The 56,490-nt window shown below is 69.3% G+C and carries 54 protein-coding genes and 2 pseudogenes (2 of these 56 running past the window's edge); 36 read left to right on the top strand and 20 right to left on the bottom strand.

What is annotated here, in order from left to right; all coding sequences use genetic code 11:
- The 3 genes from ileS to BST14_RS01740 form a co-directional block, all read left to right on the top strand.
- Positions 1-218, top strand: partial view of an isoleucine--tRNA ligase gene (gene ileS, locus BST14_RS01750; RefSeq protein WP_083062895.1) — the 3' end only. It extends 2,893 nt beyond the left edge of the window; 218 of the gene's 3,111 nt are visible here — the last part of the coding sequence; its start codon lies beyond the left edge, outside the window; it ends in the stop codon at positions 216-218.
- Positions 219-314: 96 nt separating this feature from the next.
- Positions 315-1,178, top strand: coding sequence for a PDDEXK-like endonuclease domain-containing protein (locus BST14_RS01745; protein ID WP_083062868.1), 864 nt, complete (start codon positions 315-317; stop codon positions 1,176-1,178).
- A gap of 79 nt (positions 1,179-1,257) precedes the next feature.
- A complete protein-coding gene (locus BST14_RS01740) occupies positions 1,258-2,667 on the top strand; it encodes a DNA polymerase IV (RefSeq protein ID WP_083062867.1) in 1,410 nt (469 codons plus the stop codon).
- Here the strand turns inward: BST14_RS01740 and BST14_RS01735 are convergent.
- Positions 2,632-3,588: an asparaginase gene (locus tag BST14_RS01735; RefSeq protein WP_083062866.1), complete on the bottom strand. Its 957-nt coding sequence runs from the start codon at positions 3,586-3,588 to the stop codon at positions 2,632-2,634. The genes BST14_RS01740 and BST14_RS01735 overlap by 36 nt on opposite strands.
- Before the next feature lie 46 nt (positions 3,589-3,634).
- On the opposite strand from BST14_RS01735, the gene lspA reads away from it, so the two are divergent.
- Positions 3,635-4,285 (top strand): signal peptidase II, encoded by a 651-nt coding sequence (lspA, locus tag BST14_RS01730; protein WP_083062865.1) that lies wholly within the window; start codon positions 3,635-3,637, stop codon positions 4,283-4,285.
- On the top strand, positions 4,278-5,204 hold the full coding sequence (locus BST14_RS01725) for an RluA family pseudouridine synthase (RefSeq protein ID WP_083062864.1): 927 nt from the start codon (positions 4,278-4,280) through the stop codon (positions 5,202-5,204). The genes lspA and BST14_RS01725 overlap by 8 nt, the downstream gene beginning before the upstream one ends.
- A 1-nt stretch (position 5,205) precedes the next feature.
- Here BST14_RS01725 and BST14_RS01720 read toward each other — a convergent pair whose 3' ends face one another.
- Positions 5,206-5,964 carry a methyltransferase domain-containing protein gene (locus BST14_RS01720; protein ID WP_083062863.1) on the bottom strand — a complete coding sequence of 253 codons (759 nt, stop codon included), beginning with the start codon at positions 5,962-5,964 and terminating at the stop codon, positions 5,206-5,208.
- A 24-nt stretch (positions 5,965-5,988) separates the two neighbouring features.
- Positions 5,989-6,399, bottom strand: coding sequence for a group I truncated hemoglobin (locus BST14_RS01715; protein WP_083062862.1), 411 nt, complete (start codon positions 6,397-6,399; stop codon positions 5,989-5,991).
- A gap of 281 nt (positions 6,400-6,680) precedes the next feature.
- Here BST14_RS01715 and BST14_RS01710 point away from each other — a divergent pair, with 281 nt between their 5' ends.
- From BST14_RS01710 to dnaE, 5 genes and pseudogenes are all read left to right on the top strand, one after another.
- Complete coding sequence (locus tag BST14_RS01710) at positions 6,681-7,721, top strand: SDR family NAD(P)-dependent oxidoreductase (RefSeq protein WP_083062894.1); 1,041 nt, start codon at positions 6,681-6,683, stop codon at positions 7,719-7,721.
- 4 nt (positions 7,722-7,725) lie between these two features.
- Complete coding sequence (locus BST14_RS01705) at positions 7,726-8,529, top strand: SDR family NAD(P)-dependent oxidoreductase (RefSeq protein ID WP_083062861.1); 804 nt, start codon at positions 7,726-7,728, stop codon at positions 8,527-8,529.
- A gap of 37 nt (positions 8,530-8,566) precedes the next feature.
- Positions 8,567-8,758, top strand: a pseudogene (locus BST14_RS30675) (hypothetical protein); the annotation flags it as partial.
- Positions 8,759-8,992: 234 nt separating this feature from the next.
- A pseudogene (locus BST14_RS01695) lies at positions 8,993-9,295 on the top strand (type II toxin-antitoxin system Rv0910 family toxin); the annotation flags it as partial.
- Positions 9,296-9,357: 62 nt separating this feature from the next.
- The gene (gene dnaE / locus BST14_RS01690) at positions 9,358-12,897 is read left to right on the top strand and encodes a DNA polymerase III subunit alpha (RefSeq protein WP_083062859.1); all 3,540 of its coding nucleotides are present in this window, start codon (positions 9,358-9,360) and stop codon (positions 12,895-12,897) included.
- A 118-nt stretch (positions 12,898-13,015) separates the two neighbouring features.
- Here the strand turns inward: dnaE and BST14_RS01685 are convergent, their stop codons facing one another.
- The gene (locus tag BST14_RS01685; RefSeq protein WP_083062893.1) at positions 13,016-13,462 is read right to left on the bottom strand and encodes a PPOX class F420-dependent oxidoreductase; all 447 of its coding nucleotides are present in this window, start codon (positions 13,460-13,462) and stop codon (positions 13,016-13,018) included.
- Between the two features lie 62 nt (positions 13,463-13,524).
- Here BST14_RS01685 and BST14_RS01680 point away from each other — a divergent pair, with 62 nt between their 5' ends.
- The 5 genes from BST14_RS01680 to BST14_RS01660 all read left to right on the top strand — a co-directional run bounded on the left by BST14_RS01680 (position 13,525) and on the right by BST14_RS01660 (position 19,116).
- A complete protein-coding gene (locus BST14_RS01680; protein WP_083062858.1) occupies positions 13,525-13,926 on the top strand; it encodes a helix-turn-helix domain-containing protein in 402 nt (133 codons plus the stop codon).
- Complete coding sequence (locus BST14_RS01675; protein WP_083062857.1) at positions 13,923-14,396, top strand: VOC family protein; 474 nt, start codon at positions 13,923-13,925, stop codon at positions 14,394-14,396. Before BST14_RS01680 ends, BST14_RS01675 begins: the two co-directional genes overlap by 4 nt.
- Before the next feature lie 99 nt (positions 14,397-14,495).
- Positions 14,496-16,322: a fatty acid--CoA ligase FadD11 gene (gene fadD11, locus BST14_RS01670; RefSeq protein WP_083062856.1), complete on the top strand. Its 1,827-nt coding sequence runs from the start codon at positions 14,496-14,498 to the stop codon at positions 16,320-16,322.
- The gene (locus BST14_RS01665) at positions 16,319-18,211 is read left to right on the top strand and encodes a lysophospholipid acyltransferase (protein WP_083062855.1); all 1,893 of its coding nucleotides are present in this window, start codon (positions 16,319-16,321) and stop codon (positions 18,209-18,211) included. Before fadD11 ends, BST14_RS01665 begins: the two co-directional genes overlap by 4 nt.
- Positions 18,212-18,330: 119 nt before the next feature.
- The gene (locus BST14_RS01660) at positions 18,331-19,116 is read left to right on the top strand and encodes a DUF6065 family protein (protein ID WP_083062854.1); all 786 of its coding nucleotides are present in this window, start codon (positions 18,331-18,333) and stop codon (positions 19,114-19,116) included.
- Here BST14_RS01660 and BST14_RS01655 read toward each other — a convergent pair.
- Together BST14_RS01655 and BST14_RS01650 are read right to left on the bottom strand one after the other, a co-directional pair.
- Positions 19,113-20,582 carry an FAD-dependent oxidoreductase gene (locus tag BST14_RS01655; RefSeq protein ID WP_083062853.1) on the bottom strand — a complete coding sequence of 490 codons (1,470 nt, stop codon included), beginning with the start codon at positions 20,580-20,582 and terminating at the stop codon, positions 19,113-19,115. The genes BST14_RS01660 and BST14_RS01655 overlap by 4 nt on opposite strands.
- Complete coding sequence (locus tag BST14_RS01650; protein WP_083062852.1) at positions 20,579-20,986, bottom strand: hypothetical protein; 408 nt, start codon at positions 20,984-20,986, stop codon at positions 20,579-20,581. The genes BST14_RS01655 and BST14_RS01650 overlap by 4 nt, the downstream gene beginning before the upstream one ends.
- A gap of 96 nt (positions 20,987-21,082) precedes the next feature.
- Here BST14_RS01650 and BST14_RS01645 point away from each other — a divergent pair, with 96 nt between their 5' ends.
- The 5 genes from BST14_RS01645 (at position 21,083) to BST14_RS01620 (ending at position 24,794) form a co-directional block, all read left to right on the top strand.
- Entirely contained in the window at positions 21,083-21,640 is a 558-nt protein-coding gene (locus BST14_RS01645; protein WP_083062851.1) for a TetR/AcrR family transcriptional regulator, read from the top strand.
- 44 nt (positions 21,641-21,684) lie between these two features.
- On the top strand, positions 21,685-22,122 hold the full coding sequence (locus BST14_RS01640; RefSeq protein WP_083062850.1) for a nitroreductase family deazaflavin-dependent oxidoreductase: 438 nt from the start codon (positions 21,685-21,687) through the stop codon (positions 22,120-22,122).
- Positions 22,123-22,160: 38 nt separating this feature from the next.
- Positions 22,161-23,444, top strand: coding sequence for a threonine ammonia-lyase (gene ilvA / locus BST14_RS01635; protein WP_083062849.1), 1,284 nt, complete (start codon positions 22,161-22,163; stop codon positions 23,442-23,444).
- A gap of 18 nt (positions 23,445-23,462) precedes the next feature.
- The gene (locus tag BST14_RS01630; RefSeq protein WP_083062848.1) at positions 23,463-24,371 is read left to right on the top strand and encodes a phosphatase PAP2 family protein; all 909 of its coding nucleotides are present in this window, start codon (positions 23,463-23,465) and stop codon (positions 24,369-24,371) included.
- 87 nt (positions 24,372-24,458) lie between these two features.
- Positions 24,459-24,794 carry a hypothetical protein gene (locus tag BST14_RS01620; protein ID WP_169926027.1) on the top strand — a complete coding sequence of 112 codons (336 nt, stop codon included), beginning with the start codon at positions 24,459-24,461 and terminating at the stop codon, positions 24,792-24,794.
- Position 24,795: 1 nt separating this feature from the next.
- Here BST14_RS01620 and BST14_RS01615 read toward each other — a convergent pair whose 3' ends face one another.
- From BST14_RS01615 to BST14_RS01585, 7 genes are all read right to left on the bottom strand, one after another.
- A complete protein-coding gene (locus BST14_RS01615; RefSeq protein ID WP_083062846.1) occupies positions 24,796-24,975 on the bottom strand; it encodes a hypothetical protein in 180 nt (59 codons plus the stop codon).
- A 56-nt stretch (positions 24,976-25,031) separates the two neighbouring features.
- Complete coding sequence (treZ, locus tag BST14_RS01610; RefSeq protein WP_083062845.1) at positions 25,032-26,762, bottom strand: malto-oligosyltrehalose trehalohydrolase; 1,731 nt, start codon at positions 26,760-26,762, stop codon at positions 25,032-25,034.
- A complete protein-coding gene (treY, locus tag BST14_RS01605) occupies positions 26,755-29,055 on the bottom strand; it encodes a malto-oligosyltrehalose synthase (RefSeq protein WP_083062844.1) in 2,301 nt (766 codons plus the stop codon). Before treY ends, treZ begins: the two co-directional genes overlap by 8 nt.
- Before the next feature lie 3 nt (positions 29,056-29,058).
- The gene (gene glgX, locus BST14_RS01600; RefSeq protein WP_083062843.1) at positions 29,059-31,260 is read right to left on the bottom strand and encodes a glycogen debranching protein GlgX; all 2,202 of its coding nucleotides are present in this window, start codon (positions 31,258-31,260) and stop codon (positions 29,059-29,061) included.
- Positions 31,261-31,320: 60 nt separating this feature from the next.
- Positions 31,321-33,483 carry an acetyltransferase SucT gene (gene sucT / locus BST14_RS01595; protein WP_083062842.1) on the bottom strand — a complete coding sequence of 721 codons (2,163 nt, stop codon included), beginning with the start codon at positions 33,481-33,483 and terminating at the stop codon, positions 31,321-31,323.
- 146 nt (positions 33,484-33,629) lie between these two features.
- On the bottom strand, positions 33,630-34,496 hold the full coding sequence (gene ripD / locus BST14_RS01590; RefSeq protein WP_083062841.1) for an NlpC/P60 family peptidoglycan-binding protein RipD: 867 nt from the start codon (positions 34,494-34,496) through the stop codon (positions 33,630-33,632).
- A gap of 332 nt (positions 34,497-34,828) precedes the next feature.
- A complete protein-coding gene (locus BST14_RS01585; RefSeq protein WP_083062840.1) occupies positions 34,829-35,293 on the bottom strand; it encodes a hypothetical protein in 465 nt (154 codons plus the stop codon).
- Between the two features lie 62 nt (positions 35,294-35,355).
- Here BST14_RS01585 and BST14_RS01580 point away from each other — a divergent pair, with 62 nt between their 5' ends.
- The 4 genes from BST14_RS01580 to BST14_RS01565 are packed head-to-tail and all read left to right on the top strand — an operon-like array spanning position 35,356 to position 39,024.
- Positions 35,356-36,672, top strand: a complete 1,317-nt coding sequence (locus BST14_RS01580) for an adenosylmethionine--8-amino-7-oxononanoate transaminase (RefSeq protein ID WP_083062839.1) — start codon at positions 35,356-35,358, stop codon at positions 36,670-36,672.
- Between the two features lie 4 nt (positions 36,673-36,676).
- Entirely contained in the window at positions 36,677-37,822 is a 1,146-nt protein-coding gene (locus BST14_RS01575) for an 8-amino-7-oxononanoate synthase (RefSeq protein WP_083062838.1), read from the top strand.
- A gap of 9 nt (positions 37,823-37,831) precedes the next feature.
- Complete coding sequence (gene bioD / locus BST14_RS01570; RefSeq protein ID WP_083062837.1) at positions 37,832-38,512, top strand: dethiobiotin synthase; 681 nt, start codon at positions 37,832-37,834, stop codon at positions 38,510-38,512.
- Complete coding sequence (locus tag BST14_RS01565) at positions 38,512-39,024, top strand: 2'-5' RNA ligase family protein (RefSeq protein ID WP_083062836.1); 513 nt, start codon at positions 38,512-38,514, stop codon at positions 39,022-39,024. The genes bioD and BST14_RS01565 overlap by 1 nt, the downstream gene beginning before the upstream one ends.
- Here BST14_RS01565 and BST14_RS01560 read toward each other — a convergent pair.
- From BST14_RS01560 to BST14_RS01545, 4 genes are all read right to left on the bottom strand, one after another.
- Positions 39,021-40,385 carry a hypothetical protein gene (locus BST14_RS01560; protein ID WP_083062835.1) on the bottom strand — a complete coding sequence of 455 codons (1,365 nt, stop codon included), beginning with the start codon at positions 40,383-40,385 and terminating at the stop codon, positions 39,021-39,023. The genes BST14_RS01565 and BST14_RS01560 overlap by 4 nt on opposite strands.
- Entirely contained in the window at positions 40,382-40,747 is a 366-nt protein-coding gene (locus tag BST14_RS01555) for a hypothetical protein (protein ID WP_083062834.1), read from the bottom strand. Before BST14_RS01555 ends, BST14_RS01560 begins: the two co-directional genes overlap by 4 nt.
- 4 nt (positions 40,748-40,751) lie before the next feature.
- Entirely contained in the window at positions 40,752-42,584 is a 1,833-nt protein-coding gene (locus BST14_RS01550; RefSeq protein ID WP_083062833.1) for a hypothetical protein, read from the bottom strand.
- Between the two features lie 112 nt (positions 42,585-42,696).
- On the bottom strand, positions 42,697-42,888 hold the full coding sequence (locus tag BST14_RS01545; protein ID WP_083062832.1) for a hypothetical protein: 192 nt from the start codon (positions 42,886-42,888) through the stop codon (positions 42,697-42,699).
- A gap of 133 nt (positions 42,889-43,021) precedes the next feature.
- Here BST14_RS01545 and bioB point away from each other — a divergent pair, with 133 nt between their 5' ends.
- Genes bioB through BST14_RS01530 form a run of 3 tightly spaced genes read left to right on the top strand, consistent with a single transcriptional unit; the run spans position 43,022 to position 44,986 of the window.
- Positions 43,022-44,059, top strand: coding sequence for a biotin synthase BioB (gene bioB, locus BST14_RS01540; RefSeq protein ID WP_083062831.1), 1,038 nt, complete (start codon positions 43,022-43,024; stop codon positions 44,057-44,059).
- Positions 44,060-44,090: 31 nt separating this feature from the next.
- Entirely contained in the window at positions 44,091-44,327 is a 237-nt protein-coding gene (gene bsaP / locus BST14_RS01535; protein WP_083062892.1) for a biotin synthase auxiliary protein BsaP, read from the top strand.
- On the top strand, positions 44,324-44,986 hold the full coding sequence (locus BST14_RS01530) for a DUF2567 domain-containing protein (protein ID WP_083062830.1): 663 nt from the start codon (positions 44,324-44,326) through the stop codon (positions 44,984-44,986). The genes bsaP and BST14_RS01530 overlap by 4 nt, the downstream gene beginning before the upstream one ends.
- On the opposite strand, the gene BST14_RS01525 is transcribed toward BST14_RS01530, so the two are convergent.
- Complete coding sequence (locus BST14_RS01525) at positions 44,981-46,321, bottom strand: lipase family protein (protein WP_083062891.1); 1,341 nt, start codon at positions 46,319-46,321, stop codon at positions 44,981-44,983. The two genes, BST14_RS01530 and BST14_RS01525, sit on opposite strands and share 6 nt — an antisense overlap.
- Positions 46,322-46,464: 143 nt before the next feature.
- On the bottom strand, positions 46,465-47,202 hold the full coding sequence (locus BST14_RS01520) for an NUDIX hydrolase (RefSeq protein WP_083062829.1): 738 nt from the start codon (positions 47,200-47,202) through the stop codon (positions 46,465-46,467).
- 46 nt (positions 47,203-47,248) lie between these two features.
- On the opposite strand from BST14_RS01520, the gene nadA reads away from it, so the two are divergent.
- The 3 genes from nadA to nadC are packed head-to-tail and all read left to right on the top strand — an operon-like array spanning position 47,249 to position 50,732.
- Positions 47,249-48,298 carry a quinolinate synthase NadA gene (gene nadA / locus BST14_RS01515; protein WP_083062828.1) on the top strand — a complete coding sequence of 350 codons (1,050 nt, stop codon included), beginning with the start codon at positions 47,249-47,251 and terminating at the stop codon, positions 48,296-48,298.
- Positions 48,295-49,875, top strand: a complete 1,581-nt coding sequence (locus tag BST14_RS01510) for an L-aspartate oxidase (RefSeq protein ID WP_083062827.1) — start codon at positions 48,295-48,297, stop codon at positions 49,873-49,875. Before nadA ends, BST14_RS01510 begins: the two co-directional genes overlap by 4 nt.
- Entirely contained in the window at positions 49,872-50,732 is an 861-nt protein-coding gene (gene nadC / locus BST14_RS01505) for a carboxylating nicotinate-nucleotide diphosphorylase (protein ID WP_083062826.1), read from the top strand. Before BST14_RS01510 ends, nadC begins: the two co-directional genes overlap by 4 nt.
- Before the next feature lie 212 nt (positions 50,733-50,944).
- Here nadC and BST14_RS01500 read toward each other — a convergent pair whose 3' ends face one another.
- Entirely contained in the window at positions 50,945-51,367 is a 423-nt protein-coding gene (locus BST14_RS01500) for a nitroreductase family deazaflavin-dependent oxidoreductase (RefSeq protein ID WP_083062825.1), read from the bottom strand.
- A 243-nt stretch (positions 51,368-51,610) separates the two neighbouring features.
- Here BST14_RS01500 and BST14_RS01495 point away from each other — a divergent pair, with 243 nt between their 5' ends.
- The 6 genes from BST14_RS01495 to priA form a co-directional block, all read left to right on the top strand.
- On the top strand, positions 51,611-52,297 hold the full coding sequence (locus BST14_RS01495) for a carboxymuconolactone decarboxylase family protein (RefSeq protein ID WP_245845262.1): 687 nt from the start codon (positions 51,611-51,613) through the stop codon (positions 52,295-52,297).
- 66 nt (positions 52,298-52,363) lie between these two features.
- Complete coding sequence (gene hisD / locus BST14_RS01490; protein ID WP_083062823.1) at positions 52,364-53,710, top strand: histidinol dehydrogenase; 1,347 nt, start codon at positions 52,364-52,366, stop codon at positions 53,708-53,710.
- Complete coding sequence (locus BST14_RS01485) at positions 53,707-54,840, top strand: histidinol-phosphate transaminase (protein ID WP_083062822.1); 1,134 nt, start codon at positions 53,707-53,709, stop codon at positions 54,838-54,840. Before hisD ends, BST14_RS01485 begins: the two co-directional genes overlap by 4 nt.
- A 7-nt stretch (positions 54,841-54,847) precedes the next feature.
- Positions 54,848-55,468, top strand: coding sequence for an imidazoleglycerol-phosphate dehydratase HisB (gene hisB / locus BST14_RS01480; protein WP_083062821.1), 621 nt, complete (start codon positions 54,848-54,850; stop codon positions 55,466-55,468).
- A complete protein-coding gene (hisH, locus tag BST14_RS01475; protein WP_083062820.1) occupies positions 55,465-56,097 on the top strand; it encodes an imidazole glycerol phosphate synthase subunit HisH in 633 nt (210 codons plus the stop codon). The genes hisB and hisH overlap by 4 nt, the downstream gene beginning before the upstream one ends.
- Positions 56,098-56,176: 79 nt before the next feature.
- Positions 56,177-56,490, top strand: the 5' end (the start) of a protein-coding gene (gene priA / locus BST14_RS01470; protein ID WP_083062819.1) for a bifunctional 1-(5-phosphoribosyl)-5-((5-phosphoribosylamino)methylideneamino)imidazole-4-carboxamide isomerase/phosphoribosylanthranilate isomerase PriA. The gene runs 418 nt beyond the window's last position; only the first 314 of its 732 coding nucleotides appear in the window; the start codon lies at positions 56,177-56,179; the stop codon falls past the right edge of the window.

Below are 56,490 nucleotides of genomic sequence, written 5' to 3'. Positions count from 1 at the left end.
GGATCCGCGAACTGCAAGAGCTGCGCAAGTCGACGGGTTTGGATGTGTCCGACCGGATTTCGGTGGTGATGGCGGTTCCAGAGGAGCGGGCCGACTGGGCGCGCACCCATCGCGACCTCATCGCGGGGGAGATACTCGCCACCAGTTTCGAATTCGGCGATCCGGCAGGCGCCGTCGCCATCGGCGACGGCGTGCGGGTGAGCATCGCCAAGGCCTGATTCCGCGAAACTGTATTCCACGACGCATTTCCCGAGAAGCGCTGTCGGTAGTTGCAGTCTCGCGGGGGTGTCAGAGGGGCGTGCCACCCTGCTCTCGTGAGTACAGGACCCTTCGTCGGCACCGAAGCCGTCCGAGCGGGAGCGTGGACGGAACGCGAGCTTCGACGCTCCTGCACCCGGATCTATCGCAACGTCTACCAACGGCGCGGCAGCCAACTGACCGCCCGCGATCGCGCGATCGCCGCGTGGCTCTGGTCCGGGAAGGAAGCCGTGGTGGCAGGCAACTCCGCGGCGGCGCTTCTCGGGGACGGGTGGATCGATGCCAATGCGCCGGCCGAATTGGTGTGCAATCGCACGCGCCCGCCGTCGTTGATCGTCACCCGAAACGACGTGCTGCGGCCCGAGGATGTGACGACGGTCGACGGCGTGCCGGTCACGACACCCGCCCGCACCGCATTCGACGTCGGTCGTCGATCGGCGGGGTTGACGGGCGCGGTGATCCGGATCGACGCCTTGGCCCGAGCCACGGGCGTTGCGGCCAAAGACGTGTACCCCTTGCTGAAGGCCCACCGCGGTGCCCGCGGCATGAAGCAGCTGCGCCGAGCGCTGCCGCTCGTCGATGCGGGCGCCGAATCCCCCCAGGAGACCAGGACGAGGCTCGTGCTGGTTCGCGGCGGCTTGCCCAGGCCGCAAACCCAGATCATCGTGCGCAACGCCTGGGGTGCGGTGCTGGCCAGGATCGACATGGGCTGGGAAGAGTGGCTCGTTGGGGTGGAATACGACGGCCCGCAACACTGGACGGATCCGCGCATCCGCGCGAACGACATCGAGCGCACGGCCGAACTGGAGCGCTTGGGCTGGCGCCTGGTCCGGGTCGGCGCCGACCTGCTGCGTCACCGGCCCGACGTCGTTGTGGATCGGGCTCGAAGCGCCCTGCTGGCCAGGGGGTGCCCCGCCTGACCGCGAGACTGCAACTGTCGTCACGTTTCTCGACACCGCCGGTCGCTGGTTACAGTCTCGCGGTACTAGGTTCCGAGGTGTGGAGTCGCGGTGGGTGCTGCACCTGGACATGGATGCGTTCTTCGCCTCCGTCGAGCAACTCACCCGCCCGACGCTGCGCGGACGCCCGGTGCTGGTCGGGGGCGTGGGTGGGCGCGGCGTCGTGGCGGGGGCCAGCTACGAGGCGCGGGTGTTCGGGGCGCGGTCGGCCATGCCCATGCATCAGGCCCGCCGGCTGGTCGGCGTGAGCGCGGTGGTGCTCCCGCCGCGCGGCGTGGTGTACGGGCTGGCCAGCCGCCGCGTCTTCGACACCATCCGCGCCGTGGTGCCCGTCGTCGAGCAATTGTCCTTCGACGAGGGATTCGGCGAACCCGCCCAGCTCGCCGGGGCGTCCGCCGAGGACGTCGAGGCGTTCTGCGAGGACCTGCGCCGACGGGTCCGCGACCACACCGGGCTGATCGCCTCGGTGGGCGCCGGGTCGGGCAAGCAGATCGCGAAGATCGCCTCGGGATTGGCCAAGCCCGACGGGGTCCGGGTGGTGCGCCGCGCCGAGGAACGCCTGCTGCTGGGCGGGCTGCCGGTGCGCCGGCTGTGGGGGATCGGCCCGGTCGCCGAGGACAGGCTGCATCGCCTCGGCATCGAGACCATCGGCGAGCTGGCCGCGTTGACCGACGCCGAGGCCGCCAACATTCTGGGCGCCACCATCGGGCCGGCGCTGCACCGGCTGGCCCGCGGCATCGATGACCGGCCCGTCGCCGAGCGCGCCGAAGCCAAGCAGATCAGCTCCGAATCGACCTTCGCCGTCGACCTGACCAGCCTGGAGCAGTTGCGGGAGGCCATTGAGCCGATCGCCGAACACGCCCATCAGCGCCTGCTGCGCGACGGGCGTGGCGCACGCACCGTCACGGTCAAGCTGAAGAAATCCGACATGAGCACGCTGACGCGGTCGGCGACGCTGCCGTATGCCACCACCGAGGTAGCCGCGCTTCTCGGCCTGGCCCGGCGGCTGCTGCTGGATCCACGCGAGATCGGGCCCATTCGCCTGCTCGGCGTGGGCTTTTCGGGGTTGAGCGACGTGCGTCAGGAATCGCTGTTTCCGGACTTGGAAGTGCCTCCGCCGCAACAGGATTCAGCGTCGGTGGAAACCGCGTCCGAGGCGATGTACGGGCCCGGGGCCCAGGCGGCAGAGGCCGCCGGGTGGCGGGTCGGTGACGACGTGGCGCACCGCGACCTCGGGCACGGCTGGGTGCAGGGCGCGGGCCACGGCGTGGTCACCGCGCGGTTCGAAACCCGCAGCTCCGGGCCCGGCCCGGCCCGCACGTTTCCCGCCGACGCCGGGGAACTGGTGCGCGCGAACCCGGTCGATTCGCTGGATTGGCCCGATTACGTCGGGGGCCTGCAGGCCGACGCGGTGTCAGCCCCACCGGGCGATGACGTCGGCGGGGGGTAGCTTCGCGGCCAGCGCGGCCATCAGCAGCACCCGCGCCTGGGGCGGCCGCAGCCGTGGCACCAGCACCGCCCCGGCGGCCGCCATCTCATGCCCGGGGCCGTAACTGGCGCCGACCCGACCGCCGGGCACGCGGGTGGACACCGCGACCACCACCCCGTCGCGGCAGTGCCGGCGCACCGCGTCGACGACTGCCGGCCCGGCGTTGCCCGACCCCAACGCCTCGAGCACCACGGCCCGCGCCCCGGCGGCCACGCACGCATCGAGCGCCACCGCGTCGCTGCCCAGGTACGCGGCGACGATGTCGACGCGCGGCGCGGTGCCGGCCCGCACCTCGCCGACGTGCGGGCGGGTCTTGGGGCCGGCCAGCTTCACGCCACCGGCGACGGCGCCGAGCAGCTGTGCGGTGAAGCCGCTCAGGTCGTCGGTGGCCACCTTGGTCATGCCCAGCGGTTGCAGCACCCGCCCGGCGAAGCACACCAGCACGCCCAGGCCCCGCGCGGCCGGGGTGGCCGCCACGGTAAGGGCATCGCGCACGTTACCCGGGCCGTCCGCGTCCGGCGCGTCGGCGCTGCGCATGGCGCCGGTCAGCACCACCGGGGCCTGGCCCGCATAGGTGAGATCGAGCCACAGCGCGCTTTCCTCCATGGTGTCGGTGCCGTGCAGGACCACCACCCCGTCGGCGCCGCCGTCGACGGCGGCGGTCACCGCGTCACGGATCCGGTCCCAGTCGGCCAGCGTCAGCTCCGAGCTGTCGACCGCCAGCAGGTCAACCACGTCGACGTCGTGCCCCGCGGAGAAGGGCGCCGTCAGGTCCGCCCCGCTGTACGAGGGCCGATGCACCCCGTCCGCGCCGGTGCCGGTGGATATCGTGCCCCCGGTGGCGATCACGGTGAGGCGGGCCATGCTGGCATCATTGCGCATTGCCGACATGGCTCGCCTGCGTGGGGCGGTAGGGGATGATGGGGAAGTGCCTGAAGAACCAACAAACTCGACTGAGCCGGTGACCTCAGCCGAACAGGCCGGTGAAGCCGCCCCGGTCGAGCGGGACGCGGAGCCCGGCACCGTCGCGCCGCCCGAAACTGCGCCACGGCGGCTGCGGCTGCTGTTGTCGATCGCGGCCATCGTGCTGGCCCTCGACATCGTCACCAAGGTCCTCGCCGTCAAACTGCTCCCGCCCGGACAGCCGGTGCCGATCATCGGGGACACGGTCACCTGGACCCTGGTCCGCAATTCGGGGGCGGCGTTCTCGATGGCGACGGGCTACACCTGGGTGCTGACGCTGATCGCGACCGGGGTGGTGGTCGGCATCTTCTGGATGGGGCGGCGCCTGGTGTCACCCTGGTGGGCGGTGGGCCTGGGCATGATCCTCGGCGGCGCGATGGGCAACCTGGTCGATCGCTTCTTCCGCGCCCCGGGCCCGCTGCGCGGCCACGTCGTGGACTTCCTGTCGGTCGGCTGGTGGCCGGTGTTCAACGTCGCCGATCCCTCGGTGGTCGGCGGCGCCATCCTGCTGGTGGTGCTGTCGATCTTCGGGTTCGATTTCGACTCGGTCGGCCGGCGCAGCGCCGGCGACCGGCGCAAGGACGCAAACGACGCCGGAGACGGCGCGGGTGAGTGACCGCTCGATGCCCGTCCCGGAGGGACTGGCGGGCATGCGCGTCGACGCCGGACTGGCACGCCTGCTGGGGCTCTCGCGCAGCGCGGCGGCCGCGCTGGCCGAGAACGGCGGCGTCGAGCTCGACGGCGTGCAGGCCGGCAAGTCCGACCGGCTGACCGGCGGCGCCTGGCTGCAGGTGCGCCTACCCGAAGCGCCGGCGCCGCTGCAGAACACGCCGGTCGACATCGAGGGCATGACGATCCTGTACTCCGACGACGACATCGTCGCCGTCGACAAGCCGGCCGCGGTGGCCGCGCACGCGTCGGTCGGTTGGAGCGGCCCGACCGTGCTCGGTGGTTTGGCCGCCGCCGGTTACCGGATCACCACCTCGGGGGTGCCCGAGCGGCAGGGCATCGTGCACCGCCTGGACGTCGGCACCTCGGGGGTGATGGTGGTGGCGATCTCCGAGCGCGCCTACACGCTGCTCAAGCGGGCGTTCAGGCAGCGCACCGTCGACAAGCGCTATCACGCGCTGGTGCAAGGACATCCGGACCCGTCCAGCGGGACCATCGACGCGCCGATCGGCCGGCACCGCGGCGGTGAGTGGAAGTTCGCGGTCACCAAGGACGGCCGGCACAGCCTCACCCACTACGACACCGTGGAGGCCTTCGTCGCCGCCAGCCTGCTCGACGTGCACCTGGAAACCGGCCGCACGCACCAGATCCGGGTGCATTTCTCCGCCCTGCATCACCCCTGCTGCGGCGACCTCGTCTACAGCGCCGACCCCAAACTCGCGAAAAAGCTTGGGCTGGAACGGCAATGGCTGCACGCCCGCTCGCTGTCGTTCGCCCATCCGGCCGATGGCAGGCGGATGGAGATCGTCAGTCTCTACCCACCCGACCTGCAACACGCGCTGGACGTGCTGCGCGACGAGGGCTGACTCACGCCGGCTTGCGGGCCTCGACGAGCAGCCGCACGGAGTGGCCGACGAACGGCCCGTCGGATTCGATGCGGCAGTGCAGTTCGGCCAGCCGGTCGCGGTACCGCTGCACGCTGAAGTCGGGCACCGTCCAGATCACCTTGCGCAGGAAGTACACGACGGCACCGATGTCGAAGAACTCGGCGCGCATCCGCTCCATGCGGATGTCGACGATCTGCAGCCCGGCCGCCTCGGCCTGCGCGCGCACCGCGTCGGGGTGGAACTCGGCCCATTTCTCCGGCTGCGGCCCGATGAAGTACTCGACCAGCTCGCCCATGGTGGCCGGGCCGATGTGCTGCGCGAAGTAGGTGCCGCCCGGGCGCAGCACGCGCAGGATCTCCGACCACCAGACGGAGATCGGGTGGCGCGTGGTCACCAGGTCGAACGCCTCGTCGCCGAACGGCAGCGGCGGCTCGTCGCGGGTCGCGACCACCACCACGCCGAGCGGATGCAGCCGCCGGGTAGCCAGCGCCGCGTTCGGGGGCCACGTCTCGATGGCCGCCATGGTGGGCGGGAACGGTCCCGCGCCGGACAGCACCTCACCGCCGCCGGTGTGAATGTCCAACGCGGCCGACACCGTCGCCAACCGCTCCCGTAACAGCCGCTGGTAGCCCCACGACGGGCGCTCCTCGGTGGCCCGGCCGTCCAGCCACGAAAATTCCCAGCCCTCGACCGGGGCTGCGTTCGCCTCGGCGATCAGGTCGTCAAATGTGCGCCGCATGCCACGCATGCTAGGCGCAAACGGTCAGACGGTGACCTTGCCGGCGTCACCCGTGGCGATCTCGGGCGCCAGCGGTGCGATCGCGCCGAGTATCTCGGTCACCGTCTGCGACGGCACCCCCGCGGCGGCCAACGCGTCGGCCAAATGCCCGGCCACCAAACTGAAGTGGTGCATGGTGATCCCGCGGCCCTGGTGCACCTGCTTCATCGGCGCGCCGGTGTAGGGCTCCGGGCCGCCCAGGGCAGCGGCGAAGAACTCCACCTGTTTGCCCTTGAGGCGGTTCATGTTCGTGCCGGTGAAAAAGCCGGCCAGTTGATCGTCGGCAAGCACCCGGACGTAGAAGTCCTCGACCACGACTTCGATCGCCTCGTGCCCACCGATCCGGTCATAGATGGATGCGGGTGCGGACTTGCGGAAGCGCGCCAGAATTTTCATGACCACGATTGGAACATCTCGGCGTTGCCCGTCGGTTTATGCGCGATCACCCACCGATTACCTTGTGTAACAGCGGGATTGCCCACGGCTGACGATTCTTCTCGGCGGACCGTGAGGGTGACGTGGCCGCCATGACCGCAATCTGCGTCAAGGCGTGGCAATGATGTCCTAGGTTGGCTTAATGATGCACGTCACATCACTCGCGCAGCCCCGAAGGCGGTCGTGGCCATCGGGCAGGCCAGTTGCGGTCGGGGGGCTCACCTCATCAGGAGCGAATGCCGATGAACCTTGGTGACATAACGAACTTGGTGGAGAACTCGCTCGGGAATCTGGTGGAAAAGCCGCTCGCGGCGGTCTCTCACATCGTCAACACCCCGAATTCGGCCGGGCGGTACCGACCGTTCTATTGGAGGAACCTGCTCGACGCGGTCCAGGGGCGCACCCTCGAGGAGGCCGTCGCGGGCAAGACCGCGCTGATCACCGGCGGGTCCTCGGGCATCGGTGAGGCCGCGGCGAAGAAGATCGCGGAGGCCGGTGGCACGGTGGCGCTGGTGGCGCGCACCCGGGAGAACCTCGAGAAGGTCGCCGACGAGATCCGTGACAACGGCGGGACCCCCCACGTCTACCCGTGCGATCTGTCCGACATGGATGCCATCGCCGCCATGGCCGATCAGGTGCTCGAGGAACTGGGCGGCGTCGACATTCTGATCAACAACGCGGGCCGCTCGATCCGGCGCTCACTCGAACTGTCCTACGACCGGATCCACGACTATCAGCGGACCATGCAGCTGAACTACCTCGGCGCGGTCCAGCTGATCCTCAAGTTCGTCCCCGGCATGCGGGAACGTGGCTTCGGGCACATCGTCAACGTCTCCTCGGTCGGCGTGCAGACCCGCGCCCCGCGCTTCGGTGCCTACATCGCCAGCAAGGCCGCGCTGGACAGCCTGTGCGACTCGCTGCAGGCCGAAACCGTGAACGACGGCGTGCGGTTCACCACCGTGCACATGGCGCTGGTGCGCACGCCGATGATCAGCCCGACCACGCTCTACGACAAGTTTCCGGCGCTCACTCCCGAGCAGGCGGCCGGGGTGATCGCCGACGCGATCGTGCACCGGCCACGCCGGGCCAGCTCGCCGTTCGGGCAATTCGCCGCGGTAGCCGACGCGGTCAACCCGGCGGTCATGGACCGGGTGCGCAACCGAGCGTTCGAAATGTTTGGCGACTCCAATGCCGCCAAGGGCGATGAATCATCAACCGAGGCAACGAAATTCGACAAGAGAAGCGAGACGTTTGTGCGGGCGACCCGCGGGATACATTGGTGAGACCATGAGCCTTCCGAAACCTGACCTGCACACCACCGTTGTCATCACCGGCGCCTCGTCCGGTATCGGCGCCGAACTGGCTCGCGGATTGGCCCGTCGCGGCTTCCCGCTCCTGCTGGTGGCGCGGCGGCGCGAGCGCCTCGACGACCTGGCCAACGAGGTGGGCCAGGAAAACTCCGTGGCCGTCGAGGTCGTGGCGCTGGATCTGAGCGACGGCAAGGCCCGCGCCACACTGGCGAGCCGGTTGCGCACCGAACCGATCGCCGGCCTGTGCAACAGCGCCGGTTTCGGCACCAGCGGGGTGTTTCACCAATTGCCGCGCGAGCGCGAGAGCGAAGAGGTGACCCTCAACGCGCTGGCGTTGATGGAGCTGACCCACGCGACGCTGCCGGGCATGGTCTCCCGCGGGGCGGGCGCGGTGATGAACATCGCGTCGATCGCCGGGTTCCAGCCGGTTCCCTACATGGCGGTGTACTCGGCCACCAAGGCCTTCGTGCAGACGTTTTCCGAAGCGGTGCACGAGGAGCTGCACGGGACGGGCGTGTCGGTGACCTGCCTGTGCCCGGGACCGGTGCCGACCGAGTGGGCGGAGATCGCCAACGCCGAGCGGTTCAGCATCCCCATCGCGCAGGTGTCGCCGCGCGATGTGGCCGAGGCGGCCATCGGCGGCATGCTGTCCGGCCGTCGCACGGTGGTGCCCGGGGTGGTGCCCAAAATGGTCAGCACCGGCGGCCGGTTCGCGCCGCGCAGCCTGTTGTTGCCCGGCATCCGGATCGGCAACCGATTCCGCGGCGGCCCCAAGAGCTGAGGGTGCTACGGAGAGCCGCTCGACTCGCCATAACGGCGGGCTGGGACTCACTCTGGCAGTGGTGGTGGATGCGACGCTCGTTCGTATGCTCCTGCTTCCGGCGTTCATGCGCTTGATGGGTCGCGCCAACTGGTGGGCGCCTAAACCGCTGCTCAGGCTGCACGAACGCATTGGCATCGGCGAGGAAGAAGGCGATGTCCGGCCTCACGCCCTGAGCCCCGGACAGTAATTTTGCGGTTGCCGCCAGGCGTGATTCGACGATCCGGATCACACCGGTCACATCCGTCCCTCGGCCGGAGAGGTGGCGAAATGCCCGCCTCCGAGCGACAAATAGTGGGGTCGCCGGTAATCCGTGAGTGCGCCGTCCGCGCAAGGTCTCCGTTGTCGCTCGGAGGCGGGCAATCAAGCATGTGCCTCCGGAAGAGACCCCAGTGGCGGATGTGACGAAGCGCTACGCTCGGGCGGTGGCCGCACCCAGATCATCGGCATGGCGCGGGCCAAGGGCTTCCGCAACAGGGTGACATGGACGGTGACCACCTGGGACCCGCCGCACGAGATGGCGATGTCGGGGTCCGGCAAGGGCGGCGCCAAGTACGCCGTCACCCTCACCGTGCGACCCACCGACCAGGGATCGACGCTGGGGCTGCGCCTGGAACTGGGCGGACGAGCGTTGTTCGGTCCGGTGGGCTCGGCGGCGGCGCGCGCGGTCAAGGGCGACGTCCAAAAGTCGCTGAAAAACTTCGTCGAGCTGTACGCCCACGACTGATCGCAACACACGCCGCGACACGCCCCACTAGTGTCGGTCCGCGGTCATAGACTGGCGTCCCTATGAACCAATCGTCCTTCGTGCACCTGCATAACCACACCGAGTATTCGATGTTGGACGGTGCCGCGAAGATCGGGCCGATGCTGGCCGAGGTGGACCGGCTGCAGATGCCGGCGGTCGGGATGACCGACCACGGAAACATGTTCGGCGCCAGCGAGTTCTACAACGCGGCGACCAAGGCCGGGATCAAGCCCATCATCGGAGTCGAGGCCTACATCGCGCCGGCCTCGCGCTTCGACACCCGGCGGATCCTGTGGGGGGACCCGGGCCAGAAGTCCGACGACGTGTCGGGCGGCGGCTCCTACACGCACATGACGATGGTGGCCGAGAACGCCACCGGCCTGCGCAACCTGTTCAAGCTGTCCTCGCTGGCGTCGTTTGAGGGCCAGCTGGGCAAGTGGTCGCGGATGGACGCCGAGATCATCGCCGAAAACGCCGACGGGATCATCGCCACCACCGGCTGCCCGTCGGGCGAGGTGCAGACCCGGTTGCGGCTCGGGCACGACCGCGAGGCGCTGGAATCGGCCGCCAAGTGGCGTGAGATCTTCGGCGCCGACAACTACTTTTTGGAGCTGATGGACCACGGGCTGTCCATCGAGACGCGGGTCCGCGACGGGCTGCTCGAGATCGGCCGCAAGCTGGGCATCCCGCCGCTGGCCACCAACGACTGCCACTACGTCACCCGCGACGCCGCCCACAACCACGAAGCGCTGCTGTGCGTGCAGACCGGCAAGACGCTCTCGGACCCGAACCGGTTCAAGTTCGACGGCGACGGCTACTACCTGAAGTCGGCCGCCGAAATGCGCCAGATCTGGGACGACGAGGTGCCCGGCGCCTGCGACTCGACCCTGCTGATCGCCGAGCGGGTCCAGTCCTACGACGACGTGTGGGCGCCGCGCGACCGGATGCCGATCTTCCCGGTACCCGACGGACACGACCAGGCGAGCTGGCTGCACCACGAGGTGATGGCCGGGCTGCAGCGCCGATTCCCGTCGGGCGTCGGCCAGGACTACATCGACCGGGCCTCCTACGAGATCAAGGTCATCTGCGACAAGGGCTTTCCGTCGTACTTCCTGATCGTCGCCGACCTGATCAACTACGCACGCTCGGTCGACATCCGGGTGGGGCCGGGGCGCGGCTCGGCGGCGGGCTCGCTGGTGGCCTACGCGCTGGGCATCACCAACATCGACCCCATTCCGCACGGCCTGCTGTTCGAGCGCTTCCTCAACCCGGAGCGCCCGTCGGCGCCCGACATCGATATCGACTTCGACGACCGTCGTCGCGGCGAGATGGTGCGCTACGCCGCCGAGAAGTGGGGCCACGACCGCGTCGCGCAGGTCATCACCTTCGGCACCATCAAAACCAAAGCGGCGCTGAAGGATTCGGCTCGGATCCACTACGGCCAGCCCGGTTTCGCGATCGCCGACCGGATCACCAAGGCGCTGCCGCCGCCGATCATGGCCAAAGACATTCCGCTGTCGGGCATCACCGACCCGGGCCACGAGCGGTTCAAGGAGGCCGCCGAGGTCCGCGGTCTGATCGAAACCGACCCGGACGTGCGCACCATCTACCAGACCGCGCGCGGCCTGGAAGGGCTGATCCGCAACGCCGGTGTGCACGCGTGCGCGGTGATCATGAGCAGCGAGCCGCTGACCGAGGCCATCCCGCTGTGGAAGCGGCCCCAGGACGGGGCGATCATCACCGGCTGGGACTACCCGTCGTGCGAGGCGATCGGCCTGCTGAAGATGGACTTCCTGGGCCTGCGCAACCTGACGATCATCGGCGACGCGCTGGAAAACATCAAGTCCAACAGGGGAATCGACCTCGATCTGGAGTCGGTGCCGCTGGACGACAAGGCCACCTACGAGCTGCTCGGCCGCGGCGACACCCTGGGCGTGTTCCAGCTCGACGGCGGGCCGATGCGAGACCTGTTGCGCCGCATGCAGCCGACCGAGTTCAACGACATCGTCGCGGTGCTGGCCCTGTACCGCCCGGGGCCGATGGGCATGAACGCCCACAACGACTACGCGGACCGCAAGAACGGTCGTCAGGCGGTCAAGCCGATCCACCCGGAGCTCGAGGAGCCGCTGCGCGACATCCTGGCCGAGACGTACGGCCTGATCGTCTACCAAGAGCAGATCATGTTCATCGCCCAGAAGGTCGCCTCCTACACGATGGGCAAGGCCGACGCGCTGCGTAAGGCGATGGGTAAGAAGAAGCTCGAGGTGCTCGAGGCCGAGTACAAGGGCTTCTACGAAGGCATGACCGCCAACGGCTTCTCCGAAAAAGCGGTGAAAGCCTTGTGGGACACCATCCTTCCGTTCGCCGGGTACGCGTTCAACAAGTCGCACGCGGCTGGCTACGGGCTGGTCTCCTATTGGACGGCCTACCTGAAGGCCAACTATCCGGCCGAATACATGGCCGGCCTGCTGACATCGGTGGGCGACGACAAGGACAAGGCCGCGGTCTACCTGGCCGACTGCCGCAAACTCGGCATCACGGTGCTGCCGCCAGACGTCAACGAGTCGCTGGTGAACTTCGCCTCGGTGGGCCAGGACATCCGGTTCGGGCTGGGCGCGGTGCGCAACGTGGGCGCCAACGTGGTCGGCTCGCTGATCGGCACCCGCGACGGCAAGGGCAAGTTCACCGACTTCTCGGATTACCTGAACAAGATCGACGTGGCGGCCTGCAACAAGAAGGTCACCGAGTCGTTGATCAAGGCCGGCGCCTTCGACTCGCTGGGGCATGCCCGCAAGGGCCTGTTCCTGGTGCACACCGACGCCGTCGATTCGGTGCTGGGCACCAAGAAGGCCGAGGCCATGGGCCAGTTCGACCTGTTCGGCGGCGGCAGCGACGGCTGTGGCACCGACTCGGTGTTCAACATCAAGGTGCCCGACGACGAGTGGGACGATAAGCACAAGCTCGCCCTGGAGCGAGAAATGCTGGGACTGTATGTGTCCGGGCATCCGCTCAACGGCGTCGCGCACCTGCTGACCGCCCAGGTCGACACCCAGATCCCGGCCATCCTCGACGGCGACGTCCCCAACGACACCCAGGTGCGCGTCGGCGGCATCCTCGCGTCGGTCAACCGGCGGGTCAACAAGAACGGCATGCCCTGGGCCTCAGCCCAACTGGAGGACCTCACCGGTGGCATCGAGGTGCTGTTCTTCCCGCAGGCCTACTCCGTGTACGGGGCCGACATCGCCGATGACGCCGTGGTGCTGATCAAGGCGAAGGTGTCGCTGCGCGACGACCGCGTCGCGCTCATCGCCAACGAGCTTGTGGTGCCGGACTTTTCCAACGCCCAGCCGAACCGGCCGCTGGCTGTCAGCCTGCCGACGCGGCAGTGCACCATCGACAAGGTGACCGCGCTCAAGCAGGTGCTGGCCCGCCACCCCGGCACGGCCCAGGTGCACCTGCGGCTGATCAGCGGGGACCGTATCACGACGCTGGAATTGGATGCCTCCCTGCGGGTTACCCCGTCGCCGGCGCTGATGGGGGATCTCAAGGCGCTGCTGGGCCCCGGCTGCCTGGGCGGCTAGGCGGCACGTCGGATCGCCCAATCCCCGCGACTGCAAACTTGATTTCACGTTCGGGCGCGAACGTGAAAGTAGTTTCACATTCGCGCGGCCGGTCGCCGGCAGCCCGCCGGCGCCCGCGTCATGGCAGCTCCACCCGCACGATGACGCTGTCCGGCCACACCCCGCGGTCGCGGGCGCGTCGTAATTTCTCGCGGGCACTCAGGTTTCGGTGCACGTTCGTCACGCCGGGAACCCTGATCAGCGGCACGATGTTCCACTGCCAGCCGTAGCGCCGGTGCAGCACGCCGTTGGCGCGTGCGGCCTCGGCGCCGGACAGCACCGTGGCCCGCCCGGCCACCGTCGTCGCGCCCGGCCGCCGCCGGCCGCGGTAGTCGCACGCCGCGCGTTGGACGTCGCGGCGCGCGGCCAGCCGCCGGGTCTTCGGGCCCACCTTGGTCCGGAACAGCACGCCGCCGTCGTCGAAGGCGAACCAGATCGGGGTGTCGACGGGCGTGCCGTCGCGGCGAAACGATCGCAGCAGGGCGTAGCGAGACTCGCTGAGTTCGGCGTATCGGGGGATGGTCATGCCCACAGTCAATGACTTAGAGTTGACTGGAAGTCAAGCATCGAATTTCCAGGAGGGCCGCGATGGCGCCCAGCCTGACCATCGGGGAGGTGGCGCGCCGGGCCGGGGTGGCCGCGACCACGTTGCGCTACTACGAGCAGATCGGCCTGGTGCCGGAGCCCGCGCGGCTGGGCGGTCAGCGCCGCTATGACGACGCGATTCTGACCCGCCTCGAGGTGATCGCGCTCTGCAAGGCCGCCGGATTCTCGCTGGACGAGATCCAGCTGCTGTTCGCCGACGACGCGCCGGGGCGGCCGGTCAGCCGCGCGCTGGCCGAGGCCAAACTGGCCGAGATCGACGCGCAGATGGAGTCGCTGGCCCGCGCCCGGGCCGTCATCGAATGGGGCATGCGCTGCACGTGCCCGTCAATCGACGCGTGTACCTGTGGCATCCACCCACCCCACCTCGGCAGGGAAACCGCATGACCCAGCACCCCATCGCCGTGCAGAATTTCTCGCACATCTGCGTCGGCGTCTCCGACATCGAGACCTCGCTGGCCTTCTACACCGCGGTGCTGGGCATGAACGTGGTTTTCGACCTCGAACTCGAGGGTGCGGCACTGGATTCCGTCACCGGCGGCGCCGCCCAGAAGGGCCGCATGATCGGCGGGCTGATCGGGGCCGCGATGGTGGAGCTGTTGTCGCTGGGCGCGGTGCCCGAATGCCCGAGCGGCCCGCACCTGGGTTACACCAACATGTCGTTTCGCGTCGACGATCTCGACGCCACCTTCGACGTCGTCACCCGCCACCACCCGGGCGTCCGGGCCGACCCGCCCGTCGACATCGGGGGAGTGCGGATGTTTTTCATCTATGACCCCGACGGCACGCCGATCGAGCTGGTCGAGCTGCCCGGCGGCGCGACCAGCACGGTGCAGCTGTGGCGCCCCGGCTCGTGACCCGGCCGCGCCCGCGAAGTCGCGCGATATGGTCCGTGCCCCTGTGCTCGGACGTAGGCTCACGAAGGCAGTGCTGATGCGGCGCCGAGGAGGACGGAAATGACGACAGCGCAGGCTCCCGCCACCTTGTGCGAGGCGTTTCAGCGCACCGCGTCGATCGACCCCGAGGCCGTCGCGCTCCGGACGCCCGGCGGCGCCCAGACGTTGACGTGGCGAGAGCTCGCAAAGCGGGTGCGCAAGGTCGCCGCCGGCCTGGCCGGTTTGGGGGTCCGACGGGGCGACACGGTGTCGCTGATGATGGCCAACCGGATCGAGTTCTACCCGTTCGAGATCGGCGCCCAACACCTTGGGGCCACATCGTTTTCGGTGTACAACACGTTGCCCGCCGAGCAGCTGACCTACCTGTTCGACAACGCCGGCACCAAGGTCGCGATCTGCGAGGAGCAGTACGTGGCCCGCATCCGCGCCAGCGGTGCACCCATCGAGCGCATCGTCTGCATCGACGGTTCGCCGCCCGGCACCATTTCGGTGGACGACCTATATTCCGCTGCGCAAACCGATTTCGACTTCGAGGCGACGTGGCGGGCGGTACGTCCCGAGGACGTCGTCACCCTCATCTACACCTCCGGGACCACCGGCAACCCCAAGGGCGTGGAGATGACGCACGCCAATCTGCTGTTCGAGGCGCGCGGGCTCGACGCCGTGCTCGGCAGCCGGTTCGGTGATCGGACCACGTCGTACCTGCCCTCGGCGCACATTGCCGACCGGATGATGGCCCTTTACCCGCTGGAGGTGTTCGGCACCCAGGTGACCGCCGTCGATGACGCGCGTGCCGTGGCGGCGGCGCTGCCCGACGTGCGACCCACGGTCTGGGCCGCGGTACCGCGAGTGTGGGAAAAGCTCAAGGCGGCAATCGAATTCGTCGTCGCCAGCGAGACCGACGACGTCAAACGCCAGGCGTTGCAATGGGCGATGTCGGTGGCCGCCAGGCGCGCCGCCGCGCTGGTGTCCGGGACGCCCGAGCCGGCCGAGCTGGCCGCCGAATGGGCCCGGGCCGACGAGATGGTGCTGTCCAGGCTGCGCGAGCGACTCGGGTTCGGCGAACTGCGCTGGGCGGTGTCCGGTGCCGCGCCGATCCCCAGGGAGACGCTGGCGTTCTTCGCGGGAATCGGCATCCCGATCGGCGAGGTCTGGGGCATGTCGGAGCTCAGTTGCGCTGCCAGCGTGGCACATCCGGACGACACGCGACTGGGCACCGTCGGCAGGCTGCTTCCCGGCCTAGAGGGCAGGGTCGCCGAGGACGGCGAATATCTGGTCCGCGGTCCGCTGGTGATGAAGGGCTATCGCAAGGAACCGGCGAAGACCGCCGAGGCGATCGACGCCGACGGCTGGCTGCACACCGGCGACATCATCGAGGTCGACGCGGAGGGTTACCTGCGAATCGTCGACCGCAAGAAGGAGCTGATCATCAATGCGGCCGGAAAGAACATGTCGCCGGCCAACATCGAAAACGCCATCCTGGCCGCGTGTCCCATGGTCGGGGTGATGATCGCCATCGGCGAGGGGCGGCCGTACAACACCGCGCTGATGGTCTTCGACGCCGACTCGGTCGGCCCGTATGCGGCCCAGCGTGGCCTGTCCGACGCCTCGCCCGCCGCCCTGGCCGCCGACCCGGAGGTCGTCGCGCAGATCACCGCCGGGGTGGCCGCGGGCAACGCGAAACTGTCCCGGGTGGAACAGATCAAGCGGTTCCGCATCCTGCCCACCCTGTGGGAGCCCGGCGGTGACGAGATCACGCTGACGATGAAGCTCAAGCGCAAGCCGATCATGGCGAAATACGCCGGGGAGATCGAGCAGCTCTACGCGCCCGAACCGCATCCGGACGTCCACGAGCCCTCACAGGCCGTCTCGGTGCAGCCGGCATGATCGGCGGACCGGCGGGCGCGGCCCGCGAACTGGGCCGGATCGGATTCCGAAAGCTGCTGCAGCGCACCGGCATTGTCGAGGAATCGACGTCACCGCTGTCTACCGATCCGGCCGAGGTCGTCGATTTGCTGGGCGCGCCCTGGTATGACGAGCGGCTGGGCCGGCTGGCCCACGAGCTCGGACGCGATCTGAACGGCGTGCGCGCCGAGGCTGCCTGCTACTTGCGTGAGATGGCGCCCTCGCTCGATGAGCGGGCGATAAAGGCCTGGCGCAGCTTCAGTTGCTGGCTGATGCGCGCCTACGACGTGCTGACCGACGAGGACCAGATCGCCCAGTTGCGCAAGCTGGACCGCAAAGCCACACTGGCGTTTGCCTTTTCGCATCGTTCCTATCTGGATGGGCTGCTGTTGCCCGAGGTGATCCAGGCCAACCGGTTATCGCCCGCGCTGACCTTCGGCGGCGCCAATTTGAATTTCTTCCCGATGGGCTCCTGGGCCAAGCGCACCGGAACCATCTTCATCCGTCGGCAGACCAAGGACATTCCCGTCTACCGCTTCGTGTTGCGCGCCTACGCCGCGCAGCTGGTGCTAAACCACGCCAACCTGACCTGGTCCATCGAAGGCGGCCGGACCAGGACCGGCAAGCTGCGGCCGCCGGTGTTCGGAATTCTGCGATACATCAGCGACGCTGTCGACGAAATCGACGGTCCCGAAGTGTATTTGGTGCCGACGTCGATCGTGTACGACCAGCTGCACGAGGTGGCGACCATGACCACCGAGGCCTACGGCGCCACGAAGCGGCCGGAAGACTTCCGCTTCCTGGTCCGGCTGGCGCGACAGCAGGGCGAGCGGCTCGGCCGCGCCTACCTGGACTTCGGTGAACCACTGCCGCTGCGCAAGCGCCTCGAGGAACTGCGCGCCGAGGAGTCCGGCGCCAGCACCGAGATCGAACGCATCGCGCTGGACGTCGAACACCGGATCAACCGCGCCACGCCCGTCACCCCGACCGCGGTGGTGAGCCTCGCCCTGCTGGGCGCCGACCGCTCCCTGTCCATCAGCGAGGTCCTGGCCACCGTGCGACCGCTGGCGAGCTATATCGCGGCGCGCAACTGGAAGGTGGCCGGCGCCGCCGACCTGACCAACCGCTCGACCATCCGCTGGACCCTGCACCAGCTGGTCGCCTCCGGCGTGGTCAGCGTGTACGACGCGGGCACCGAACCGGTCTGGGGCATCGGGGCGGAGCAGCACCTGGTCGCCGCCTTCTACCGCAACGCCGCCATTCACATCGTGGTCGATCGCGCGATCGCCGAGACGGCACTGCTGGCCGCCACGGAGGACGCCGAGGGCTCGGTCGACGGGCTGGTCCAACCCAGCGCTGTGCGCGATGAGGCGCTGAAACTGCGCGAACTGCTGAAATTCGAGTTCTTGTTCTCCGCGCGAGCGCAATTCGAGAAGGAGCTTGCCGACGAGGTGCGCCTGCTCGGCCGGGTGGATGACACCAGCAAGGCGGCCGTCGCGGCCGACGTGCGCGGCCTGCTGGAAAAGGCCGACCTGCTGCTGGCGCACCTGGTGCTGCGCCCGTTCCTCGACGCCTACCACATCGTCGCCGACCGGCTCGCCGACTACGACGACGAATCGTTCGATGAGGACGCGTTTCTCGCCGAATGTCTCGAGGTCGGCAAGCAATGGGAGCTGCAACGCAGGATCGCCAGCGCCGAGTCGAGGTCGATGGAGTTGTTCAAGACCGCGCTGCGATTGGCCCGGCATCGTGAACTGGTGGACGGCGTGGCGGACCTGGATATCGCCCGGCGCCGCCGTGAGTTCGCCGAGGAGATCGCGGCGGCCGTCCGGCGGGTGAATACCATCGCGGAGCTGGCCGGGACCCGGTGATCGCTCGCGCTGCGCGGGCGATGCGGTTCACGGACCGTTAACGTTTGATCGCGATAGTGCGTTGGCGACGTCGGTGAGGGTCGGCGGTGTTCGATAGCGGCCGGTGAAGCGAGGTTGTGATGAGCGAGAGATCCGGCGGGCAATCCCGCCCGCTGATCGGGTACATCACCCACGACATCGCACCGCCGGTCAGCCCCGCGCCGATCGGCCGAACGTGGATGTCGGAGATCCGTCAGGGCTGGCCGCACCGGTGTCTGCCGATGCTGATCGCCAACCAGAGCGGCTGGGAGGTGCGCAACCGCAGCGCGTTCACCGCGACGTGGATGGGCGGCAATGACCGCACGAACCTGATGATCGCGCCCGACACCCGCGACAGCGGTCAGTTCCTGCCGTCCAGCCACTTCGGCTACGGCATCTTGACCTGGCACCTGCCGATTCTGTTCCGCACCCCGCCGGGCTACAACCTGCTGGTCCGCGGGCCGGCCAACCATCCGAAGGACGCCATCTCCCCGCTGGAGGGCATTGTCGAAACGGATTGGTCCAGCTCGAGTTTCAGCATGAACTGGAAATTCACCCGCGAGTTCATGCCGGTGCGATTCGAGATCGACGAGCCCATCTGCATGATCGTGCCCCAGCGCCGGGCCGAGCTGGAAGAGTTCGCGCCCGAACTGCGCCCCATCGAATCCGACGAGGAACTGCACCGCAAGCACGAGCACTTCCTCGGCTCGCGCGGCGCGCTGGGCCGCGAACAGGAGGCCGCGGGCGGGGCGCCCAACGAGAAAGTGCCGTGGCAGGGCGATTACACGCGCGGCCGGCACAGCGACGGCGAGCCCGGCGCCGACGATCATCAGACCCGCCGCCGGCTCCGGCCTTTCGCCGCACACCAACCCGAGAACGCGGACTAGCGCGAAATCACCTCGCGCGCGGTCGTTGCCGCGGCCGCCACGTTGGTGATCGCGTCGGGCGCCTGCGCCGATGCGCCCGCCCACGCGATGTACCCGTCGGGACGCACCAGCACGGCCGGGCCGCGGTCGGCCCGCTCGGCCTGCAGCATCCCGGGCGCCTCGACCGGGGTGGCACCGTATTCGCGGATGAAGACGTAACCGCCGCCGCGCTGCAGCTGCGTAAGCCGCCCCTCGACGAGCGGGACCGCGGCGGCCCGGGTGCCTACCAGCCCGCGCCGCCCGTAACGCAACCCGGTACCCGCGAAACTGCCGGCCACGAAGTCCTGCACGGCGGCTATGCGAAGCAGGTTGGGCACCAACAGGTTACGTAGCCAGATCGCGGGCCGCCGATGCAGCGTCGCCGCGCGGGCGATCATCCCGGACTGCACCAAAACCCGCCTGCCGATCGGATGGCGTTCGCTCTGATAGGTGTCCAGCAGCCCGTCGTCGGCACCGCCGAGCACGGCGTCGAGCTTCCAGGCCAGGTTCGCGGCGTCCTGGATGCCGGTGTTCATGCCCTGGCCGCCCATCGGCGAGTGCACGTGCGCGGCGTCGCCGGCCAAAAGCACCCGCCCGTGCCGGTACTGCGCGACTTGCCTTTCGTCGCAATGGAATCGCGACTTCCAGCCGATCTCCGTCACACCGAAATCGGCGCCCATGGCGCGGGCCAGGACGTCGACGATCTCGGCGTCGTCGACCGGCGCGTCGTCGGGCAGCTGGTGGGCGCGATCCCACACCAGGGCCCGGTACCACGAACCGTCCTCGCGGTGGTAGGGAGCCAAGAACCCCAGCACGTCGCCGGTGGTGCCTACCACCAACCCGCCGCGGGCGGGGCCGTGGGCCAGCTTGACGTCGGCCAGCATCAGCGAGGTCAGCACCGTCTTGCCGGGGAAGTCCGCACCCAACAGGGTTCGGACGGTGCTGTGCGCGCCGTCGGCGCCGATCACATACCGCGCCCGCCACGTCTGTCGGTGTGCGGGATCGCCGTCGCCCTTGGGGCGGGCGGTGACGGTGACGCCGTCGGCGTCCTGCGCGAGTCCGATCACCTCCACGCCGCGCCGGATGTCGGCCCCTTCGGCCACCGCGTAGCGGCGCAGTGCCGCGTCGACGTCGGTCTGCGGGGTGATCAGCACGAACGGATAGGCCGAGTCGAGCCGGGTCAGGTCGAGGCGGGCCTGGGCGAACAGTGTGACGTCCGGCCCTCGCTGCCCGATCGCGAGCAGCTCGTCGGCCGCGCCGCGCGCGTCGAGGACCTCGAGCGTCCGGGGCATGACGGCGAACGCGCGGCTGGTCGGGTTTTCGGCGGGCCAGCGCTCCAGCACGGTCACCGAGCGCGCGGCGCGGGCCAGATCGCCCGCGGCGGTCAGGCCCGTGGGGCCGGCCCCGACCACCAGGACGTCGACCTCGCGAACGGCGGTCGTAGTCATCGGCAGGCTCCTTCCGGTTCGGGATACCAGCGACGGATGTCGCCGGGGGTGGATTGCGCTGCCCGGTTGAAGACGAAGCGGCAGCCGGGCTGGGTGGTGTGCGCGATGTTGACGATCGACTCAAACAGCAGGGTGTTGCCGGCGACCAGGCGGATCCCGGCGCCGATCAACACGGCGTCGTAGCGCTTGGCGCGCAGCCACTTTGCGGCCTTGTCGGCACCGGCGGGGCCGAATTCGATCAGGCAGTTGTCGACCTGGTAGCCCGCGGCGCGCAGACCGGCGACATTGTCGTCGTTGGCGGCCCGCAGCCCCGCCTTTGTCAGGCCCGCGAACTGGTTGAACTCCGGCGACGAGTAGTCGATCTCGTCAGGATCGAGCCCGATCTGAATGACCGTCACGGTCATGTTGATCCTCCTCGACGAGCTCGGTTCAACAGTTGTTGAAATCAACGTAAGCCGGGCCGCTGGCAATGTCAACAGTTGTTGAACTAAAATTTCGGCATGGCCGGCAAAACCCGCGACGGCAAGGTCACCCGCGCGACGATCCTGAGTTCGGCGCGGACCCTGTTCTCCGCCCACGGCTTCGAGCGGACCACCATCCGTGCGATCGCGGCCGAGGCCGGCGTCGATCCGGCGCTCGTCATGCACTATTTCGGCAACAAGGCCGGCCTGTTCGCCGCCGTCTCGCGGCTCGACATCACCTTTCCCGACCTGACCGGCGTCGCGCCGGAACGCATCGCCGACATCCTGGTGCCGTTTCTCATCCGGGTGTGGGACCCGAGCGGTCCGTTCCTGCCGCTGCTGCGTGCGGCCGCGACCAACCGGGCGGCCGCCGACGCGCTACTGGAGGTGTTCGTCGAAAAGGTCGCCCCGGCGCTGAGCACCGTCACCCCCGACCAGCCCGCCGAGCGGACCGCGATGGTGGGATCGCAGGTGCTGGGAATCGCCATGGCGCGCAACGTCGTCGGGGTACCCGCGCTGGTCGCGATGGACGACGCGACGTTGACCGAATGGCTGCGCCCGGTGCTGGCGCACTATCTCACCGGTTCGGCGCCGTGATTCGGCCGCGCCGGATCGCGAATTCCGCGCCTAAAGTAATTGTCATGCCGCTTACCGGAGAATATGCACCGTCGCCGTTGGATTGGTCTCGCGAGCAAGCTGACAAATACGCCGAGTCGGGGGGCGCCGAGGCCGCCGACATGCAGGGCAAGCCGATCATCCTGCTGACCACGGTCGGCGCCAAGACCGGCAAACTGCGCAAGACGCCGCTGATGCGCGTCGAACACGACGGCCAGTACGCGGTCGTCGCCTCCTTGGGCGGGGCGCCGAAAAACCCGGTCTGGTACCACAACATCAAGAAGAACCCCCGCGTCGAGCTGCAGGACGGCTCGGTGACCCGCGATTACGACGCCCGCGAGGTCTTCGGCGAGGAGAAGGCGATTTGGTGGGAGCGCGCCGTGGCGGCGTGGCCAGCCTATGCCGAGTACCAGACCAAGACAGACCGCCAGATCCCGGTGTTCGTGCTGACCCCGGTCGGCTGAGTTCTTGAGTTCGTCGGCTGTCGTGGCACCATTGATCAGTGTCTGCCGAATTGAGCCAGAGTCCGAGCGTGTCGCCGCTATCCGCGGCTGACATCGACGACGCGGCCAAGCGGATCGCTGCGGTGGTCACGGCCACCCCGTTGCAGTTCAGCGACCGGTTGTCGGCGATCACCGGCGCGCAGGTCTACCTCAAGCGCGAGGACCTACAGATCGTGCGCTCCTACAAGCTGCGCGGCGCCTACAACCTGCTGGTCCAGCTGTCCGAGGCGGAGCTGGCCGCCGGTGTGGTGTGTTCGTCGGCGGGCAACCACGCGCAGGGCTTCGCCTACGCGTGCCGGGCGTTGCAGGTGCACGGGCGCGTCTACGTGCCGGCCAAGACGCCCATGCAGAAGCGCGACCGGATCCGTTACCACGGCGGCGACTTCATCGACCTGATCGTCGGTGGCAGCACCTACGACCTGGCGGCCGAGGCGGCCCTGGCCGACGTGGCCAGCACCGGCGCCACGCTGGTGCCGCCGTATGACGATCTGCGCACCATGGCGGGTCAGGGCACCATCGCCGCCGAACTGCTCGATCAGCTCGGCCAGGAGCCGGACCTGGTGGTGGTCCCCGTCGGCGGCGGGGGCTGCATCGCCGGCATCACCACCTACCTCGCCGAGCGGACGACCAACACCTCGGTGCTGGGCGTCGAGCCGGCCGGCGCCGCGGCGATGATGGCCGCGCTGTCTGCCGGCGAGCCGGTGACGCTGGACGACGTCGACCAGTTCGTCGACGGCGCCGCGGTGCGGCGGGCCGGTGACCTGACCTACGCCGCGCTGGCGGCCGCCGGCGACATGGTCTCGATCACCTCGGTCGACGAGGGCGCGGTGTGCACCGCGATGCTCGACCTCTATCAGAACGAGGGCATCATCGCCGAGCCCGCGGGCGCGCTGTCGGTCACCGGCTTGCTCGGCGCCGACATCGAGCCCGGTTCGACGGTGGTGTGCCTGATCTCGGGCGGCAACAACGACGTGTCGCGCTACGGCGAAGTGCTCGAGCGCTCGCTGGTGCACCTCGGCCTCAAGCACTACTTCCTGGTGGACTTCCCCCAGGAGCCCGGCGCGCTGCGCCGCTTCCTGGACACCGTGCTCGGACCGAACGACGACATCACCCTCTTCGAGTACGTCAAGCGCAACAACCGGGAGACCGGCGAGGCGCTGGTCGGCATCCAATTGGGATCCTCGGCCGACCTGGACGGCCTGCTGGCCCGGATGCGTGCGACCGAGTTGCACGTCGAGTCCCTGAAACCGGGCTCGCCGGCCTACCGCTACCTGCTGCTCTAGCGGGCGGGGCCGCGATACATGCGCCCGCCGTATGGACCCGGCACCAGCGGTTTCGGCCTGGTCAGCGCCGGGCTGGTGGCTTGCCTCGTTCTGCTGGCGTGGGCGGCGATAGTGATCGCCCGGCGCGGACGGCTGTTGATCGCCCTGCGGGAGAGGGTGTCCCACGCGCCCGTGATCGGCGAGACGCTGACCTGGGTGCGCGACCGGATCGCCGCCAGGCGGTGGGCGCTGGCGCGTCGGTTGCGGGTGAGCGAGGTCGCCGGTGTGGCATTGCTGCTCGGGCTGCTCGTGGTTGTGGCGCTGGCGGTCGGCTTCACCGAGGTGCTCGACGACGTGCTCGAGGGCGACGGCATCGCCGGCTTCGACCAACCGGTGACGCGGTGGCTTGCGACCCACCGCGATCTGTGGCTGACCACCGCCCTGAGCGTGGTCACCGTCGCGGGCAGTCCGCTGTTTCTGGGCGCGGTCGCCTTGCCGATCTCGGTCGTTGCCGGTTGGCGGTGCAGGTCGTGGCGGCCGGTGGTGCTCGCCCTGGTTGCCGGCGTGGGCATTCCCCTGGTGCTGTTCACGGCCAAGGTCTTGGTAGGCCGGGAACGCCCGGCGCTGCCGTTCGCCCTGATCGACGCGGACGGGTATTCGTTTCCGTCCGGACACGCGACCGGCACCGCCGCGAGCCTGGTCATCGCCGCGTGGATGCTGACCCGCTGGCTCGTCCCGTGGTGGACCGGGCGCGTGATGGTGTGGGCGATGGCGGCCGGCGTGACGTTCGTGGTCGGGTTTTCCCGCGTCTATCTGGGAGTCCATTACGTCAGCGATGTGCTGTCCGGCTGGCTGCTCGGGATGGCCTGGGCCGGCAGCGTCATGCTCGTCGGAATTTGGTGGGACAACACCCGACGCGCACGCGGCTCAGCGTCGGAGGTCGGATAAGTACGTTGGCACGGCGGTGCCGGGAGTCGGGTCGTCGGCAGGCACCGGCGGTCCGGCCATCAGGCTCATCGGCACCACGCCCGCCCAATGGGGCAGCGTCAGGTCCTCAGGATCGTCCGCGGGCGGGCCACTGCGTACCTTCGCCGACACCTCGACGAGGTCGAGCGGGTGCACGTTCGGTTGCGGCTCGGGCCGGGCTGGGTGAGCCACATCCTGCAGCGGCTGACCGTCGGCTTGTGGTCCGATCCGGTGGCGGGGGAGCTGGTCGCGACCGCCGAGCGGCACTACGCCAACAGCCGATTCCGGATGCGCACGCCGGCGGGCATCCGCATCACGATCTCCGACCTGAGCGCCGGCGAGATCGACCCACTCGCCGACGCGGTCGCCCGCGCGGTGCGCCCGGCCGGCCGGGCCATCGTGTAGCTCACGCGCCCTCGTCGCCGTTGGCGCCGGGCCCGGGACCGCTCCACAACAGCTCGATGCTGGGATAGGGCGGCATGTCGTGGCGCACGGTGTGCCGGCCCGACGGCGGCTTCGTGGCGCGGTGGCTCGGCTTGCGCCGGCAGATGCGTCGCAGTGGGTGACCGGATTCGGATTGATTCATGGCCGCATCATCGGGGGTTGCCCCGCACCGCCGCCATTCAGTTGTCCACAGCCCGCTCAGATCGCCAGGATGGCGAACGAATGGCCTTGCAACACGGTGCCGTCGGCGTCCGCGGCCGGCTCGTCCCACGCCAGCACCACGTCACCGCTGACCGGGACCTGCACCTGTTCGGCGCCCAGGTTGCACACGATGCGCAACCGCCCGCGCGAAACGGTGATCCAGCCCTGACCCTCGTCGTAGTCGACGGTCAGGTTTTGCAACCAGGGGTCGGCCAGGTCGGGGTGGTCGCGCCGCAACGCGATCAGGTCGCGGTAGAGGCGGTGCAGCCGCGCGTGCTCGCCGGTGTCGACCTCGGCCCAATTCAACTTGGAGTTGGTGAACGTCTGCGGGTCCTGCGGGTCGGGAATCTCGTCGGCGTCCCAGCCGTGTTCGGCGAATTCGGCCTTGCGTCCCTCGGCGGTCGCCTTCGCCAGTTCCGGTTCGGGGTGCGAGCTGAAGAACTGGAACGGGGTCGACGCCGCATACTCCTCACCCATGAAAAGCATGGTGGTGTAAGGAGACCCGAGGACCAGGGCGGCTTTGATCGCCAGCTGGCCACCAGTCAGGTTCTGCGACGGCCGGTCACCCAGGGCCCGGTTGCCGACCTGATCGTGCGTGCAGGTGTAGGCGACCAGCCGGGTGGCCGGGATGCCGGATTTCGCGCTGGTGTCCAACGGGCGGCCGTGGCGGCGACGCCGGAACGACGAATAGGTGGCGGCGTGAAAGAAGCCGTGGCGCAGCGTCTGGTCCAGGGTGGCCAGGCTGCCGAAGTCGGCGTAGTAGCCCTGGCGCTCGCCGGAGACCGCGGTGTGGATGGCGTGATGAATGTCGTCGGCCCACTGCCCGGTCAGGCCGTAGCCGCCGCGCTCGCGCGGGGTGATCAGCCGTGGGTCGTTCAGGTCGCTCTCGGCGATCAGCGACAGCGGGCGTCCCAATTGCTGTGCCAGCCAATCCGTTTCGGTCGCGAGTTCCTCGAGAATATGGATTGCGGTGGTGTCCACCAGTGCGTGGACGGCGTCCAGGCGCAGTCCGTCGGCATGGAAATCGCGCATCCAGCGCAGCGCGCAGCCGATGATGTAGCGGCGCACCTCGTCGGAGTCGGCGTCGGCGATGTTGATGCCCTCGCCCCACGGGTTGCTCGCCGAGGACAGGTAGGGCCCGTAGCGCGGCAGGTAGTTGCCCGACGGGCCGAGGTGGTTGAAGACCGCATCGATCAACACCCCCAAACCCTTGGCGTGGCAGGCGTCGACGAAGCGCACCAGCCCGTCGGGGCCGCCGTAGGGTTCGTGCACGCTATACCACAGCACGCCGTCGTATCCCCAACCATGAGTGCCGGCAAAGGAATTCACCGGCATCAGCTCGACGAAGTCCACGCCGAGGTCGACCAGGTAGTCCAGCTTGTCGATGGCGGCGTCGAAGGTGCCGGCCTCGGTGAACGTGCCCAGGTGCAGCTCGTAGATCACCGCGCCCTCGACGGGGCGCCCGGCCCAGGCTGTATCGGTCCACCTCGCGGCGGCCGGGTCCCACAATTGCGAGCGGGCGTGCACGCCCTCGGGCTGGCGCGGTGACCGCGGGTCGGGCAGCACGGTGGGGTCGTCGTCGAGCAGATAGCCGTAGCGGGCGTCCGGCGCGGTGTCCACGCTCGCATGCCACCAGCCGTCGGCCGAACGCGTCATGGCGTGCGTCCGGCCGTCGACGTCGAGGCGAACCAGCGCGGGCTTGGGCGCCCAGAGCCGGAATTCAGTCATGGTGGCGCTCCAGCAGTGTGACGGGCAGGTCGGCGAACAGCTGCGCCGCCGACGTGGGGCCGTCGGCGATCGCGCCGGTGAGCGCGTCCTTCCAGGTTCCGTCGGGAAGCGGCAAAACCGTGTTACCCCAGCCCTTTTCGGCCAGCCGCACGGTCCAGCGGGTCACCGCCACCACGATGTCCTCGCCCCGGCGGAACGCCACCACGTGATCGCCGGCATCGCCATCGGCCAGGATCGGGACGTACTCGCCGCGCAGGAAGGTGTCCGGATGGTGACGGCGCACCCGAAGCGCCGTCGTGACGACCCGGATCTTTGGATGCTTCAACTCCGTCAGGGCACGGCGGCGCGCCGCGTAGTCGACGGCCCGGCGATTGTCGGGGTCCACCAGGCTGTCGTCCCACAGCTCGGTGCCCTGGTACACGTCGGGAATCCCGGGTACGGTCAGCGCCAAGAGCTTCTGGGCCAGCGCGTCGCTGGCGGCATGCGGATTGAGTTGGGCGACAAGCTCGGTCAGCTGGCCGGCCACCGGGCCGTCGAGCACGCCGTCCAGCCACCGGTGTACCGCGTCCTCGAATTCGGTGTCCGGGTCGTTCCACGAGGTATGCCAGGCCGCTTCGCGGATGGCCTTCTCGGCGTAGGCGTGCAGCCGGTCGCGCAGCTCGGCGGTGACCTCGCCGTTGACGGGCCATACGCCGAAGATGTTCTGCCACAGAAACTGTCCGGTCGCCGGATCGGGCGAGGGCGAGGCCTTCTCCCAGCGGGCGAGGAACTCGGTCCATAGCGACGGCACCTGGGACAGCACCGAGATGCGGGCCCGCACGTCCTCGCCTCGCTTGGTGTCATGGGTGGTCAGCGTCGTCATGGTCTGCGGCCACAACCGTGCCCGGGTAGCGGCGCTGTGGTGAAACTCGGCCGCGCCGACACCGAAGCGGTGCGGCTCGCCGCCCACCTCGTTCAGCGAGACCAGCCGGGCGTCGCGGTAGAACAAGCAGTCCTCGACGGCCTTAGCGGTGACGGCCCCGCAGAGCTGCTGCAGGCGCGTGGCCGGCTCGTCGTCGCGGGCCAGCGCCGCGGCCAGCACTTGCAGGGCGGGCCCCAACTCCGGTGTGGCCGCCTGGGTTTCGGCCAGCGCGGTGGGCAGCAGCGCGACCAGGCCGGGGTAGTCGCAGCGGTACACCCCGATGTGCGTGAGCAGCGCGGCCACCGCCTCGGGCAGCTGCGGGTGGTCGACGCCGGCCGCGGCGACGATGCTGCGGCGCAACCGACGCAGCTCACTGGCCAAGGTGTCGGTGGCCGACCGGATCTTAAGGTCCACCAGCATGTCGGGCATCGCCCGGTAGTCCACCCCGGCGGAATCCACCAGCGCGGTCAGCGCGGGTGCGCCCTCCGGATCCACCAGCACGCCCCCGATTTCGCGCAGCACGTCGTAACCGGTGGTGCCGCCGACCGGCAGGGTCGGCTCGAGCGCCTCGTCGACGGCCAGGATCTTCTCGATCACGATCCAGGCTTCCGGGCCGGTCAATTCGCGCAGCCACGCGAGGTATCCGCAGGGATTCGACAGGCCGTCGGGGTGGTCGATGCGGATGCCGTCGACCAGTCCCTCGGTGAACCACCGGCCGACCTCGGCGTGGGTGGCGTCGAAGACCGCGCGGTCCTCCTGACGCAGACCGGCCAGCGAGGTGATCGAGAAGAAGCGACGGTAGCCGCACACGCCGTTTCGCCAGCCGACCAGGCGGTAGTGCTGGCGGTCGTGCACCTGCGCGCCGGTGCCCGCCGTGGTGCCGGGCGCGATCGGCAGCGCCAGATCGCCCAGCCGCAGCAGGTCCCCGTCGACGGTGAGGTCGGCGACGTCGTCGTCGGAACCCAAAACCGGCAACACGATGCGGCCGTCCTCGTCGAGGTCCCAGTCGATGTCGAAATACGTTGCGTAGGGCGAGGAACGGCCGTTGCGCAGCACGTCCCACCACCACGGGTTCTGTTGGGGCACGTCGATGCCCACGTGGTTTGGCACGATGTCGACGATCAGCCCCATGCCGCGCTCTCGCGCCGCCGCCGACAATCGCGCCAGGCCTTCGTGGCCGCCGATCTCGGGGGACACCGTCGTCGGGTCGGTGACGTCGTAGCCATGGCTGGATCCCGCCGCCGCGGTCATGATCGGGGACAGATACAGGTGCGATACCCCGAGGTCGTTGAGGTAGTCCAGCAGGTTTTCCGTGTCGGCGAAGGTGAACGCGAACCCACTGGATTCACCACGCAGTTGCAGCCGGTAGGTGGAGATGACGGGTAAAGCCATGCGTCACTGCGTCTTACGCAATACGAGCAGCGAGCGGGACGGCAGCGACACCTTCTCCTCGGCGGTCACCACCTGGTCGGCCCCTTCTTTGCGGCCCGTCGGTTCGTTAGTGTCCAGTTCCACGGTCCACTCTCTCGCGTAGTCACTGCTCGGTGTCGCGAACTCCACCGACTCTTCACCGGCGTTGAAACACAGCAGGAACGAGTCGTCGATGACCCGTTCGCCGCGCGCGTTGGGTGCGCTGATGGCCTCGCCGTTGAGGAACACCGCCACGCACTTGTGAATGCTTTCGCCCCAGTCCTCGTGCGTCATCTCGCGGCTACTCGGGTTCAGCCAGGCGATATCGCGCACCTCGTCGCCGCTGCGGATCGGCTCGCCCTCAAAGAACCGGCGCCGCCGAAACACCGGATGGCGCTTGCGCAGCGTGGTCACCCTGCGGGCGAAGGCCAGCAGGTCGGCGTTCTTGTCGACCAAAGACCAGTCCATCCACGACAATTCGGAGTCCTGGCAGTACACGTTGTTGTTGCCGTTCTGGGTGCGGCCGAACTCGTCACCGTGGGCGATCATCGGCGTGCCCTGGCTGAGCATCAGCGTCGCCCAGAAGTTGCGCATCTGACGGTAGCGCAGCTCGGTGATGTCGGGGTCATCGGTGGGGCCTTCGACACCGCAGTTCCACGATCGGTTATGGCTTTCGCCATCCCGGTTGTCCTCCCCGTTGGCCAGGTTGTGCTTCTCGTTGTAGGACACCAGGTCGTTCAGGGTGAACCCGTCGTGCGCGGTGACGAAGTTGATGCTGGCGCTGGGCCGCCGGCCGGTCGCCTCATACAGGTCCGACGACCCGGTCAGCCGGGAAGCGAACTCGCCCAGGGTTGCGGGCTCGCCCCGCCAATAATCGCGCACAGTATCGCGATACTTCCCGTTCCACTCGGTCCACAAACCCGGGAAGTTTCCGACCTGATAACCGCCCTCCCCGACGTCCCACGGCTCGGCGATCAATTTGACCTGGCTGACGATCGGGTCCTGCTGCACCAGATCGAAAAAGGCGCTCAACCGGTCGACGTCGTGCAGCTCGCGGGCCAGCGTGGCGGCCAGATCGAAGCGGAACCCGTCGACGTGCATCTCGGTCACCCAGTACCGCAACGAGTCCATGATCAGCTGCAGCACGTGCGGGTGGCGAGGGTTCAGGCTGTTGCCGGTGCCCGTGTAGTCCTTGTACAGCCGCGGGTCGGTGTCGACGAGCCGGTAGTAGGCGGCGTTGTCGATGCCGCGGAAATTGATCGTCGGACCCAGGTGGTTGCCCTCGGCGGTGTGGTTGTACACCACGTCGAGGATCACCTCGATGCCGGCCTCGTGGAAGCTGCGCACCATCGACTTGAACTCCGCGACGCTGGCGGTGCGATTGGCCGCGTACTGATTGTGCGGCGCGAAATAGCCGAAAGTGTTGTAGCCCCAGTAGTTTCGCAGGCCCAGGTCGAGCAGCCGAGAGTCGTGCATGAATTGGTGCACCGGCATCAGCTCGATGGCCGTGACCCGCAGCGAGTGCAGGTGGTCGATGACCGCCGGGTGGGCCAGCCCGGCATAGGTGCCCCGAAGCTCCTCGGGCACGCTCGGATGCGTTTGCGTCATCCCTTTGACGTGGGCCTCGTAGATGACGGTCTCGTGATACGGCGTCAACGGCGCGCGGTCGGATCCCCAGTCGAAGAACGGATTGCTCACCACGCTGGTCATGGTGTGCCCCAGCGAATCGACCATCGGCGGAATCCCCGGGTCGAGCCCGTCGGCGTTGGGGCCGTTCGGATCGACGGCCTTCAGGTCGTAGGAGAACAGCGCCTGACCGAAGGTGAAGTCGCCGTGAAAAGCCTTGCCGTACGGGTCGAGCAACAGCTTGCTGGGGTCACACCGGTGACCTGCCGCCGGGTCGAAGGGGCCGTAAACGCGAAAGCCGTAACGCTGGCCGGGGGTGATGTTCGGCAGGTACGCGTGCCAGACGAATCCGTCCACCTCGTCCAAGGGAATCCGCGACTCGCCGTCGTGCTCGTCGATCAGGCACAGCTCGACCTTCTCGGCGATTTCGGAGAACAACGAGAAGTTGGTTCCCGCGCCATCGTAGGAGGCGCCGAGCGGATACGAATTTCCCGGCCACACGGTGGCGAGCTTGGGCTGGTGGTTACCGCCTGATTCTGAAGCGGGACTGTTGGTTGACACCTAACGACCTTATCCGCGCGCGGTTGCGCCCACGCGCTTAGCGGCCGGGAGGAAGGCGGGTCACCACCAGCCGGTGGCCTCGGCGATCTGACGGCCCAATTCGGGCGCCATGGTCCGCACGTAGGTGGGCGAGAGGTGGTGGGCGCCGTGATAGATCAGGATGTTTCCCTCGACCGGGCGGCACACCTCGGCGCGGCAGATCGCGTCGGACATGTCGAGCACCTTGAGCTGCGGGAACTGCGTGACGAAGTCGAGCGTCTGGTTGCGGTCGGAGAGCATGTCGGAACGCTTGATCGCGCACGATCGCGGGGTGCCGCCCCGTTTGGCAAGGCAGTCCGCCGGGTCGAACGGTTGGCCGTTCTTCACCAGCCACGGCGTGTCGCGCATCCCGAGGATTGGAATGTTGTTGTCGGACAACGTCTGCCAGATGCCGATATAAGTGGCGGGCATCACATCGCCGGACTTGATGTTCCACGGCCGGGTGGTGGTGGTGAACACGTAGTCGGGCCGGTCGGTGACGAGTTTGGTCATTGTCCGCTGCACCCACTCGCGGCATTGCGGGTAGGGGGCGTTGTTGCCCATGATCAGCGGGACCTGCTCGGTCGAGAGCGGGCAGCCCATCTTCAGATACGTCACGACTTTGAAGTGGTGCAGCTTGCCCAGGATGTCCAGCGCGGGCAGCCAGTGTTCGGCGTGCGACCCGCCCGCCAGCGCGATGGTCCGGCCGGCGCTCGCGTCACCGTAGGTGCAGGTGACCACCGCGGGGTTGACGAAGTCGCTGATGCAGCCGTCCCGCGTCGAGGCGGGCAGGTCCTGTTTGACCTCTAAAACGGTGGGCCGCATGGGCAGTGCGGGCACCCGCACGCCTTCGGTGAGGGCGCGAGCGCCGGGATAGTCCTGCGGGTTCAGGACGCTGAGCTCCTTGCCGGCCGATCGCAGGACGGTGACGTGTTGACGCCAGGTGAACGAGGTCGCCGTCAGGGTCACGCCCAGCAGAACGATGGCCGATCCCAGCGCCATCGTCGGCCGGGCCAGGCGCGTCGACCAGGGAGTCGCCGGCGCCCGCGCGGCGGCCGGCTTCGAGGACGCCCGGTAGCGCAGCGGATCCTCGACGAGCCGGTTGGTCAGATAGGCCAGCACCCCGGACACCAACAGCAGCAGCGCGCCTTCGACGACGCCGGCGTGCTTGTGGCCGCTGTAGGACAGCCAGAAGATGAGCAGCGGCCAGTGCCACAGGTAGAGCGCGTACGCCATGGCGCCCAGCTCGACCAGCGGCCGCGTCGCAAGCAGCCGATTCGGCAACGGCAGCCGGCCACCGCCACCACCCTGCAGGTTGGCTCCGACCAGGATCATCAGCATGGCGGCGCCGACCGGCACCAGCGCCCACGGGCCGGGGAACTCCTGCACTCCGTTGATCAGTGCCCCGCAAGACAGCACCGCGCCGAGCGCGACCGTGGCCAGCACCGTGCGCAACCACATCGGCCAGCGGACGCGGGTCACCAGCGCGCCGACCAGCGCGCCCAGCAGCAACTCCCAGCCCCGCGCGAAGCTGTCGTAGTAGGAGGCCGGCTGGCCCTGCCGGTGGGCGACGATCGCATAAACGAACGAGGCGGCCGTCAACGCCGACAGGACCACCACGAGCGCGATCCGCAGCCGGGGCGGCCGCCGGAACAGCAAGGCCAGGCCGGCGATCAACAGCAGGAAGCTGACGTAGAACTGGCCCTGCACCGACATCGACCAGATGTGCTGCAACGGGCTGACGGCCTCGCCCGCCCGCAGGTAGTCCGAGGCGGTGTTGGCCAGCTCCCAGTTCTGGTAGTAGCCGAGGCTGGCCAGGCTCTGGTCGGCGAAGGTCTCCCAGCGGGTCTCCGGTTGCACCATGATGGTCAGCACCGCGCACCCGGCCAGCACCACCACCAGCGCGGGAACCAGCCGACGGACGAGCCGAACCACCTCGGCCACCGGCGACAGCGTTACCGCCGGGTTCAGCGCGGCGCGAATGATCTTGCCGCCGAAGAAGAATCCGGACAGCGCCAGGAACACGTCCACGCCGCCGGAGACCCGGCCGAACCAGATATGGAACACGGCGACCAGCGCAATGGCGATGCCGCGCAGGCCGTCGAGGTCGTACCGATAGAACCGCCGCGACCCCGTTCCAAGCGCTCCCGGGGTGCCCGGATCGGTGGTGGCGTCCGGTGCGGGAAGCGGTGGCGGCGTCGGCATGATCGCCAGTCAATTTACCGAAAACCCGCCACCGGCTCGCGACAGCTCGCGGCGGGGCGGCTGCTCAGCGGGTCGCTGAAAGCATCCGCCCCGGGCGGCGGGGAAGCGGGTGGCGGGCGTCGGACGGCCAACGACCGGCCCGGAAATTACCTGCCGAGGCCGACGCCGGTCGGCTGCAACGGCGGCTGCTGTGCCGGCAGCTGCACCGGCGCCTGCTGGTACGGCGACTGCTGTGCCGGGGCCTGCTGTGTCGGCGCCTGTTGCAGCGGTGCCTGCTGGGTGGGCGACTGTTGCGGGGGCTGCTGGTATGGCGACTGCTGTGCCGGGGCCTGCTGTGCCGGGGCCTGCTGTGTCGGCGCCTGCTGCAGCGGTGCCTGCTGGGTGGGCGACTGTTGCGGGGGCTGCTGGTATGGCGACTGCTGTGCCGGGGCCTGCTGTGTCGGCGCCTGTTGCAGCGGTGCCTGCTGGGTGGGCAGCTGCTGCGGTGCCTGTTGCGGCGGTGCCTGTTGCGCCGGCGTGGCGCCGAGCACCCGGACCATGTACGGCGTCATGCCGTTGGTGCGCACCGGGGAGACCTGCACGACGTCGCCGACCTCGAGCATCTGGTTGTTGCCCAGATACATCGCCACGCTCTGGGTGCCCTCGGGGCCGTAGAAGATCAGGTCACCCTTGCGGGCCTGCTGCGGCAGGATCTTTTGTCCGACCCGGTAGATCGCGCCCGAGGACCGCGGCAGCTTGATGCCGGCGCCGGCGTACGCGTACTGCATCAGCCCGGAGGCGTCGAAACCGACGGTGTTGATGCCGGGTCCGGTGCCGCGGGTGGGGCCGTTGATGCCGCCACCGGCCCAGGAGAACGGCACACCGCGCTGCGACAGACCGCGGGCGATCACCACGTCGGTGGCCTGCTGATAGTCCGTCGACCTGGCGCCCGGGTCGGCGGTCGCGATGGTGGGAACCACCATCGGCGCCCCGAGCAGGGCCAAACCGATCGCGAAGGCGTAGATGCGTTTCATGTTTCTGGCCTTTCCCTGGCCTCTCCAGGCGGTCAATGGGCCTCGACGCGGTGACCTCGCGCGTCCGCCCCCGGTTCATGGAACCGAGCGAGGGCCTCCACGCTGGGACCGACGCCGTCCATGGCACTTGCGAAGTGAATCAGCGGTCGCCCGCTGGATTCACATCAGTCACACAAGCCACTTTGACAACAGATGGTGTTAGCCGCCAGGTCCACGCGGGATTTTTTGTCGTACCGTGACCGGACGGTGACAGGCGCACCGAATTCCGTAAGCGCAGTTGTTATTTCGATCTCAGCCGGCGACCGAAAAGCACGCCGGAGCCGACGGGGCGATCAGAGCCAATAGCGTTCGCTGAAAATCGTCAGCAGCGACCCGGCTACCGAGCTGACCATGACCAGCACCAGCGCCAGCACCGGCCAGAAGGACATGTACCAGCCCTTCAGGATCGAGACGACGGGTCCGATGACGGCGGCGGTGAGGGCCGCGCCGAGACCGCCCCACACCACCGGGTGGATGTACAAATCCAGCCCGTAGGGGACGGGGCCGCAGGTCTCGTCCTCGCAGACATTCGCCAGGAAGCCGAACAGCCGGGTCGGCCAGGTGGTCGCCGTGGCCAGCACGCCGAGCAGGACCAAAAGCGTGACCGTGCAGACGATGTCCCAGGGCGCCACCCGCACCCGAAGCACCCGGGGCGCCTCGTCGTCGTAGTCCACCAGCGGGTAGTGGGTGTCCCTGGACCAGCCGGGGCCGGCCTCGGGTCCCGGCGCTGCGCCGTCGGACTGCTGCGACATGGCCATGCTGTCCCATGCTTCCCGACGTCGGGGTTTTGCGCGAATCGGCTGCTTTACCCTCGATCACTATGCCCGCGGCGAAGGCCGGGCTGACGCCCGAGCAGATCAGCGCGATCGACGCCGCGCACCTGTGGCACCCCTACAGCACCATCGGCGCCGAATCCGTCGCTCCCGTGGTCGCGGTCGGTGCCCGGGGCGCCTGGCTCACCTTGATCCGCGACGGCGAGCCGATCGAGGCGCTCGACGCCATGAGCTCCTGGTGGACCGCCATCCACGGGCACGGCCACCCGGTGCTGGACGCCGCCCTCACGGCCCAGCTCGGCGCCATGAACCACGTCATGTTCGGCGGCCTGACTCACGAACCCGCGGCGCGGCTGGCCCGGCTGCTGGTGGACATCACCCCGGCGGGGCTGCAGACGGTGTTCTTCAGCGACTCCGGCTCGGTGTCGGTGGAGGTGGCGGTGAAGATGGCGCTGCAGTACTGGCGCAGCCGCGACCGGCCCGCCAAGCACCGGCTGATGACCTGGCGCGGCGGCTACCACGGCGACACCTTCACCCCGATGAGCGTCTGCGACCCCGACGGCGGCATGCACTCGCTGTGGACCGACATCCTGGCCCGGCAGGTGTTCGCCCCGCAGGTGCCCCGCGACTTCGACCCCGGCTACAGCGCGGCGTTCGAGGACCAACTGGCCGGGCACGCCGGCGAGCTGGCCGCCGTCATCGTCGAGCCCGTCGTCCAGGGCGCCGGCGGCATGCGCTTCCACGACCCGCAATACCTGCGCGACCTGCGCGACATCTGCCGGCGGCACGACGTACTGCTCATCTTCGACGAGATCGCCACCGGCTTCGGGCGCACCGGCGAGCTCTTCGCGGCCGACCACGCCGGGGTGAGCCCGGACATCATGTGCGTCGGCAAGGCGCTGACCGGGGGATACCTCACCCTGGCCGCCACCTTGTGCACCGCCGACATCGCCCACACCATCAGTGCGGGTGACCCCGGAGCGCTGATGCACGGCCCCACGTTCATGGCCAACGCGCTGGCCTGTGCGGTGTCGGTGGCCAGCGTCGAGGTGCTGCTCGGACAGGACTGGCGGTCGCGGGTCGCCGAGATCGGCGCCGGCCTGGCGGCCGGACTCGAGCCGGCCCGGGCGCTGCCCGGCGTGCGCGACGTGCGGGTGCGCGGCGCCATCGGCGTCATCGAATGCGAGCGGCCGGTCGACCTGGCCGTCGCCACCCCGGCGGCCCTGGACCATGGCGTCTGGCTGCGCCCATTTCGCAACCTGGTCTACGCCATGCCGCCCTACATCTGCACGCCCGGCGAGATCGCCCAGATCACCGCGGCGATGGTCGAGGTCGCCACGCGTGCCGGCTCTCGTAGGCTCTAGGGCGATGAAGGCACCGATCGAGGTCTCCCCGCTGGCCTGGCTAGACGCGGTGGAACGGCAGCGCCGCGAGGCCGGGCTGCGCCGCTCACTGCGGCCGCGTCCCGCCGTCGCCACCGAGCTGGACCTGGCCTCCAACGATTATCTCGGGCTGTCGCAGCACCCCGACGTGATCGACGGCGGCGTCGCCGCGCTGCGCATGTGGGGCGCCGGTGCCACCGGATCCCGGCTGGTCACCGGCGACACCGAGTTGCACCAGCAGTTCGAATCCGAGCTGGCCGACTACGTCGGCGCGGAGTCGGGGCTGCTGTTCTCGTCCGGCTACGCGGCCAACCTGGGGGCCGTTGTCGGCCTGTCAGGCCGGGGTTCGCTGCTGGTCTCCGACGAGCTTTCACACGCCTCGCTGGTGGATGCCTGCCGACTGTCTCGGGCGCGGGTGGCGGTGACGCCGCACCGCGACGTCGGCGCCGTGGCGGCCGCGCTGCGGACGCGCGACGAGGAGCGCGCGGTCGTCATCACCGAGTCGGTGTTTTCCACCGACGGCGCGCTGGCGCCGCTGCGCGAATTGCATGAGGTGTGCCGCGCGCACCGCGCCCTGCTCATCGTCGACGAGGCGCACGGTCTGGGCGTGCGTGGCGGCGGCCGGGGGCTGCTGCACGAGGCCGGCCTGGCCGGGGCCCCCGACGTGGTCATGACCACCACGCTGTCCAAGGCGCTGGGCAGCCAGGGCGGCGCGGTGCTGGGGCCGGCGCCGGTGCGGGCGCATCTGATCGACGCCGCGCGCACGTTCATCTTCGACACCGGCCTGGCCCCGGCGGCGGTGGGCGCCGCGCGGGCCGCGCTTGGCGTGTCTCGGTCTGAGCCCTGGCGCGCGGACGCGGTGTTGCGCCATGCCGCCGCGCTGGCCGAGGCCTGCGGGGTGATCGAGGTGCCGCAGTCGGCGGTGGTCTCGGTGATCCTGGGCGACCCGGACGTGGCGGTTTCCGCCGCGACCGCCTGCCTGGACGCCGGCGTGCGGGTGGGATGCTTCCGGCCCCCGACCGTGCCCGCCGGGACGTCGCGCCTTCGGCTGACCGCGCGCGCGTCGCTGGACGACGCCGAGCTCAAGGTCGCGCGCCGGGTGCTGTCCGATGTGCTGGCCGAGCTGGGTTGAGGCACGCCGGTGACGGTTCTGGTCGTCACCGGCACCGACACCGGGGTCGGCAAGACGGTCGCCACCGCGGCGCTGGCCTGTCACGCCCGTCAGGCCGGCATCGACGTGGCGGTGTGCAAACCGGTCCAGACCGGCATCGATGCCGGCGACGACGACCTCGCCGAGGTGGCCCGGCTATCCGGAGAGACCCAGCTGGCGGGGTTGGGCCGCTATCCGCAGCCGTTGGCGCCGGTGGCCGCCGCCGAGGCGGCCGGAATGCCGCTGCCCACCCGCGAGGAGCTGCTGGCGCTCATCGGGCAGCTGGATCGTCCGGGTCGGCTGACCTTGGTGGAGGGAGCCGGGGGACTGCTGGTTGAGCTCGGCGAAAACGGTGTCACCGCACGCGATCTCGCTGTCGCGCTGGGGGCCGCGGTGCTGGTCGTCGTCAGCCCATCGTTGGGTACCCTCAACCACACCGCACTGACCCTGGAATCTCTTGCCGCGCGTCATCTTTCGTGTGCTGGTCTGGTCATCGGCAGCTGGCCCCGGCGGCCCGGCGCGGTGGAGACGGCGAATCGGTCCGCGCTGGCCCGGCTGGCCCCGGTGCGCGCCGCGCTGCCGCAAGGGGCCGCAGCGCTGGACGCCGCCGACTTTGCGGCGCTGTGCGCCCGGGCATTCGACCGCGACTGGGTCAGCACGCTGGCGGGCTGATGGTCCATTCCATCGAGCTGGTCTTCGACCGCGACACCGAGGCGGCGATCCGCACCATCTGGGAGTCGTTGGCCGCGGCGGGGATTCCCAGCCAGGCCCCGGCCAGCCGGCCGCACGTGACGCTGGCGGTTGCCGAAAGCATCGCGCCCGCCGTCGACGAACCGCTGAGCGCGGTGAGCGAACGGCTACCGCTGGCCTGCGTCGTCGGTGCTCCGGTGTTATTCGGCCGCGCCACTGCGGTTTTCGCGCGGCTGGTGGTGCCGACCGCCGAGCTGTTGGCCCTGCATGCCGAGGTGCACCGGTGCTGCGGGCCGCATTTGATGCCGGCACCTATGCCCAACAGTCTGCCCGGGCAGTGGACTGCGCACGTCACGATGGCGCGGCGCGTCGGCGGCGCCCAGCTCGGGCGAGCGCTGCGCATCGCGGGCCGACCCGCCCAGATCGAGGGCAGCTTCACGAGTTTGCGTCGCTGGGACGGCAACAAGAAGGTCGAGCACCCGATCGGCCGTTAACCCCCGAAGAGCAGATACAAACCGGTGAACGTGTAGCCGACCATCACCAGCATCATCGTCAGCTGCCCGGTGAGCTGATGCCCGCTGGGCAGCAGCCGCAGGGCCTTGTCGTGGGCCGCGACCACCGCGACGATGTGCCCGGTGACCACACAGGTCACCTTGACCGCGGCGAGCACCGGCGGGTGCGTGGACAAGACGTACGCCACGTGCAGGTGCGCCAGGCCGAGCAGATTCCAGCCGTGGCCGAACGGGTCGGCCAGCGCGAACACCGCCTGCTGTCCGCGCTCCACCAGGTAGGACAGGTAGTGCGCGAAGATGTAGCCCACCACGATCGGGATCAGCGAATGCGCCATCTGGCCGGGCAATTCGCGACGCTGCTGTGGGCTGACGCCGCCGGTGGCACGCGCGGCGAGTGAAAACGTCACCGCCACAACGCAGATGAAGACGATCAGCCCGACGGTGCGCACCATTGACGAGGCCAACGTCGGGGGCGCGCCGAATTCGCGGGTGAGCTGATCGGAGAAGCCGCGCCACGTCGGCGACGACGAGAAGCTGTCGAACGCCGTCGACCCCAGCAGCACCGCCAGCAAAACCACGACACCGGGGCGCACCGGCAGCGAGGGCAGATGGTCGAGCGGGTTCCCGACGACGATTTGCCGCGTTTGCGGGTTGCGGCGAAACGGCGAGAGCCGGGAGACGGCCACGCTATATACGCCGAACGGGTCGGCGCGGGCCAGCCAGCGCTGCCCGCACAGCCACGCGCCGGCCAGCATCAGCACGGCGTAGCAGGCGACCCACGTCCTGACCCAGGGCAGCGACGCCGGGTTCGGGCTGGCCAGCTCCATCCAGACGAAGGCGAACAGGCCGGCCGCGGCGGGCCGATAGCCCCAGCCTTCGGGGTAGGTCCGCCGCGGCCGGCCGAGCCGTTCCGGGGTGACGCGCCGCAGCAGCAGGTACACCGTGCGCATCGGCGAAATCACCCGCCACACCGGGCCGACGACCAGCGACAACGCCACCAGTCCGACCCACAGCAGCACGTAGAACGCGCCGAGCAGCCCGTTGGACTCCGATTCGGGACCCCATACGCCGGCGGCCACCACCCAGGCCGCGAACAGCAGGGCCAGGCCGGCCGCGAACCATCGCGTCACCCGGGAGTCGACGAAGATCATCAGCGCCTTCGGTAGGGGCCGGCCCGGCTTGAGCGGGTCGAACCGCGGCCGCCGCCAGGCGAACGCCACGAGGGCGAAGGTGAACGTCAACGCCCATGCCGCCCCGACCATCGCGTAGGCGTAGGGCACCGGCAGATCACCCGAACCACCGAGCCCGTGCGCGAGCACCACCGCCGCGGCGGCGGAGCTCACGGCTGCACTTGGATGGTCGCGATGGTGCGGTCCAGATGGTGCAGCTCCACCGCGACGTTGCCGGGAACGTCGACGGCGAATCCGAACGTCTGGTTGGGGGCCGCCGCGACCGCGAACTTGTGATCGGGCGTCGAATGCACGTGCAGCTCGTCGGTGGCGTCACTGGTCACGTGCAGTGTGATCTGCTGGTGCACCTTGGCCTGCAGCGTGGCGTTGGTGGGAGTGACCTGACCATTGGCGATGGTCACGTCGATCGTCAGCGGACCGGCCGGAGACTTGCTGGTGGAGCCGCCGCCGCAGGCCACCAGGCCGCAGGCCAGCACCGCCACGCATGCCACGTTGACGGTGCGTCGCAGTGTCATGGGCTCACGCCGCCCGCGGAATCGGCTGCTTGTCTTCCACCGGTTCCGGCTCGGCGAGGGAGTTGTTGAGCCGGCCGGCGCCCCAGGTCAAGCCGGCGATCACCATGAGCGTCAGGAACAGCACCACGATGCCGCCCGCGGTAAACAACCAGGCCGGCGCGCCCTGGTCGCGTTCGCGCTGCAGGATGGTGACTTCCAGGACGAACGGCCGCGTGCTTGACGCCAGCGCGGGGACCTCGGGGGCCGGAATGGCGGCGTCCGCCGGTTCCCAAATCGGCACGGCCGTCATCGTGCGGCCGTCCTGGACCCGCAGCAGGGTCTTCCAATCCCCCCACACCGGAACCGGCTGGGTGGAGCGGTAGTGCCCCGGCCCGACCTTGGCGAGCCTGTCGATCACCAGGCCGCGCTGATTGTTCATGCGCCCCTGCCAGGACAGGATCGTCAGCCAGTCAGGATTGTCGCTGACCATGTCGGCGGGTAGCAGTTGGACGTCGGCCGACACCATGCGCTGCCCCGGGGCACTGGGCAGATCGGTCAACGTGATGGCGGCGTTGTCCTGGCCCGGCACGACGATGTGCAAGCCGTTGGCGACCACGCCCCCGATCACCAGCACGGTGGCCACGACCACGGAGATGCCGGCGGCGCGCCCCGGCAGGCGCTGTCCGGTCAGCACCATGCCGAACATGGCGCCGCACACACCCATCAGCATCGCGACCGGCATGGCCATGGCCAGGGCCTCGCCCCACATGCTGATCGGCCAGGGGTAGTGGTACACCGTGGCGATCCACAGCGACTCCAGCCAGAGCCCGACCGTGCCCACTCCCAGCCCGGCCACGGCGCCGAACACCATGGGGCGCTTGACAAGCGGAGTCAGGGCCATCAACTCGACCACCACCGCGGGGCCGAGATACAGCGGGAACCAGTTGATCGGGGCCCCGAGTATCGGCCCGACCAGCAGGGCGACGCCGCCGCGCAGGGCGATGGCGAAGACGGCCGCGATCACGGCCGCCCCCCGGCCCATCGTGATGCGAGCGGCGACCGCCGCCAGTGCTGCCGCGCCGGCGATCAGCATGGGCTGGAACACCAGGCGGAATTGCGGGACGCCGAAGTCGAACTCGATCTGGTAGACCGACAAGCCGATGAGCAACCCGCCGAAGGACAGGTAGCGCAGGAAGGTGATGAAGACGCCGTGGTAGACGCCCTCGCCTTCTTCGGCCTCACCCTCGCGCTCCAGCATCAACACCGCGAAAAGGGAAAAGCAGGCGCCACCGATCATCATCAAATGCGTTGGGCCCCACAGCGTTACGTCCTGGCCGAAGATGCGGTGCCAGATGTCGTCGAGCGGGAACCCGATCATCGCGTACAGCCCGCAGCCGGCCATCAGCACGCCGCCCACCGGTGCGTGCCAGTTCCGCGTGATCCGCACCGCGGCCGGGCCGGGCTTGTCGAATGGCAGCACGACCGCCGTCATGCCGCCCAGGAAGATGCCGAACAATCCGATGATGATGAAGTAGTGCGCTGGGTTGGCCAAGGGCCCCGGGTCGCGGCCGTTGCCGATATGCCAGCTGACGTCCCAGATGAACCCGAACAGCGCGCAGATGATCGACGTGGTGAACACCAGGACCGGCAGGGCGACCCACCCGGGCCGGTGGAAGGTGTTGCCGACCCGGTCGGCGGCCCGGGTCAGCCACTCGATGCGATGGGTGCGGTGGGCGTGGCCCACCCACAGCAACAGCAGGGTGATCACCACCGCGGCGATCGATAGCCCGATTACCTGATTCAACCCGGCACCGCGTGCCGGTGCCTCGGCAACAATTGTCAGTTCATTCGACCGCATCGTGTGCCTCCCAAACGCGCCGGGCTGCCCCGGAGGATCCGATTGAAGTCAACCGCTTATTACTGTCAAGTAGGTTCGTGATTGTTTGTTTAATGCCCCAATCCCGGGCTCGTCAATCACGCGTTTTGTCTGGCGTGTCAGCACTGGAGGCGTCGGGCGCGGAGCCCGTGGTGTCGCGGCCCTCGCGCCGGTCACGCAGCGCGATGCACAGAATCACCCCGACCACGATCACCGCAGGCAGGAACGCCGGCGCCGCCAGCAGTAAATAGTGGTGCGCCAGGTATTCGACGTGCGGAGTCACCATGGTCGTATACCCATAGGTAGGGCGTGTCCTTCGGCCGTTACCCTACTTTGAACACCTTTTCATTCATTGCTGCCACCACCGTGGCAGGTCTGTCCCCACGCGCGGACACGATAAAGAGGCAGGGGAGCACCTGGTGACTCAAGCGGCAACTCGACCGACGGCCGATACGGGCAACGACGAGGACATTTTGGCGGTGGCCCGCCGGCAGGTGCTTGAGGACGGCCAGGGATTGAGCCGGGACCAGGTGCTGCGGGTGCTGCAGCTGCCCGACGACCGGCTCGACGACCTGTTGGCGCTGGCCCACGAGGTGCGGATGCGCTGGTGCGGCCCCGAGGTCGAGATCGAGGGCATCATCAGCCTCAAGACCGGCGGTTGCCCGGAGGACTGCCATTTCTGCTCGCAGTCGGGGCTGTTCGCGTCCCCGGTGCGCAGCGCCCGGCTGGACATCCCCAGCCTGGTCGAGGCCGCCAAGCAGACAGCCAAGTCCGGCGCCACCGAATTCTGCATCGTGGCCGCGGTGCGTGGCCCCGACGAGCGGTTGTTGGCCCAGGTCGCGGCCGGCATCGAAGCCATCCGCAACGAGGTCGAGATCAACATCGCCTGCTCGCTGGGGATGCTGACGGCCGAGCAGGTCGAGCAGCTCGCCGAGATGGGCGTGCACCGCTACAACCACAACCTGGAGACCGCCCGCTCCTTCTTCACCAACGTCGTGACCACCCACAGCTGGGAGGAGCGTTGGGAGACGCTTTCGATGGTCCGCGACGCCGGCATGGAGGTGTGCTGCGGCGGCATCCTCGGCATGGGCGAGACCCTCGAGCAACGTGCGGAATTCGCCGCCGAATTGGCCGAACTGGGTCCCGACGAGGTGCCGCTGAACTTCCTCAACCCCCGGCCGGGCACCCCGTTCGGCGACCTGGAAGTGATGCAGGCGAGCGAGGCGCTGAAGTCGGTGGCCGCCTTCCGGCTGGCGCTGCCGCGCACCATGCTGCGGTTCGCCGGTGGGCGCGAGATCACTCTGGGCGACCTGGGCGCCAAGCAGGGCATTCTGGGCGGCATCAACGCCGTGATCGTCGGCAACTATCTGACCACGCTGGGTCGTCCCGCCGAATCCGACCTGGAACTGCTCGACGACCTGCAGATGCCCCTTAAGGGGCTCAACGCCAGCCTGTAGGCCGGTTGTCGCGGCTAGGGTTGGGACAGTGGTGGTTGGCGATCTGGGCGCCCTGGGAGCCGTGGTTGGTGCCGGCGTCTACAACGTCTACACCGGGGAATTAGGGGGCACCTCAGTGCCGACAGCGGCCCAGTTGGGTCTTGAGCCTCCCCGGTTCTGCGCGGCATGCGGGCGCCGGATGGTGGTGCAGGTTCGGCCCGACGGCTGGCGGGCCCGCTGCTCGCGGCACGGCGAGGTCGATTCCGCCGACCTGGAGTCGCAGCGGTGACCGAGCAAACCAAAACGGACGCCGCCGATCCCGTTGCGGCCGTCACCGTTTCGCGCCGCACGCGGGCGCGGGCGCTGGTGATCGTGGCCCTGGCGTCGGCGGTGACCGGTCTGGCGATCGGCGGGCTATGGGCATTGATCGCTCCGCCGATTCGCGCCGTGGTGGCCCTCACCCGGTCGGGCGAACGGGTCCATGACTATCTGGGCAACGAGTCCGAGCACTTCTTCGTCGCGCCGGCCCTGATGCTGGGGCTGCTCACCGTGCTGGCGGTGGTGGCCTCGGTCTGGGTGTGGCAGTGGCGCGCGCACCGCGGGCCGGGAATGGTCATCGCGCTGTCGACCGGCATGGTGGGCGCCGCCGCCGCGGCCTCGGCGGTGGGGGCGGGGCTGGTCCGGTTGCGCTACGGCGCCCTGAACTTCGATGCGGTGCCGCTGTCGAAAACCCCGTCGGTCGCCTACGTCACGCAGGCGCCGCCGGTGTTCTTCTCCGACGGTCCGCTGCAGATCGCGGTCAGCCTGCTGTGGCCGGCCGGCATCGCGGCCCTGGTCTACGCGGTGCGGGTGGCCGCCGACGCTCGCGACGACCTGGGTGCTTTTCCCCCGCAGCCTTCCGCAGCGGCGCCGGTGCGAGGGGGAGGCGCCGAAGCGCCCGTGTCATAGCGGACGGCGGGGGATCTTGCGGCCCGTGACGACCTTGGCCGCGATCTTGGCCAACCGGACCATGCCGACGTAGGTCGTCGGGTTGAACATCGTCGGCCACGTGGTGCGGATCAGGTGATCGGTCAACGGGCGGCCTTCGAAGCGATCCGTCAGCCAGCGCAGCGCCATCGGCGCCGACAGCGGGTGCAGCATCATGTGCTCGTTGAAGGCGTCGCGGTGGTAGGTGACCCGCGCACCGCCGGCCGAATACGCGTCGGCGAGCGCGTCGATGTCGTGGACGTCGATCAGGTAGTCGTGCACGGCCTGCACGATCAGCACCGGTGGCGTCGGAACGGCGGCGCCCAGCTTGATGTGGTCGAAGACCTGCGTGATCTCCGGGGTGGACAGGATCTGCTCGAGCGGCTCGTCGAGGTAGTCGCCCATGTTTTTGCGGGCCATCCGCACGACGGCCTCCACGGTCGTCATCTTCTCCAGCGAGTCGAGCAGCGCGCGCCCCTCCTCGTTGCTGTGCTCGCGGATCACCCGGTCCAGATCGGGGTAAATGTGCGCGAGCGCGGCCACCACCAGCGCGGGCAGCCCCGACAGTAAGCTGCCGTTGAGGCGGCGGAAGGTGTTGCCCAAATCTCCGACGGGCGAGCCCAGCACCGCCCCGACGATGTCAAGTTCGGGCGCGTACTCGGCGCACGTCTCGGCGGCCCAGGCGCTGGCCAGTCCGCCGCCGGAGTAGCCCCACAGCCCGACGGGCACCTCGGCGGACAGTCCGAGGCGCTCCGAGCTCAACGCGGCCCGGACGCCGTCCAGGACGCGATAGCCGGGCTCGTACGGCGCGCCCCACAGCCCGCGCAGGCCTTCGTGGTCCGGCACCGAGACGGCCCATCCCTCGGCGACGGCGGCGGTGATCAGGAAGAGCTCGAACTGGCCGATCGCCCCCAGCGCCTTCGCCCGGCGCCGCAACGCATAGGACGGGAAGCAGCGCGACGAGACGGCGTCGATCGCGCACTGGTAGGACAGCAACGGGCAGGCACGTCCCGGCGCCAGATCGGCGGGGACGATCACCGTCGTGGCCGTGGCCTCCGGCTCGCCGTTCATATCCATCGTGCGGTAGAGCAGCTGGACGGCCCTGATGGGCTGCGGGACCAGGCCCAAGAATGCCAACTCGACGTCGCGCGAGCGCAGCACCGTCCCCGGTTGGGCGTGCTGGAAGCCCGGTGGCGGCTGGTAGAACGGGTCGTCCGAGGGCAGCAGCGGACGAACCTTGGGCTGCAGTTCCTCGTGTGGCGGGCGGGCGATCCATTCCGCACCCTGCGTGCCCGCCAGGTTGCCAAGCTCGGCCATTGAGGCTCCCTTCGTGGCCACCCGGCATTCTCGCGTACGAACGGCAGGTAACCAAAACGCAATCGCCGCACTATGGGCGACTTCTCGTCTCGTTAGCCAAGTCAGACGCGATTCACCCCCGCGTCGCCCGCTTGTTGCCCAGCCTAGCCTGGCGAGCCTGGCGGCCTGAGCGCGGCGAACTCGTCGGTGACCCGCAGCGCCGCGTCGGTGAACCGGTACAGCGCGGCCGGGCGGCCGCCGCTGCGGCCGGATTGCGCGATGGTGCCGGTCGCCGTGATGACGCCACGCCGGGCCAGCACCCGCTGCAGGTTTGTCGCGTCGACCTGATAGCCCAACGCCGCGCCGTAGATGTCCCGCAGCGTAGAAAGCGCGAATTCCCTTGGAGCTAAAGCGAATCCGATATTGGTGTAGGACAGTTTGGCGTTCAGTCGGGTGCGGGCGTTGTCCACCATCTGGCCGTGGTCGAAGGCCGTCGGCGGCAGGCAGTTCACCGGATGCCAGCGGGTGTCCGGCGGCAGTTCGGGGCTGGCGGGGGAGGGCACCAGGCCCAGGAAGGTAGACGCGATCACCCGGGTGCCGGGCACTCGCTGCGGGTCGGAGAACACCGCGAGTTGCTCTAAGTGGGCCAGCTCTTTGAGGTCGACCTTCTCGGCGAGCTGGCGCCGCACCGAGGTGATGATGTCCTCGTCGTTGCGCAGCTGACCGCCCGGCAGCGACCACCTGCCCTGTTGCGGGTCCTGGGCGCGCTGCCATAACAGCACGTTCAGCTGCGGTTTCGCCGTGCTTAATCTGTTTGCCGGCCGCTTCGCGCCCTGTTCGGCCGCTTCGCGAACTTGGAACACGACCGCGAGCACTTCGTGGGCGGTGCTACCATGGGCCATGTTTTCGATTATAAGTCGAAAACCTCGTGGGCTGAAAGGAGCCGCCATGACGGTTATCAATCGCATGGACACGCTCGCCGAAAGCATGATCGCCGACATCACCGACTCGCCCAGCGGCTACGCCGGGGTCGCCGGTGACGAGCAATGGGCCGCCGAAGTTCGCCGCCTGGCCAAGCTGCGCGGCGCCACCGTGCTGGCGCACAACTATCAATTGCCCGAGATTCAGGACGTCGCCGATCACGTGGGCGACTCGCTGGCGTTGTCGCGGATCGCCGCCGAGGCGCCCGAGGACACCATCGTGTTCTGCGGGGTGCACTTCATGGCCGAGACGGCCAAGATCCTGAGCCCGGACAAAACCGTGCTCATCCCGGACCAGCGCGCCGGCTGCTCACTGGCCGACTCCATCACCGCCGACGAATTGCGCGCCTGGCGCGACGATCACCCCGGCGCGGTCGTCGTCTCCTACGTCAACACCACGGCGGCGGTCAAGGCGCTCACCGACATCTGCTGCACCTCGTCCAACGCGGTCGAGGTCGTCGAGTCCATCGACCCGGACCGCGAGGTGCTGTTCTGCCCCGATCAGTTCCTCGGCGCCCATGTCCGTCGCGTGACGGGCCGTGAGAACTTGCACGTCTGGGCGGGCGAATGCCACGTGCACGCCGGGATCAACGGCGACGAACTGGGCGACCAGGCCCGCGCCAATCCCGACGCCGAGCTCTTCGTGCACCCCGAATGTGGTTGCGCCACTTCGGCCTTGTATCTCGCGGGCGAGGGCGCCTTCCCGACGGACCGGGTGAAGATCTTGTCCACCGGCGGCATGCTGGAGGCCGCCAACCGGACCGAGGCGCGCAAGGTGCTGGTCGCCACCGAGGTCGGCATGCTCTACCAGTTGCGCCGCGCGGCACCGCAAGTCGACTTCCGCGCGGTCAATGACCGCGCCTCCTGCAAGTTCATGAAGATGATCACCCCGGCGGCCCTGCTGCGCTGCCTGGTCGAGGGGGCCGACGAGGTCGATGTCGACCCCGACATCGCGGCCGCCGGCCGGCGCAGCGTGCAGCGAATGATCGAAATCGGGCAGCCGGGCGGTGGCGAATGATCGCCCACCCCCGGTGGACGCACAGTGCCGACGTCGTCGTGATCGGCACCGGCGTCGCGGGATTGGCCGCCGCGCTGGCAGCGCATCGCGCCGGGCGCAGCGTGGTGGTGCTGAGCAAGGCAGACCAGGCCCGCGGGGCGACCGCCACGCATTACGCGCAGGGCGGCATCGCGGTGGTGTTGCCGGACAACGACGACTCGGTGGAGGCCCACGTCGCCGACACCGTGGTCGCCGGCGCGGGCCTGTGCGACCCCGAGTCGGTCTACTCGATCGTCGCCGACGGGTATGCGGCCGTCGCCGAATTGGTCGGCGACGGAGCGCGGTTCGACGAATCCGCGCCGGGCAGGTGGGCGCTGACCCGCGAGGGTGGACACTCCCGGCGCCGCATCGTGCACGCCGGCGGCGACGCCACCGGCGCGGAGGTGCAGCGCGCGCTGGACCACGCGGCCCGCACGCTGGACATCCGTACCGGCCACGTCGCGCTGCGGGTGCTGCACGACGGTGCGGCGGTGACCGGCGTCCTGGTGGGCAACCCGGACGGATACGGAATCATCAGCGCCCCTTCGGTGATCCTGGCCTCCGGGGGCCTCGGGCACCTGTACGGCGCGACCACCAACCCCGAGGGCTCAACCGGCGACGGCATCGCGCTGGGCCTGTGGGCCGGTGTCGCGGTGAGCGATCTCGAGTTCATCCAGTTCCATCCCACGATGCTGTTCACCCCCGACGCGGCCGGCGGACGGCGCCCGCTGATCACCGAGGCCATCCGTGGCGAGGGTGCGAGGTTGATTGACTCCCAAGGTGATTCGGTAACCGCCGGGGTCCACCCGATGGGGGATCTGGCGCCCCGCGACGTCGTCGCCGCGGCCATCGACGCCCGGCTGAAGGCCACCGGCGATGCCTGCGTCTTCCTCGACGCGCGCCACATCGGCGACTTCGCCAACCGGTTTCCGACGGTGACCGCCGCCTGCCGGAACGCCGGCATCGATCCCGTCCGCCAACCCATTCCCGTTGTCCCCGGGGCGCACTACAGCTGCGGCGGCATCGTCACCGACGTGTACGGCCGAACCGAGCTGCCCGGATTGTTCGCCGCGGGCGAGGTGGCGCGCACCGGACTGCACGGCGCCAACCGGCTGGCGTCCAACAGCCTGCTGGAAGGTCTGGTGGTCGGCGGGCGGGCCGGTAAGGCGGCGGCCGCGCACGCCGCCGCGACCGGGCGTGTGCACGCGGTCGCGGCCGAGCCGCTCGTCCACACCGCGCCGCAGCGCGCCGACCTGCAGCACGCGATGAGCCGGGACGCTTCGGTGGTGCGCGACGCCGCCGGGCTCACCCGGTTGTCGACCATGCTGGCGCGGGCGAAGGTCCGCCCCGTGGCCGGCCGCCGCGACTTCGAGGACGTCGCGCTGGCCGTCGCCGCCCGGGCGGTCACGGCCGCCGCCCTGGCCCGCACCGAGAGCCGCGGCTGCCACCATCGAGCGGATTACTCGCTGACCGCCTCCGAGCTGGGGCGCAGCAACGTCCTGCGGCTGGCCGACGACCAGGGCGCGGTGATGGTGGAGGCTTTGGCGGCGGTCGTATGACTTCGATGTCCGACTGCGAACTGGCCGCCGCGCGCGAAACGATCAAACGCGGCCTGGCCGAGGACCTGCGCCATGGACCCGACATCACCACCCTGGCAACGGTGCCCGCCGAGGCGGTGGCCACCGCGTCCATGGTGCCCCGCGAGCCGGGAGTGATCGCCGGTGTCGATGTCGCGTTGCTGGTGCTCGACGAGGTCCTCGGCGCCCGCGGTTACGAGGTGATTCACCGCGTCGAGGACGGTGCCCACCTACAGCCGGGTGACCCGGTGCTGATCCTGCGGGCCGAGACCCGCGGCCTGCTGACCGCCGAGCGGACCATGCTCAACCTGGTTTGCCACCTGTCGGGGATCGCCACCGCGACGGCGCACTGGGTGGCCGCCCTGCACGGGACCAAGGCCAGGGTGCGCGACACCCGCAAAACGCTGCCCGGCCTGCGCGCCTTGCAGAAATACGCGGTCCGGGTCGGCGGCGGCGTCAACCACCGGCTCGGGCTCGGCGACGCCGCCCTGATCAAGGACAACCACGTGGTGGCCGCGGGATCGGTGGTCGACGCGCTGCGGGCCGTGCGGGACGCGGCGCCGGACCTACCGTGCGAGGTGGAGGTGGATTCACTCGAGCAGCTGGATGAGGTGCTGCCCGAGAAGCCCGAGCTGATCCTGCTGGACAACTTCCCGGTGTGGCAGACGCAGATGGCCGTGCAGCGCCGCGACGCCCGGGCACCCGCCGTGCTGCTCGAATCATCCGGCGGGCTCAGCCTCGAAAACGCGGCCGCCTACGCCGCGACCGGGGTGGACTACCTGGCCGTCGGCGCCCTGACCCATTCGGTCCGGGTGCTCGACATCGGCCTCGACATGTAGGCGGGGTTTCGGCTGCTGCGCAGGCGCCGAGTGTGAAACCTGGGCGCCGAACGTGAATCCTGGGCGCCGAGCGTGAATCCTGGGCGCCGAGTGTGAAACCTGGGCGCCGCTTCTCGGCGTGTCGCCACCCTAGGCGCACACTCAACGCCACCAGCGCACACTCAACGCCACCAGCGCACACTCAACTTCCCGTGGCGCTGCGGACGATCGCCTCAGGCGATATCGCCGAGGAAAACGCCGATCCGGCGCAGCTGCAGGCGCGCCATGAATGGCAACCCCTCGGCGTCAGGGCCGTCGTAGCCGGCGGGCAGGATCCGCGGGTTGATCAGGTGCACGGTCCGGTTACGGCCGAACTCCACGTCGGCTTCGCCGGCGGCCAGCACGTTCTTCACCCAATTCGTCTTGCCGTGGCCCAGCGCGATCGCCAAGACATTGCCCTTGCGGTAGGGCGTGACGATGGTCTCGTACGGCGTGCCCGACGTGCGGCCACGATGCTTGATGGTCGCGGTTCCGGGGATAAAGCGGGCGATCGGCTTGACCGCCGGGTTGAAGTATTTGATCTGAAACCGCTCGAACCAGGGCGGGAACACCATCGGGACGCCCGGGGCGTTGTTCGGGTGATCCTTTGCGGACATCACGGCTCCTTGAGTAATCTCTGCGGGCCTTGCATCGCTTTCACCGCTTTTCACCGGCACTGTACCTGTCCGATAACGAATCGGGCCGCCCTAAGACAGTGACTTCGCCGGCGGGGAGCCGTCAGCGTCCTTATCGCGAGTACGGCCCGACGGGCGGGTTCGTAGCTGCCATGATGCATAATCTAAGCGGCACAACGACTTTCGTTTGCCCCGGTGACGCGGCCGGCGTACGGTTTCCGCGTGATGAACACGTGCGAGCAGGTGCGCAAAGACGGCGCCATCCCAGCCAAGTACAAGGTGCTCGTGGCCATGGCCGCCGCGCGTCCGGGGGGCGTCCGGGCATTGGCCGACGGCGCCCGCGCGGCGGGCGCCTCAGAAGCCGAGATCGCCGAGGCGGTCGCGATCCGACGATCGATGGGCCGTGCCATCCCGCCCATCGCGGGCGGCGCCCGGCGACGACGGACGCTGCGGGCCTGCCTGGCGTTGTGGACGGCGGCGCTGATGGTCGCAGCGGGGCTGCTCGTCCAGGGCGCCGCGCCGAGCCGGGCCGATACGTGCGGCGACGGCGGCGACGCCCCGGCGCCGGCGGGTGCCTGTACCCAGCCCGGCGCGGACCCGCCGCCACAGGCCAGCCTGCCCAAACCCTCATGGCTGGGGGCGATCGAGAAGCGCGACCCGCAGTTCGGCGACTCCTACCTGGCGATGCGGGAGCGGATCCTGAGGGACGGCGCGATCCCGGCCAAGTACAAGCTGCTGATCGGGATGGTCACCGACGCCATCGCCGCGCACCCGGATGGCGTCAGGATGCTAGCCCGCGACGCCCGGGCGGCGGGCGCGACTGAACCCGAGGTCACCGAGGCGGTCGAGGTCGGATACCTGTATGGCGGCACGGCGGCGCTGGTCATCGGCGCAAACGCGTTCAGCAGCTGAATAGGGCTCGCCGCTGACGCGGGTCGCGAACCCCGACAGCTAAAGCGGTTGCTCCCATCGGGGACAATGGACACCGTGAGCCCGACCCAACCGTCGCCGATGGCCCGCATCGACCTGCGGGGCGCGGAGTTGACGGCCGCGCGATTGCGTTCGGCGTTGCCCCGTGGCGGCGCCGACGTGGAGGCGGTGCTGCCCAAGGTCCGGCCCATCGTGCAGGCCGTCGCCGAGCGCGGCGCCGAGGCCGCGTGCGAGTTCGGCGCCACCTTCGACGGCATCCGGCCCGCGACCGTCCGGGTGCCCGACGCCGCGCTCGAGAAGGCCCTGACCGAATTGGATCCGCGGGTGGCCGACGCCCTGCGGGTGATGATCGAACGCACCCGGGCGGTGCACGCCGACCAGCGCCGCACCGACGTGACGACCACCCTGGGCCCGGGCGCGACGGTCACCGAGCGGTGGGTCCCCGTCGACCGGGTGGGTCTCTACGTGCCCGGGGGCAATGCCGTCTACCCGTCCAGCGTGGTGATGAACGTGGTGCCGGCCCAGGCCGCCGGCGTCGCCTCGCTGGTGGTGGCCAGCCCGCCGCAGGCCCAGTTCGACGGCCTGCCGCACCCGACGATCCTGGCGGCGGCCCGGCTGCTGGGCGTCGACGAGGTGTGGGCCGTGGGCGGCGCGCAGGCGGTGGCGCTGCTGGCCTACGGTGGCAGCGACCTCGACGGCGCCGAGCTGGCGCCCGTCGACATGATCACCGGGCCCGGCAACATCTACGTCACCGCCGCCAAGCGGCTGTGCCGTTCGCGCGTCGGCATCGACGCCGAGGCCGGTCCCACCGAGATCGCGATCCTGGCCGACCACACCGCCGACCCGTCGCACGTGGCGGCCGACCTGATCAGTCAGGCCGAGCACGACGAGATGGCGGGCAGCGTGCTGGTCACCCCCAGCGCGCAGCTGGCCGCGGCCACCGAGGCCGAGTTGGCCGCCCAGCTGCGCACGACCGTGCACCGCGAACGGGTGGCGGCGGCACTCGGCGGGCGCCAGTCGGCCATCATCCTGGTCGACGACCTGGACGCCGGCGTCACCGTCGTCAACGCCTACGCCGCCGAACACCTGGAGATCCAGACCGTCGACGCGGCGTCGGTGGCGGGTCGAATCCGTTCGGCCGGAGCCATTTTCGTCGGTCCGTACGCGCCGGTGAGCCTCGGTGACTACTGCGCGGGATCCAACCACGTTTTGCCGACCGCCGGCAGCGCCCGGCATTCCAGCGGCCTGTCCGTGCAGACCTTCCTGCGCGGCATCCACGTCGTCGACTACACCGAGGCGGCCCTGAAAGACGTGTCCGGACATGTGATCGCGCTGGCCGAGGCCGAAGACCTGCCGTCACACGGCGAAGCGGTGCGGCGGAGATTCGAGCGATGACGACCCAGCGGCCCACGCGCCAACCGACACTGGAAGACCTGCCGCTGCGCGACGACCTGCGCGGCAAATCGCCCTATGGCGCACCGCAATTGGCGGTCCCGGTGCGGCTGAACACCAACGAGAACCCGCACCCGCCCAGCACGGCGCTCGTCGAGGACGTGGTGCGCTCGGTGGCAGAGGCCGCCGCCGACCTGCACCGCTATCCCGACCGCGACGCGGTGGCCCTGCGCACCGACCTGGCCGCCTACCTGAGCGTCCAGACCGGCGTTCAGCTCGGAGTCGAAAACCTATGGGCGGCAAACGGTTCCAATGAAATCCTACAGCAGCTGCTGCAGGCGTTCGGCGGCCCGGGCCGCAGTGCCATCGGGTTCGTCCCGTCCTACTCGATGCACCCGATCATCTCCGACGGCACCCGCACCGAATGGCTGCAGGCCGCCCGCGCGGACGACTTCGGCCTGGACGTGGATACCGCCGCGGCCGCGATCACCGACCGCCGGCCCGACGTGGTGTTCGTCGCCAGCCCGAATAACCCGTCCGGGCAGAGTGTTTCGCTGCCGGACTTGCGGCGGCTGCTCGACGTGGTGCCCGGCATTCTGATCGTCGATGAGGCCTACGGCGAATTCTCGTCGCAGCCCAGCGCGGTCGCGCTGATCGAGGAGTATCCGAGGCAGCTCATCGTCTCGCGCACCATGAGCAAGGCGTTTGCGTTCGCCGGCGGTCGGCTGGGCTACCTGATCGCCACCCCGGCAGTGATCGACGCGATGCTGCTGGTGCGGTTGCCGTATCACCTGTCGGTGCTCACCCAGGCCGCCGCGCGGGCCGCGTTGCGGCACGCCGACGACACGCTGGGCAGCGTGGCGACCCTGATCGCCGAACGCGAGCGCGTCGGGGCGGCACTGTCCGGCATGGGTTTTCGGGTGATTCCCAGCGACGCCAACTTCGTGCTGTTCGGTGAGTTCGCCGACGCGCCGGCCACCTGGCAACGCTACCTGGACGCCGGGGTGCTGATCCGCGACGTCGGAATCCCCGGCTACCTGCGGGCCACCACCGGGCTGGCCGAGGAGAACGACGCCTTCCTGCGCGCCAGCGCCCAGATCGCCGCCACCGAACCGGCACCGACCATGTCTTAGGAGCACCGTGACAGCCACCGCCACCCGGCGTGCGCGCATCGAGCGCCGCACAAAGGAATCCGACATCGTCATCGAACTCGACCTCGACGGCACCGGGCAGGTCGACATCGACACCGGCGTGCCGTTCTACGACCACATGCTCACCGCCCTGGGCAGCCACGCCAGCTTCGACCTGACCGTGCGCACCAAGGGCGACATCGAGATCGAGGGACACCACACCGTCGAGGACACCGCGATCGCGCTGGGGCAGGCGCTTGGCCAGGCCCTGGGTGACAAGCGGGGCATCCGCCGGTTCGGCGACGCCTTCATCCCGATGGACGAGACGCTGGCCCACGCGGCGGTCGACGTGTCCGGGCGGCCCTACTGCGTGCACAGCGGGGAACCAGATCACTTGCAGCACACCACCATTGCCGGTAGCTCGGTGCCCTATCACACCGTCATCAACCGGCACGTGTTCGAATCGCTGGCCATGAACGCGCGCATCGCGCTGCATGTGCGCGTCCTGTACGGGCGCGACCCGCACCACATCACCGAGGCGCAGTACAAGGCGGTTGCCCGGGCGCTGCGCCAGGCGGTCGAGTCCGACCCCCGCGTCTCGGACGTGCCGTCCACCAAAGGGGTTCTGTGACAGCGCTTACCCACCAGAAAAGGGTAGTCGTCCTCGACTACGGCTCGGGCAACCTGCGGTCGGCTCAGCGCGCGCTCGAGCGGGTCGGTGCGTCGGTCGAGGTGACCGATGATGCCGATGCCGCGACCGCCGCGGACGGACTGGTGGTGCCCGGCGTCGGTGCCTACGAGGCCTGCATGACGGGATTGCGCAGCATCGGCGGAGACCGCATCATCGCCGACCGGGTCGCCGCCGGGCGCCCGGTGCTGGGCGTCTGCGTCGGGATGCAGATCCTGTTCGCCCACGGCGTCGAATTCAGTGCGGAAACCACGGGATGCGGGCAGTGGCCGGGATACGTCACGCGACTGCAGGCGCCGGTCATCCCGCACATGGGCTGGAACGTCGTCAAATCCGGGCCCGGCACCGTGCTGTTCAAGGGACTCGACGCCGACACCCGGTTCTACTTCGTGCACTCCTACGCCGCCCAGCAGTGGGACGGCTCGCCGGATGCCGTGCTGACGTGGGCCACCCACGGAGGCCCGTTTCTGGCGGCGGTCGAGGACGGGCCGCTGTCGGCCACCCAATTCCACCCGGAAAAGAGCGGGGACGCCGGCGCGGCCGTGTTGAGCAATTGGGTCCAGGGATTGTGAGGGACGGGCAAGCGCTGTCCGTCAAGCAACAGCCGCGGACGCACGTAACCCGTTGCGGGCCCGGCACACAGGAGGAAATGTGTTGATCTTGTTGCCCGCGGTCGACGTGGTCGACGGCCGCGCCGTGCGTTTGGTGCAGGGCAAGGCGGGCAGTGAAACCGAATACGGTTCGGCGCTGGACGCCGCGCTGACCTGGCAGCGCGACGGCGCCGAATGGATCCATCTGGTGGACCTGGACGCCGCGTTCGGGCGCGGTTCCAACCGGGAATTGCTGGCCGAGGTGGTCGGCAAGCTCGACGTGCAGGTGGAGCTGTCCGGCGGCATCCGTGACGACGATTCGCTGGCCGCCGCCCTGGCCACCGGCTGCGCTCGGGTGAACCTGGGCACCGCGGC

The sequence above is a fragment of the Mycobacterium arosiense ATCC BAA-1401 = DSM 45069 genome (assembly GCF_002086125.1).
In the GTDB taxonomy this organism is placed as follows: domain Bacteria; phylum Actinomycetota; class Actinomycetes; order Mycobacteriales; family Mycobacteriaceae; genus Mycobacterium; species Mycobacterium arosiense.
The sequence above is the reverse complement of the archived record's forward strand: the minus strand, read 5'-3'. Positions and strand labels throughout refer to the sequence as shown.

Excerpts from the sequence above, each read along its gene's own strand:
- nadC (WP_083062826.1), top strand. The coding sequence starts at position 49,872 with ATGACTTCGATGTCCGACTGCGAACTGGCCGCCGCGCGCGAAACGATC.
- hisD (WP_083062823.1), top strand. The coding sequence starts at position 52,364 with ATGGACACCGTGAGCCCGACCCAACCGTCGCCGATGGCCCGCATCGAC.
- treY (WP_083062844.1), bottom strand. The coding sequence starts at position 29,055 with ATGGCTTTACCCGTCATCTCCACCTACCGGCTGCAACTGCGTGGTGAA.
- BST14_RS01525 (WP_083062891.1), bottom strand. The coding sequence starts at position 46,321 with ATGGCCGAGCTTGGCAACCTGGCGGGCACGCAGGGTGCGGAATGGATC.
- BST14_RS01510 (WP_083062827.1), top strand. The coding sequence starts at position 48,295 with ATGATCGCCCACCCCCGGTGGACGCACAGTGCCGACGTCGTCGTGATC.
- BST14_RS01680 (WP_083062858.1), top strand. The coding sequence starts at position 13,525 with ATGGCGCCCAGCCTGACCATCGGGGAGGTGGCGCGCCGGGCCGGGGTG.
- BST14_RS01710 (WP_083062894.1), top strand. The coding sequence starts at position 6,681 with ATGAACCTTGGTGACATAACGAACTTGGTGGAGAACTCGCTCGGGAAT.
- BST14_RS01585 (WP_083062840.1), bottom strand. The coding sequence starts at position 35,293 with ATGGCCATGTCGCAGCAGTCCGACGGCGCAGCGCCGGGACCCGAGGCC.
- BST14_RS01620 (WP_169926027.1), top strand. The coding sequence starts at position 24,459 with ATGGGGCAGCGTCAGGTCCTCAGGATCGTCCGCGGGCGGGCCACTGCG.
- BST14_RS01545 (WP_083062832.1), bottom strand. The coding sequence starts at position 42,888 with ATGGTGACTCCGCACGTCGAATACCTGGCGCACCACTATTTACTGCTG.
- sucT (WP_083062842.1), bottom strand. The coding sequence starts at position 33,483 with ATGCCGACGCCGCCACCGCTTCCCGCACCGGACGCCACCACCGATCCG.
- BST14_RS01485 (WP_083062822.1), top strand. The coding sequence starts at position 53,707 with ATGACGACCCAGCGGCCCACGCGCCAACCGACACTGGAAGACCTGCCG.
- BST14_RS01735 (WP_083062866.1), bottom strand. The coding sequence starts at position 3,588 with ATGCGCAATGATGCCAGCATGGCCCGCCTCACCGTGATCGCCACCGGG.
- dnaE (WP_083062859.1), top strand. The coding sequence starts at position 9,358 with ATGAACCAATCGTCCTTCGTGCACCTGCATAACCACACCGAGTATTCG.
- nadA (WP_083062828.1), top strand. The coding sequence starts at position 47,249 with ATGACGGTTATCAATCGCATGGACACGCTCGCCGAAAGCATGATCGCC.
- BST14_RS01650 (WP_083062852.1), bottom strand. The coding sequence starts at position 20,986 with ATGACCGTGACGGTCATTCAGATCGGGCTCGATCCTGACGAGATCGAC.
- BST14_RS01630 (WP_083062848.1), top strand. The coding sequence starts at position 23,463 with ATGCGCCCGCCGTATGGACCCGGCACCAGCGGTTTCGGCCTGGTCAGC.
- fadD11 (WP_083062856.1), top strand. The coding sequence starts at position 14,496 with ATGACGACAGCGCAGGCTCCCGCCACCTTGTGCGAGGCGTTTCAGCGC.
- ripD (WP_083062841.1), bottom strand. The coding sequence starts at position 34,496 with ATGAAACGCATCTACGCCTTCGCGATCGGTTTGGCCCTGCTCGGGGCG.
- BST14_RS01615 (WP_083062846.1), bottom strand. The coding sequence starts at position 24,975 with ATGAATCAATCCGAATCCGGTCACCCACTGCGACGCATCTGCCGGCGC.
- treZ (WP_083062845.1), bottom strand. The coding sequence starts at position 26,762 with ATGACTGAATTCCGGCTCTGGGCGCCCAAGCCCGCGCTGGTTCGCCTC.
- BST14_RS01575 (WP_083062838.1), top strand. The coding sequence starts at position 36,677 with ATGAAGGCACCGATCGAGGTCTCCCCGCTGGCCTGGCTAGACGCGGTG.
- BST14_RS01520 (WP_083062829.1), bottom strand. The coding sequence starts at position 47,202 with ATGGCCCATGGTAGCACCGCCCACGAAGTGCTCGCGGTCGTGTTCCAA.
- BST14_RS01500 (WP_083062825.1), bottom strand. The coding sequence starts at position 51,367 with ATGTCCGCAAAGGATCACCCGAACAACGCCCCGGGCGTCCCGATGGTG.
- BST14_RS01655 (WP_083062853.1), bottom strand. The coding sequence starts at position 20,582 with ATGACTACGACCGCCGTTCGCGAGGTCGACGTCCTGGTGGTCGGGGCC.
- BST14_RS01660 (WP_083062854.1), top strand. The coding sequence starts at position 18,331 with ATGAGCGAGAGATCCGGCGGGCAATCCCGCCCGCTGATCGGGTACATC.
- BST14_RS01580 (WP_083062839.1), top strand. The coding sequence starts at position 35,356 with ATGCCCGCGGCGAAGGCCGGGCTGACGCCCGAGCAGATCAGCGCGATC.
- BST14_RS01495 (WP_245845262.1), top strand. The coding sequence starts at position 51,611 with ATGAACACGTGCGAGCAGGTGCGCAAAGACGGCGCCATCCCAGCCAAG.
- BST14_RS01555 (WP_083062834.1), bottom strand. The coding sequence starts at position 40,747 with ATGACACTGCGACGCACCGTCAACGTGGCATGCGTGGCGGTGCTGGCC.
- BST14_RS01640 (WP_083062850.1), top strand. The coding sequence starts at position 21,685 with ATGCCGCTTACCGGAGAATATGCACCGTCGCCGTTGGATTGGTCTCGC.
- BST14_RS01715 (WP_083062862.1), bottom strand. The coding sequence starts at position 6,399 with ATGAAAATTCTGGCGCGCTTCCGCAAGTCCGCACCCGCATCCATCTAT.
- BST14_RS01675 (WP_083062857.1), top strand. The coding sequence starts at position 13,923 with ATGACCCAGCACCCCATCGCCGTGCAGAATTTCTCGCACATCTGCGTC.
- BST14_RS01720 (WP_083062863.1), bottom strand. The coding sequence starts at position 5,964 with ATGCGGCGCACATTTGACGACCTGATCGCCGAGGCGAACGCAGCCCCG.
- BST14_RS01705 (WP_083062861.1), top strand. The coding sequence starts at position 7,726 with ATGAGCCTTCCGAAACCTGACCTGCACACCACCGTTGTCATCACCGGC.
- BST14_RS01685 (WP_083062893.1), bottom strand. The coding sequence starts at position 13,462 with ATGACCATCCCCCGATACGCCGAACTCAGCGAGTCTCGCTACGCCCTG.
- BST14_RS01550 (WP_083062833.1), bottom strand. The coding sequence starts at position 42,584 with ATGCGGTCGAATGAACTGACAATTGTTGCCGAGGCACCGGCACGCGGT.
- BST14_RS01665 (WP_083062855.1), top strand. The coding sequence starts at position 16,319 with ATGATCGGCGGACCGGCGGGCGCGGCCCGCGAACTGGGCCGGATCGGA.
- BST14_RS01645 (WP_083062851.1), top strand. The coding sequence starts at position 21,083 with ATGGCCGGCAAAACCCGCGACGGCAAGGTCACCCGCGCGACGATCCTG.
- BST14_RS01565 (WP_083062836.1), top strand. The coding sequence starts at position 38,512 with ATGGTCCATTCCATCGAGCTGGTCTTCGACCGCGACACCGAGGCGGCG.